The sequence below is a fragment of the Pseudoalteromonas sp. SR44-8 genome (assembly GCF_014163635.1).
In the GTDB taxonomy this organism is placed as follows: Bacteria; Pseudomonadota; Gammaproteobacteria; order Enterobacterales; family Alteromonadaceae; genus Pseudoalteromonas; species Pseudoalteromonas rhizosphaerae.
The window spans coordinates 1-57,671 of the sequence record NZ_JACJDS010000023.1 but is presented as its reverse complement, the minus strand read 5'-3'; the positions used below and the strand labels follow the sequence as shown (position 1 = coordinate 57,671).

Here is a 57,671-nt window from a genome sequence, read left to right as displayed (position 1 = left end):
AAACTGCTTATAAAGCTCCCCAGTAATACCTGGCATGAAGCCTACTGGCACAAATACAGCTAATAAAACTAGGGTGGTCGCAATTATAGGCCCGGTTACTTGCTCCATAGCTTTAGTGACAGCCTCTTTAATCGGCAGCTTTTCTTCTTTGAGGATCCGCTCAACATTCTCAATTACAATAATTGCATCATCTACCACAATACCGATTGCTAGCACTAAACCAAATAAGGTGATTAAGTTAATTGAGTAACCCATAGCCATCATAAAAGCAAACGTGCCCACCAACGATACTGGAATGGCAATAGTTGGAATAAGTGTCGCGCGCCAATTTTGTAAAAACAAAAACACCACTAAAACAACCAGGCCAACAGCTTGAAATAATGTAACAATCACTTCTTCGATTGAGCGATTGATAAACTCTGTCGTATCGTATGGTATTGAGTATTCAACACCATCTGGTAATTGCTTAGCAAGCTCTGCCATGGTGGCTTTAACATCACTTGCCACTTGCGTTGCATTGGCATCTGTTAATTGGTAAATAACTATAAAAGCAGTATCTTGCTGGTTTAACTTAGCTGTAGTGCTGTAATCTGCTGAGCCAAGTTCAATGCGAGCAATATCAGTCAAACGTACAAAGTTACCATCTTGATTAGCACGAATAATTGTTTGGCCAAATTCATCTGGAGTTTTTAAACGTCCTTTAGCCTGAATTGAATATTCAAACTGCTGACTTGGTGAGCTCGGTGCCGCACCTAACTTACCAGCTGCAACTATAGTGTTCTGCTCTTGTAATGCCGCCCTAACTTCGCCTACTGTCAGCCCTAACGCCGCCATTTTATCTGGGCGTAACCACAATCGCATTGAGTAGGTTTTCTCACCCATAACTTCAGCCGATGCCACGCCTTTAATTCGGCCCAGCGGTTCAGTTAAGTAGTTTGTTGCATAGTTACTTAAAAAAATGGCATCAATGTTTGCTTGGCTAGAATACAAGTTAATACCCAATAACATTGAACTGGATTTTTTCTTAACCGATACACCTTGGCGGGTTACTTCGCTGGGTAACCCCGGTTCAGCTAAGGCAACACGGTTTTGCACATTTACTTGAGCAATATCAGTATCCGTGCCCACCTTAAAGTATACCGTAATCGTAGCCGTGCCATTATTACTGGAGCTGGACTCGATATACATCATATCTTTGACACCATTGACTTGCTCTTCAATGGGCCTGACCACTGACTCTTCCACTATTTGCGCACTGGCACCTGGGTAAACTGCGGTGATCTGTATTTGCGGTGGAGTAATCTCGGGATACATATTAACTGGCAGCAAACCCATGGAAATCAAACCCGCTAGCGTAATCACTATCGAAATGACTAGGGCAAATTTAGGCCGCGCGATAAACGTTTTACTTATCATGTGCGTTTCCTTTAGTTTGCAGCGTCTGGTTGGCTAGAAATTGTACCTGTGGTGTGATCGACCTTTTTTTCGACTGGTTTAACTTCGACCCCTTGACGTACTTTTTGTAAACCTTCAACAATCACTTGCTCACCTTCTTCAAGACCCGATTTAACGACCCACATCGCATTGATACGCCGTCCTAATTGCACAATACGCGTTGCAACTTTATTATCTTCACCCACTACTAATACAAATTTACCTTGTTGATTTTCTTGTACTGCAGCTTGAGGAATAAGTGCTTGCAGTTGCTTATCTTTACTTTCAACAATTAAGGTGACAAATAAGCCTGGCATTATAATGTTCTGTGGATTAGCGAATGTAGCTCTTAATTCAACAGTGCCAGTACTGCGATCAATTTTCGTATCGGCAAAATCTAACTGCCCTTTTGATCCCAAGTCCGAGTTATTTGGCAAACGCAGGGATAAATCTATTGGTACATTTTGAGGGTTATTAGCACTATCTTGATGTTTTTGACGATAACTAATGTAATCGCCTTCTTCGACCTGGAAGTTAACATAAATTGGATCCACATCAGTCAATTCCGCCAATTCATTTGAGGAAGGGCTAACAATGTTGCCTACGTCATAATTAACCTTACCGATACGCCCTGCAAACGGCGCTTTTATCTCGGTGTAACTTAGATTTAATTTTGCTTTTTCAAGGCTGGCCTTTGCAGAAATAACAGCAGCAGCGGCTTGCTCATATTTAGTGGTTAATTTATCTAAATCAGATTGTGAAATAAACCCTTGTGCAGCAACTTCTTTACCGCGTTTTAAATCACGAGACGCACCATCTTCGCCAGCAAGTTTACTTTTTAAGTCTGCTTCAATTTCAGCAACAGAGGATTGGTATTCACTTGGGTCAATTCTTAGTAATAACTGTCCTTTTTCAACAAATGAGCCTTCATCAAAATGACGTTCAATTAATTCCCCCTCAACACGAGCGCGAATTTTTACTTCCTGATGAGCTTCCGTGCGAGCAACAAACTCTCGATAATTCCCCACCTCTTGGGTAACAACATTAAATACTGAAACCGCGGGAGGTGGAGCGACTTGTTTGGTAGCGTTATCATCTGAACAACCAGCTAAAAAAGCGATTAATGTTGTACCAACTACCCCTTTGATCGCTAATGACATGTAAGTTCCTAAAATGCTAGGCGTGAACCTTTTTAGCATGGTTTATCTCCTTGGTAGCTGCGCAACTACCTTTATGTATGTATTTAAATTATCCTTAAACGTCAAGTTACGTTCAGAGGCTATTATTGGCTGATTATATAACAAGCCACTCGATTAAAAATATAGACCAATTTGTAATCATTTGTATCTCAAGTTAATAATAACTGACTCTAAAACAGCTTGTTTTTCAAAAAAAGCCACGCTTTACATCAATTCAATTAACTCGTAAGCTAAACTGAAACAGGTCAGAGGAGTTGACATGATTAACTTTGAAACACAACAGGCAATCGCCTTCGTTACATTATCCCGAAAAGATAAACAAAATGCGTTGAATTTTGTCATGTTCAAACAGCTGACAAGTATTATTAAAAAAATTAAAAAAGACCCGACTATCCGCGCTGTCGTTATTCAAGGTGATGGTGAGCATTTTTGTGCTGGACTGGATGTTGCTGCCGTTATGAAAAGTCCCATAAATATTGCCAAGTTGCTATTTAAATGGTTGCCGGGTAACTGTAATTTAGCGCAGCAAGTTGTGCTGGGTTGGCAATCACTAAGTGTGCCGGTATTCGCAGTCGTCCAAGGTAATTGCTTTGGTGGTGGCCTGCAAATAGCTCTTGGGGCTGATTATCGGATTGTGCACCCAGATGCTAAATTAGCCATTATGGAAGCGCGCTGGGGACTATGCCCTGATATGGGTGCAAATGTTGTACTACCTAGCTTACTAAAACGTGACGATGCCATGTGGCTTGCCAGTCATGCAGATCCTATTAGTGCTGATAAAGCGCTGCAATTAGGGTTAATAACCGAAGTAAATGCGGATCCAAAACAACGCTGTTTAGCAATGATCAATACCTTATTAGCTCGCTCACCGGATACTTTAGCGGCAATAAAACGCGTTACTCAACAAAGTTTTAACACTCCAAGAAGACAAATTTTAGCAAAAGAAACCATTAGCCAAATTCGTCTGCTTATTAACAGCAATACAAAAAAGGCCATTGCAAAAGCCAAAGGCGCCGATAACATTGAGTATCAAAATAGTAAACGTTGGTAACAAATTCACTTAATATCAACGCTAAGCAATAAGTCGCATAGTTTTCAACAAGCAAATATGATGAAGTATAATACGACCTGTAGTGAGTAAATAATCAATGGATCCCCGACCCCAAGTGCTTAAAAAAATCTTCCCTTATTTACTCAGCAGCTGTTTGATTTTGGGTTGTTTGGCGATAGCAAAAATAATCATGCACTGGCTGCAAGGCAGCTTTCCAGCCCCCCTCTTAGCGATGCTAATGCTACTTACGTTACTTTTAACAAACGTAGTTAAAGAGCATCACTTAACTCCCTGTGCTAAGCCATTATTAAATGTCATGCCGCTTTTTTTCATCCCTGCTGGGGTTGGTTTTATCGAACACCTTGAAATCATCGCCCTGCAATGGCAATTTCTCAGTGCAGTTTTCATTTTGGTGCCATTGACCAGCTTACTGCTTATCGCAGCAGTGATCAGTGTATTTAAAGGCAGGATTGAACATGATTGATCTATGGTGGTTAAGTATTCCTGTAATTATCACGCTGTTTTTAGGGTTAAGGAAGCTCAATACAACCATTAACAATCCTTTATTAAAAGCGCTGACTAATCCCGTTTTTATCACTATTACGCTTATAGCCATATTACTAGTGAGTTTTTCACTGCCTTATTCGCAATTTGCTAGCCATAGCCAGCTATTAAGCTATTTACTGGAGCCTGCCATTGTTGCGCTTGCATTACCGCTATATCAACAATTTGTGCATATACGAAGAAATCTCTTGCTGATTGTTGGCTGCTGTAGTCTGGGCATAATCAATGCCACTGTGGTTGCAACCTTACTCAGTGCTGCATTTAATGTGCCTGCACAATTAGCAGCATCTGTTGCCGCTTTATCGGTCACTACTCCCATTACTCTATTAGTGACTGATTCACTCGGAGGCATTGCTTCGTTGGCAGCTGCGATGGTGATTTTTATCGGCTTATTAGGTGCTTTGTTCGCGCTACTTATTCTTCGTCAGGTGGGCATTTATAACCATCAGGCACAAGGCGTTGCGATTGGTACTGCATTTCATGCAATAGGCACCGCCGCCGCACTTGTTGAGCATCCGCGTATTGGTGCATTTGCTTCAGTGGCAATGGCACTGAGCGCATTACTTACCGCTTTAATCGTACCATTACTTTATCCTTTTTTGAGTCAAGCTCTGCTATGATGAAATAGTTTAACCACTTTATTTATGGATAATAGATGATCAGTACAGAAATCCAACAAGTTGAAAAATACTACACCATGATCAGTGAGTACCTCGTTAAGTACAGCATGCAATTAGTTGGCGCATTGTTGATCTTGATTTTTGGTTTGTGGGTGGCACAAAAAATATCTAAGATGATTGCCGCTTTAATGGCGCGTAATAATATTGATATTACTCTCACTAATTTTGTCAGTAATGTAGTGAAAGTATTGTTTATCGTTATGTTCATTATTATTGCGCTAGGTAAAATTGGCATAAGTGTCACACCTTTTGTCGCTGCAATTGGTGCAGCTTCTCTTGGTGCTGGTTTAGCATTGCAAGGGATGTTATCAAATTATGGCGCAGGCTTGGCTATTATTGCCACCCGCCCCTTTATCGTTGGTGACACGATTGAAGTTAAAAATGTCAGCGGCCAAGTAAAAACCATTGAGCTAGGTTACACCATTTTGATCAATGAAGAAAAAGTCGAAATTACTATTCCTAACAAACACATCGTTGGCGAAATACTGCATAACTCATTTAATTATTCATTAGTAAAAGGTGAAATTGATATTGCCTATAATGCCAGTGCTGAGCATGCTATAGAGCTTATAGAAAACGTATTAAAAGACCATGAGTTAGTCGCAAGTGAACCGCTATCACAAGTTGGCATTGAACGGTTTGCTGAAAGTGGAGTAACAATTAGTTACCGCTACTGGGTGCCGACGACGAAAATAATTGAAACCAAGCTGGCCGTAAACGGTGGCGTATATAGTGCGATTCAAGGTGCGGATATTGAAATTCCATTCCCACAACGGGTGATTACTATTAATAAGCACGATCTTGATAGTTAAATGCTGTATATAAAAAGGGAGCCGCTGACGGCTCCCTTTTTACGACTAATTATAGTACAGCTTTAAAACTTATAGCGCACATTCGCAGTTACAGTTCTGCGTTGACCATAGAAGCAATCTCCACGCGCTAAACATGATGTAATCACTGTTTTATCCGTTAAGTTTTGCGCTTGTAAACTAAAACTATAGTCATCAAAATCATAACCAATCATAGCGTCAAATAAAGTATAGTTATCCGTTTTAATAGGGTCATTTAAAACTATATTATTCATTTCAACATAGGCACTTCCATCTGATGTTTCACCAACGTATCGTGCTCCAAAACCCATTTTAAAGCCGTTCAATGACTCAGGTCGCCAAGTACTCCAAATAGATGCTTGCTGATCTGGCAAGGCACTTAACTTTGCACCATCTTCACCAAGAGTATTACTTTGACTAACATAGCCGTCAGTGTATGCATAAGATGCGTAAACATCGACTGTATCCCACGCTAGCTGTGCTTCTAATTCAATACCTTTAACAGTTACCTCACCTTGCTGAACTTGTCCATTAGGGTCAATAAGATTTGCATTACCCACCTGGTCAGCTGGTAAGCTGGTGGTGCGATTTTGCTCAACGATATGATACACCGCAGCTGTTAATAAATGCTCTGTACCTGCTGGTTGATATTTTAAACCCGCTTCAACTTGCTCACCCGTTTTTGGTTCGAAGGCTTTACCGTAAGCATCTTGACCTATTAATGGTTCAAATGATTCACTATAACTTGCATACGGTGAAACCCCTGAGTCAAATAAATACATCAAGCCTAAACGACCGGTGGTAGCATACTGTGACTCACTTTTGCCGTTTTCAGGATTTGTTGTTGCTTTATCGCGACGTAATGCTGTTGAGACTATCCACTTATCAGCAATTTTCATGCTGTCTTGAATATATAGGCCAGTTTGATAAGTCTTTGATGAGGGAACGTCAATCAAATCACCCACTGTTGGTAAATTATCTACTTTACCGTATACAGGACTAAATAAATCGAGCGTGCCAGCAAGCCCAGAAACAGAGTCGTTATCAGTATAAGCATTCTGATAATCGAGCCCCATCACTATTGTGTGCTCAATATTACCGGTTATTATATTGCCATGAAACTGGGCATCACTGGCAATAGCCCGCGAATCAGCGGAGCTAAGGTAAGACACTCGCTTGACGCTGCGCCCATCTTCTGAAAATTTAGGTGGCCAACCATAAATCGTATGATACTCAGCATGACTATCGGTGTAACGCGCAGCAAGTTTAAACTGCCAATCAGCATTAATATTTTGCTCTAAAATCGCAGTGATTGACGCTTGCTCAGTATCATAACGATCAAAACCCGGCTCAGAAACAAAACGGTTTGATGGAATTTTGCCGTTTTCGTTTTCTAAAATGGTGCCTGAGTGAGGTAAGAACGAGGTACTCGTGCCTGATTCATTCTTTTGCCAATTAGTTAATAGCGTTATTTTTGTATCATCAGTGGCATACCAAGTTAATGATGGAGAAAACACAATACTGTTATCTGGCACATAATCGGTTTGGGTATCACTCTCTCGCCATAAACCAATTACTCGCCCTTGTAATGAAGCATCATCATTTAATGCACCGGTAATATCTCCCGCAACTTGTTTGCGCGAGTAATTACCAACTTGCCCCCAAAGCTGTCCTGATGTTTCAGCTTCTGGTTTTTTACTGACTAAGTTAACAATCCCGCCAATTGACCCCTGTCCATAAAGTACTGAGCTCGGCCCTTTGAGTATTTCAATTTGCGACAATCCATAAGGGTTAGTGCGAACATTATTATAACTACCATACAACGATTTTAAGCCATCTAAGTATTGTACGGGCGACACACCACGAATAACCGACCAATCGCCACGGGTATCAACACCGTATGGACCATTATATAAACCAGACACATAACCAATTGCATCTTGAATAGTTAGTGCGCCTAAATCTTCAATTCGCTCTTGCGTTAAAACTGAAACAGACAACGGAGTTTCAATAATTGGCACGTCTGATTTTGCACCAGACGCACTCATGTATGAAATCAAACCTCGTTGGCTTTTTACCGTAATAACTTCTAAATCGTGATCTTCACTCACAGCATGCTGTTCGGCAACAGCATTAGAAGGATTTAACAGTGAAAGAAGAGTCAAAGATAAAATACTTAACGGTGTATTTATTCCACTTAACTGCATTAATATTCCTTAGGACAAATTGAAATTGAAGGTAGTTTAATAGTACAATTATTGAAATGCAATATGAATGATAACAAATATCATTAACAATAGGTTTCACTATGGCTAAAGTAAGCAAGCGATTTTGGTTTCAATTACATGGCTGGTTCTCATTGCCTGTATGGGTTTTATTCTGTTTTATTTGTATTACAGGCACTCTCTCTGTAGTGAGTCATGAGCTTACCTGGTTAACCAACCCTGCTGCTCGAGCAAGTAATCCTAACAATTTGCCTGCAAAACCAATCGATGAATTAATAGCAGCAGTAGAACAACAACATCCAACTGCTGATATCACATCAGTATTGGTGTATGAACCGTATTTAGTAAACGCTATTATTTTTACAGATCACAATAAACCCCAAGCAATTGCCTACGTAAATCAGTACACAGGGCAAATACAAGCAGTTAATCAAGGCATCACCTTTATTGGTTTTATGCGCGCGTTACATGGTTGGCTGTTGTTTCCATGGCAAGCTGGTTATAGCGTCGGTTATTATCTTGTATCTGCAATGGCAATAGTCATGTTTGGCGCATTAGCCACCGGGCTGATTATTTATAAAAATTTCTGGCGTGCTTTTACTCAGCCTAAATTGCGCTTTAATCAAGGTAAAAAAACCTTACTAAAAGATTTACATAGCTTAGCTGGCGTCTGGTCTATGTGGTTTTTACTCATTATGAGCTTAACGGGGTTTTGGTATTTAACTCAAGCAATTATGTGGCATAACGAAATTGATATTGAAGAGCATCCGCCGCTGGTAAGCATAGCTGATTTGCCCACCTCTAAAACGGTACCGGCCATCAGTCTAAGTCAGGCTCTACAGCTCACTAAGCAGCAGTTTACTGACTTTGAACCTCATTACATCATGTTCCCAGAACATAGCCGAGGCATGTACAGTATCAGCGGCTCGAACAACACTATTTTCTATGATGACTATGCGTTCTCAACGACGATAAATCCTTGGACAGGCGAATTAGCACAGACTAAAAGTCCCGGATCAATGAACGCTCTACAAACTATTTCTCATATTGCAGACCCTTTGCATTACGGCACAATTGGCGGGATCTGGACCAAGCTAGTTTGGTTTATTTTTGGCGTGATCTTAAGCGGTATGTCTATTACAGGCTTTATGATGTGGCGTAGTAAGTTAGCTAAGACAACAAAGGCGCAGCTGCTAACGACTGACTATATTCAGGAGGCACAATAATGGCGCGACTTAAAAGTACTTGGTGGCAACGCTATAAGTATCTACTACATGCTAGTATTTTAATTTTACCATTTTGGTTTTTATATCAATCAATGATTCTCATATTTCCTGACTCATGGGGCGAGCAAACAATGGGAGAGTTTACCCTTGCACCCATGCCACTTAATATGGGGCCCCCCTATAGCCACCATGGTGAATACGTTAAAGATTTTATGGTAATGTTTAATAAAGGAAAAATAGCAGATGTACGCCAAGGTTACATGAATATTGGCCCCACTCCTTTACCACTTAGTCAGTTATCAAAAGCCGATGAAGGTATTTTACATGGCACGCGTCATGGTCAACATGTGCACGCTATTGCACCAAAATTAATAACCAGCAAAGATAAGGCATGGATCACACTCCAAACGTGGCAAGGTGAATTGCTAGTTCAAAGCTGGGAAATTCCAAGCCAGTTTATTAACTAACAACAATGGGGAGCAAAACATGCTCCCACGCCCACCCAAACCCAACCTTTATTTAACTTAAATCACCATTTATCTTTACAAAAGTAATAATATAATAAAGTATTACAATTAACCTTTTAAAGGTTAATCGTTGAGCTGCTCATCGAATGCTAAATTTGCTTGAGCTATCGGATCATACACACACAGTACTTTGGAGATAAAATGAAATTTTCCACACAATTACTTTGCTGGCTTAGTTTAGCCGCCAGCCCATTTTTTAATAATGCATTCGCTATCGATAATGGTGTCTATACCATAAAATCAAAATATAGCGCCAAATTTGTCGAAGTCGCCAATGCATCAACTGCGGATGGCGCGAATATTAGCCAATGGGCTAATACTAATCACGATACCCAACGTTGGCTCATTACTCAGGTTGAAAATAATAACTACTCTGTAATAAACCTTAACAGCGGTAAAGCAATGGAGGTCTTTGAGTGGTCAACTAGTGATGGCGCAAACGTAGTCCAATATGACTATAGCGCTGGTGCAACGCAGCATTGGCAAATTAATAACGAAGGCAACGGCTATGTGAGCTTTATCAATGCCAATAGCCAAAAAGCACTCGACCTGTATGACTTTGACGGCAATGACGGGGCTAATATCAGCCAATGGGCATACAATGGCAGTGATGCACAGCTTTGGCAGCTCAATAAACTCGCCAACGTAGAACCCGCTCCCTTTGATCCTTCAACTACCAATGGCGCAACGGATCATTGGCCATTAACCGGTAGTTTAGTCACTCACGATCCAACCATCAGTTACGAAAATGGTACGTGGTGGATATTTCAAACTGGGCCTGGCATCGCTGGAAAGTGGTCAAATTATGGCGTAGCATGGAATGATGCGGCAGCAATTTTTCCTAATGGCTTAAATTGGTGGTCTAACTATGTGCCTGAACACGATGGCATTGATGTTTGGGCGCCTGAACTTAAAAGTTACAATGGCCGCAGCTGGCTTTATTATGCAATATCAACCTTTGGCTCGCGTGTTTCGGCAATTGGTTTAGCCTCAGCAAGTAGTGTCTCTGCCGGTAATTGGCGTGATGATGGTTTAGTGATAAACACCACCAACAGCAATAACTACAATGCGATTGACCCAGATTTAGTCGTCGCCAAAGATGGTGCGCCATGGTTAACATTCGGTTCGTGGAATTCAGGTATCAAGTTAATGCGGATCAACCCAATAACGATGAAACCATTTGGTGAGCTCTATTCCCTTGCTAGCCGCTCAGGTGGCATTGAAGCACCAACAATCATCTATCGCCAAGGATACTACTACCTATTTGTATCTGTTGGTAAATGTTGCGCAGGAACCGATAGCACCTATCGTATCGCATATGGGCGTGCAACGGATATTCGTGGTCCTTACTTAGACAAGAATGGCAACAATATGCTCTCTGGTGGTGGCAGTATTTTAGATGCTGGTAACAGCCAGTGGGCCGGACCTGGCGGCCAAGATATTCTTAATACCGATGTAATGGTTCGCCATGCTTATGATAAAGGTGACAACGGTGTGCCAAAACTATTGATCAGCACACTAAATTGGGACTCAAATGGTTGGCCAAGATTTTAAACCAGCCAACTTAACAACATTTATAAAGCGTGTAATAACGCGCTTTATAAAAAACGCTCCATGATAGCGGAGGCGATTTGCGTAGCTATTCCACATCCCCACATATATGCACGTTGGATCGGGTAACCTCTAAAAATCCAACGCTTTCTAACATGATTAAAATTACTTAAATAATCAGCTTTGGCATCTGGCAGAGGTTGATCAGCAAGCTTTGCCCATGCTTTATAAACACCCGACATATCTGCACCACGCATAAATTGCTGTAACCAGCGAGGAAATCGCGCGTATCGTATCGTCGACTGAAAATCGATGATATACGGTTTACCATCATCACTACAAAGCACATTACCCAAATTGCGCAAATCTAAATGTACAACCCCTCGGCGATGCATTAATGCAACCAGTCGTTCAAAATCTTTAAAAAAACTAACGGGTAGCACTTCTTTTTGTTGTAATAACTGTTTAAGTGGTGTGCCTGTAATATAGTCATAGGCAACAGCAATCGGCGATAATCGTAAAAATCGCCCACTCACTCCAGTTATGCCAGCTAAACGAGCCAGCCCTTTATACTCTTGATTCACCGATAAAGGCGCAAAGGTTTTTCTCACCCACCAAGGGCTATGTTGAAAATCTTTAATGACTAAATCGAGTTGCTGATCGGTATAACGATAGACAATAGCATTTGCAAAACGTCCGGTATGAACAACATTTAAATTTTCGGCTGCAAACTGATGTTCTGGAAATTGCTGCTGTAACTGCTGTAATAAAGTAGCTTCGATCATAACACCCTGCGACTTGTTAAATATAAATGCCTAGGCAACTATATTGTCAAATCTCTGCACTCACAGCAATATGACCCTTAGCTAGATTTACGATTTCAAATTATGAATTGCTCTAAATAACAGCTTTGCCAACAATTTTTTTTCATCATCAGAAAAGTCGATTAGTGCTGTGCGGTAAATATTATTCACAATAGGGAGTATTTCAGGGTAAAGCTGTTGGCCTTTTTCAGTAAGGCATAATAGCGTAGAGCGGCGATCTTCTGCGGATTGTTGTTTTGCAACTAAGCCTTTTTCTTCTAAACGAGACAACAAACGGCTCATCGCGCCACGATCATAAACCATATGCTCACATAGCTCTGCCAAAGTATGCACTTTGCCTCGTGCTAATAACACCACAACAATATATTGCGCCGAAGTTAAATCCATTGGCGTAAGGCCAGCATCTAGATGAGTTACTAAATTTGACCGTAAATAAGCAACTAACCGACCCAGATCTTGAACAGGATCAAGATCATCAATACAACATTGTACAAGTGAAGCGGACTCTTTCATAAATTCTCAAAAACTGCGTGAAGGTCACTCATTGACCGTTAATAGCTATAATAATTCAATCAAACATAATTGCGTAGTGACACCTAATTAGTGTAGCGTCGAACAAGCTAACTAATGTTATTGAGGAATACATGCAAAGTAAACAACGAGATGTTATCAAGTATATTGCCATACTTATACTGCTACTACTTTGCTGGTCAGAGCAATTTAACAGCTACATCATGGATTTTCTTGACCAAACCTTAGTGCAGTCATCATTAGTTTATGCTTCTGCACGCAGTGTTAACGGCATTATTTCTTTATTGCAATCGGCTGAAGTCGGTATTGGTATAGCCAGCATAGCGCCTGCGCAATTGCTTGATCCGGTGAACGATTTAGCCGAATACATTGCCGATGCGATGCGCATATCATTAGGCTCACTGTTTATCCAGCGGATTTTATTTACTATTTCATCAGGGGTATTTTTTAGCGCCTTGTTTACCGCCAGCGTCATTAGTTATTTAGTCTGTGATTATTTTGGGTATTTAAAACAGCTTAAAGGAAAGTTACTAGCCAGCCTGATTTTAGTGCGGTTTTTAATTCCATTTGTAGTACTTGCAACTGGGCTTGCCAGCCAAGCCTTTCTAGATGAAGAAATTAATTATCAAAATCAATATGTTGAAAAGACCGTTGACACACTTAGCGTACAGGCTAATGCAACCTCCACACTATCAGCACAACTGAGCGCAAAAATTAACAGTGACAAGCAAACAACTCTCGATGAACTCGAACTTATTGCCGTTCAGCAACAACAATTAAAAGCAATTATTACAGATAACCAACAGCAGCTTGAGCAATTAAATAAGCAAATTGACGCCATTCAAACGACCCGCAGTTTAGCCGAAAAACTCACCTTAACAGAGCTTCCCGAGGCTAAACCATTACTGCAAAAACAGCGCGAGTTAAAGCAACAACAAGCATCTATCAACAATCAGTTCGCCGCGTTATATCAACAGAAAGCTCAACTGCAACAACAGCTGCATGATTATAACGACCAACTAGCAGGTAATTCTGGCAATTTAATTAGCAAAGTCGTTGATACCGTTACCACTGGCATTACAGATATGGCTAATTCTTTAGAGGGCTTATTTATTGAATTTTTAAACTTAGTGTCGTTACTAATCATCAAATTATTTATCATGCCTTTGCTCTTCTTATATTTATTTAGTAAGGCATTTAAAGCTATTTGGCAACGTTCCGTGCTGCAAGCATTAGCGCAAATGAAAACAGAAATACACACCACCATCACAGAAAAATAACCGCTATATCATGCTTAGGGTCACATCAGCTCAGCATGAAAGCGATGCCCTAATGGGTCATTTTAAAACTAACAATTAAAAATTAAAACCAATAAAAACAGATAGATAAAATAAAAAGCATTGAATGAAAGGAAACCTAAATAGCTTTACTCTCACTGCAGAAGTCTTTCTTTTGTCACGGTTTTGTCATAAAAGTTATTTAGCTTGCATCGCATACATGGCTAACTTAGGACTTTACTCGTGCCAACACTTAAACCACTTGCTTATGCACTGAGCATATTAACACTCACAGCAACATTAGGCGCTTGCAGCAGCCAAGATGTTAATTCCACTCAACCAAGCCAAACTACACTAAAGCTTAACAGCACACCATTTTGGCAACAAAATAATGCTCAAGGATCGCAAGCTGCTTGGCTTTTTGATGATGCATGGTTACTAGCCAGTGAAAGCCAAGGCTTAATTGTAGTAGAGCAAAATAAACAACATAGCGAAGTACTTAACGCGGGTAACTTTGAAACTCTGTCAGTGCGTACTATTGGCGACAATCGCTTTTTAGTGACCAGTATTGATAATGAACGTGATCTGGTTGCCGTTTTCACCCTAACTAAAAGTAACGGCAACTGGCAGCTAACGGAGCACACACCGATTGTTGCACCGCAAGCAAAACCTGAAGCGGTCTGCCTATTTAACAATCACAATACGGGGAGTATTTCTGCTTTTGTTGCTGATGTTCGCGGCTTAATGCGCGAAACCTTAATTTATAACTTTGCCACAGAGCAAACCACTAACATTGCGGTCCGAGAATTTGCCGGTGTAAATGAAGCTGCGGGTTGTGCGGTTAATGATGTAAGCCAACAATTATTTATCAGTGAAGAAGAACTTGGCATTTGGCAAATGAACGCCAATGCAGAATCTTCAGCGAGTAAACAACCTCTTACCATGGTTGCTCCCTTTGGTGAACTGGCCAGCGGTATTGGCGCATTAACCACCAGCACTGATGGCAGCCTCTGGTTTACTAGCAGCAGCAATAACACCCTATACCGATATAATCCAGAGCAAGGTATACAACAAAAGTGGCGTGTCTCTGGAGATCTCAGTATTGGTTCTGTGGTAATTGATAATAACGCCACTACTGCTCAAGCCATTATGTATGACGATGAAAGTGGCGCGTACCGCAGCAGCCAGTTAATTTTAGACCCAATCACCAGTACGACAAAAACCAACACCACCACTGCAAAAACAGCACATGTGTATGCAAAAGTGCAAACGACACCAGTTGCAGCATTTGGTGATGCCGCAGACGATCCAGCCATCTGGGTGCATCCAACCGACGCCGCTAAAAGCTTGATCATTGGCACCGATAAACGTCGCGGACTGATGATCTATAACTTAGCTGGAGAACAAATTCAAAGCCTTGACGTAGGTAGAGTTAACAATGTTGACGTTCGTCAAAGTAGTAATATCAACAACCCAACTCACACGCTAATTGCAGCCAGTAACCGCAGTGAAAATAGCATTAGTTTGTTCACTGTCGACATACAAAACAGCGTACACCACTTAGGTAGCGTGGCTACCAATTTGAGTGAGATTTATGGCTTATGCATGTATTCATCGAAATCTGGTGACTATGTATTTGTGAATGATAAATCAGGGTTATATCAGCAATATAAAATAACCAGCCAACAGCAACAAGTCTCGGGCAAACTGGTGCGCGAATTTACTCTACCTAGCCAACCAGAAGGTTGTAGTAGTGATGATAAAAACGGCGAACTGTTTGCTGGCGAGGAAGACGCTGGTATTTGGTTTATCCAAGCAGAGCCTGACTCACAGCAAGCGCCTATTTTATTGCAATCCGTGAATGAAATGCTAGTTGATGATGTAGAAGGTATGGAGATTTATCATGGTAAAGACGAGCGCTTATTAGTGGTATCTAGCCAAGGTGACGATAGTTATGTCGTGTATCGTATAAATAAAGGTGAAAAACACCCAACCCTTGAGTTTGTCAGTAAGTTTAATATTCTTGCAAACTTAAATAACGGTATTGATGGCGTGTCAGAAACCGATGGCTTAACCGTTACAGCCAAAGCGCTGCCTGGCTACCCTCTTGGCGTATTAATAGTGCAAGATGGCTACAATCGTATGCCACAGCAACCACAAAATTTTAAACTGGTGGATTGGCGCCAAGTACATTCACTTATCCATGGCGACGCTAAATAAACTAAACAAATATAGCCGTCACTTGGCGGCTATATTACCGTTGTTAACCACCAAATAACTAACACCAACACAGTTAAGCCAAGCATTGCTTTGGTTTTATGTTTTGTGATAATTCGCTCTGCTTGATTGCCAGCATAATACACCACCAGCGCCAGACCAAAATACCGAATTGAGCGGGCAATAGTCGTTGCAATTAAAAACATTATTAATGAATATTTGGTGGCACCCGCTGCGAGCATAGCTATTTGAAAAGGAATTGGCACTATCCCCAACATTATTACAAACCAAAAACCTTGCTGCTGCATTTGTTGTTCTACGTGTTCAAACTGCTCTGGATTTGAAAAGGTATTGATCACCCAATCGCCAACCGCATCAAACAAGTAATAGCCAAGCGCGTAACCAAACAATGCCCCAATAATACAGCCTAAAGTCGCCATTAAGGCTATCAGCCAAAGCTTTTCACGCCGCGCTTGCATCAACGGCACCAATACTGCTTCAAGAGGGATAGGAACTATCGTTGACTCTAAAAATGAAGCCGCCGTTATGCTGGTTAACATATGCTTTGAATCAATAAATTGTCGTGTTTTTTGCTTTAAGCGCTGCATAACAGCCATAGTATCACCTTGGTAGTGCTTATAAGTTATATTTATAAGCATATTGCAAGCTCAATACCAGCCTTGCATAATTAATAAGTACATTGTTTTATAAGCATTTTTTAATACAATTTAACAGGAACAGGCAAATAAATTTAACTGATAGTGTAAAAACCCCCAATTAAAATTGTAAATTTTACTGTAATCAATCGCTTAGGGATTAAGCAATGTAATATTGGCTACGGCCACTATTTTTCGCTTTGTACAAGGCTTGATCAGCACGTTTAACTACCTCATTAAACGCTTCTTCTGGGGCCTTAAATGACACACCAATACTTACACTTACCGTTCGATTAGCAGCAAGTTCAATGGTATGTGCAAGTGATAGTAATTGCTCACTTAAATCGCAGGCTTTTGGTCGGTCATCGCCGGGCAGGTATATTGCAAACTCTTCACCACCTAAACGTGCAAAAACACTATTATTAGGTAAAGCTTTGGCATATAAAGATGATAATTCGATCAGTACTTGATCCCCCCTATCGTGACCAAACAGATCATTAATCACTTTAAAAAAATCGATATCAATAAGCAAAATTGTATACGGGGCTGATTGATTTTTTTGCATATATTGATAAAAGAATTGGCGGTTCGCTATTTGGGTTAAGTAATCAGTGATCAGCTCTTTTGATAACTGCTGCTGCACACTTGTTAAATCGCCTATAGTTAACTTTAAACCATAACAAGTAAACAACATGCCTGCAGTACGTAAAACATCCTCAACATAAATACCAATAAACAAAGGCTGGATCAGCACTTCATCAAGTAGATCAAAGGTTAAACCCGCTGACCACAATAATAAACCGATGCTTAAATTAACATAAGCAAAAACTGATAAGTTGGCCCTTTGGACAATGATAAAAATAGCCACCACAATTAATAGGTTAATTGCGTCGGTAAGTACACCATTAAAAAAAATACTGTTATCTAATTCAGGATAGAAATAAATATACGAGGTAACTATTAAAAACAGAGTAACTACAAATACAGCTGAAAACACGGCTTGTAAGGTGTTTTTTGCCGTTTGTTGTTGAAGTTTATTATCACTGTATTTCATACACGTTTCGCTGATTAAGTGAGCGCTATATTAAATAACGCTATCACAAGCTAATGAATATATAGCTTTTAAATACAACTGCCGTTTTATATCACTGGAGCTGATTTTTTAAGTTCCTAACACCAGCACCAACCTAAGTTTACACACCTAAACAAGGTATTTTAACCACAGCATTTTTTGTATTTTTTATTACTGCCACACGAACATGGATCATTACGTTGTGGTGTTTTTTCAAAAACTTGAGTAACAGGTTTATTAAGCACAATATCTAAAGGGGTAATATCTTCAGCAAGCGTACTATCAACACGAATATCTGCAAATAAATCGTTAGCTATCAAAATAGCGTTTATTTCAAGTTCACGTGCAGCGCTTTGCACCTGTAAAACGAGCGGATTTTCTTCGCTACCAGGTTTTACTTTCGGTTTAGGCTGATAAGTACCTTGATTATTTTTACCCATAATATCGGGCTTACCACGATAGAAAAATTTTGACACCTGCGTTCCTAACTGTCATTTAAAGCAACTCACCGCGAGTAGCTAAAGGCTGCGCAGTCTAACAGAATTTAATGCTGTTAGCGCGCATCTTTAAAATCGATAATGAAGCTAATAAACTTTAGTCGTCTTCAGGTGCTTGTGCTGCTTTTATTCGCTCTTGGTTTTCTTGCATTTGCTCAAATGCAGCTTTGATTTCATCAAGCACTGAATCAACATCAGCCTCAGCATGGTTATCTGCAACCTCACCGTAAAGAACTGTTTCTGCTGTTAATTCACCCGCTTGATACAAAGCCCACATTTCTTCACCAAAACGCGTATCGAGTATTTCTGGTGCGTACTGCCCGTAATACAAGCGCATATTGCGTACATCACGTAAAAACATTTCTTGCGCATTGTTATTCGCCGCCGCATTTACTGCCTGCGGTAAATCAATCACCACCGGACCGTAGCTATCTACTAACACATTAAATTCAGACAAATCACCATGCACAATACCCGCACATAGCATTAAGCGAATGTAATGAACCATAGTAGCGTGATCTTCAATTGCCTGCTCAGCAGTTAAACTCACATCATTTAAACGCGGCGCAACATCACCATCATTATCGGTGACTAAATCCATGATCAGTACACCATCGTAACAACCATGAGGTTGTGGTACTTTTACGCCAACCCGAGAAAGCGTGAAAAGCGCATCTACTTCCGCATTTTGCCACACGTTTTCTTGTTCTTTACGACCAAACTTAGAGCCTTTTTCCATCGCACGACCGCGGCGGCTATTCCTTACTTTACGTCCTTCTTGGTATTTTACTGCTTGTTTAAAACTTCGGTGTTGTACATCTTTGTACACTTTCGCACAGCGAATATGCTCGCCACAGCGAACCACATAAACCGAGGCTTCTTTTCCACTCATTAATTGGCTGATGACTTCATCAACGATACCGTCTTCTATTAACGGTAAAATCTGTTTTGGCGTTTTCATGACACTCTTATACCGTACTTAGGCATACCTTGTAATCTTCTCGCAAACTATTTTATCTGACAGACCCTTACGTTAAAGCAAAAGTAGACGAAAACCAATGCTAATAAGCGCACAATTGAACTTATCAAGCATGTTAAAGAACAAAAAACTTGACTAAATCGGCTAAATCCACAAACTGCGAAGTTAACAGCCCAAATTATACTTACTTTATATGAATTCAGAAATACGCTATCGCTTCCAATCTGGTCAAATCGCTAATCGTTTTTTAAACGAATTAAAGCATTGGCCTGTCGCCCGGGTAAAAACAAAACTTCTTAATGGTGGTTTTGACGTTAAAGTAAATTATCAATTCGATGGCGCGGGGTTTGATTACACTTGCGCAGAACTTGATGAATTAGCCGCAAAACATGCCGGTGAAGAAGTTAGCTAAGTATATTAAGCATACAGCAATATACATTTTGAGTTCTCTCAGCTATGTTATTAAATCTTAAATCAATAACATATAGGCACTGCAATGAATAACCCACATTCAGATCACATTCCTCAAGAAGCCTTTGATTGGTACGATGAATACGCTCATGGCAAAATGGATAGACGCACGTTTATGAAAAAACTTGGTGGCTTAGTCGCCCTTGGTTATTCAATGACAGTGCTCACTTCAGCGTTATTACCAAATTATGCCTTAGCCGAACAAGTTTCGTTTAATGATGAATCAATTAAAGCAACTTACCAAAGTTTTGATTCCCCCAATGGTCATAACAAAGGACAAGGTTATTTAGTAGTGCCAACACAATTAAAGGGCAAGCGCCCGGTAGTCTTAGTGGTGCATGAAAACCGAGGCTTAAACCCCTATGTAAAAGATGTGGCCCGTCGTTTAGCCAAAGCGGGTTTTGTCGCTTTTGCACCCGATGCGCTATTTCCGCTAGGTGGTTATCCGGGTAATGATGACGAAGGGCGAGCCATGCAAAGCTCAATGGATAAAGAGAAAATTCAAAATGATTTTGTTGCCGCAGCCCACTATTTAAAATCACACCCACTCAGTAATGGTAAACTTGGTGCCGTTGGATTTTGTTTTGGCGGTTATATTGTCAATTACCTCGCTGCGGTTGATTCATCATTATTAAGCGCCGGAGTACCATTTTACGGCACGCCCGCCAACGAAGCTCTGCGCAAAAATATTAAAGCCCCGTTAATGATCCAATTAGCCGAGCTTGATGAGCGCGTAAATGCAACATGGCCTGACTATGAGCGCGATTTAAAAAGTCTCAATGTAGATTATAAAATGTATATGTATAAAGATGCCAATCACGGTTTTCATAATGACTCAACGGGCCGTTACGATAAACCGAATGCAGAACTTGCATGGCAACGAACCTTAGCATTTTTTGAGCAACACCTTGTTTAATTATATCTTGTTTAATTATATCTAGTTTAATTGCACCTTGATTAATTGCATAATGGTTAGTGCCAAGCATAATAAGCTAGCACTAACTTCACTCAGTATTAAGTACTTCAGTTAAGAAAAGTCACCGACTCTATGACTAAATTTTTTCTCCTAAAATACATCGCTTTTTTTAGTGGATGTGTTGCTTGTTTTACCCTTCATACACAATTTGCAGTGCCTGCGGTTATTGCATCTTGCCTAACCGGACTTATTGGCAGCTTTATTCCTTTTCCAAAACAGTATGCAAATCATCCTTACGCAGCTGTTTATGCTGGTAGTTTTGCTGGAATGTGCTCTCAGGGGTTGATTAATACCTATTGGGAATTAGCAATTATTTCATTGATTGGGGCTATTTTATACGTACTGACGACTAAAGTGTTTACTGGCTTTGGTGGTAAATTAGGAAGTATCGCCTTTATTAGTGTTGCTTTGTTTGTATTAGCTAAAGGGCTTGCGGCATGAGTTTATCATCGGTAACACTTGCTTTACTTGGCGCGTTTTTGACCTTTTATTTAGCTAAGCATAACCGTCTAGATGCGATTAGAGCGTCAGCAATTTTAGCTATTATCGCTTACCTTATTTTACTTGCCACCGAGTTCAACGCAGAGCTATATAGCAGCATTTTTTTTGGTGGCACATTTATAGGCATGAGCGCACCAAAGCGCTTTGGTATTTACACGCTGTTTTCTGCCAGTGTTATTTTTTCGATTTTGTTTGATAATTTAGTGCCTTACCTTAGTAGCTTTGGCGGAGCTTTGGGCATAAGTGGATTTTTGTCGATATGTGTCTGCCAAATAGCGATTGTACTAGGCGCTCCTCGCAGTAAAAAACCGCTTTAGTTTCGATGTTTAATTAGTCAAACTTTCAGTTTAAGTTAAGCTTTCCTTAAGTATTGCCTTCTATGCTGAGTTTAAATTACTACCACACTACGCTGAATATGCTTATGTTCAACGCAGTCATTAAACTCAGGCACTTATGAAACGCATCATCTTAACTAGTTGTTTATTTTACTGCTGCTGTAGCAATGCAGAGACTGCTAACTCACTCGAGTCCATATCGAGTTGTAATGCTATTGAGCCCCAGCCTGCGACCATTGAACCAAATGCACCGCTTGGTGAAATAATTATCAAAAACAATCCAATTTTTGATCCGCATTCACCTGAAACCACAGCCTTACATCGCTTTATTAATTGGTTACATATTGATACTCGTAAAGCAGTTATTCATGAGCAGTTACCATTTCAGTTGGGCGAACAAGTCGATGACACGCAATTAAGAGAAGCTGAGCGTATCCTGCGTAAGAAAAAATATATTCGCGACGCAAAGATCAGCACAACGCCAAACTGTAATGACAACAATGACCAAGCCGTAATTGTTGAAACATGGGACACCTGGAGTTTATTACCAACCATTGACTTTGGTCGCAGCAGCGGCAATAACAAGTTCAGCATTGGTTTTAAAGAAGAAAACTTTTTAGGCTATGGCATACGCGCATCAGTAAAATATAAAACAGATCACGAACGCAGCGGTTATCATACCATGCTGCAAATGCCTGTGCCGTGGCAACCGCATGCGACATTGAGCTTACAAGCCGATGACTATGACGATGGACAAGTTTTTATGTTTGACTATCAACAACCTTTTTATCAACGAAGTAGTGATGCTCTAAGACGTTATTATGCTAAAACACAACAACAAAAAACCTCTATATATCAAAATGGCGAAACTCGCTCTGAGTTTTTTTCTGATGATACACAAGGGCAGCTTGCAGTAGGTGGCGTATGGTCACAAGACAGCAGCGCAACAACACATTGGCTTTCGGGGATTGATTATCAAGACATCCGCTATGATCAAGTTGCCAACACACCGCTTCCCGCTAACTTAAATAACTTTACCATTGCAACACCTTGGCTTGGCGTTCACTGGATACAAGATGATTTTACCGTCCTTCAAGACATCGACCTTATCAATCACAGCGAAGATATTAACCTTGGCTGGGAATTAAACGCCAAATTTGGTGCTGATATGATTAATCCCGGTGAAGGCTTTATTGTTGAAACGGGGATCGACAAAGCCTGGGCGAGCGATTCATCCACCCTGTTTAGATTTAGCGGCGGCTTAAATGCCGAAATTGGTACTGAACTTGAAGATCGTGTCGCTTTATTTTCTAAAGGGCAAGTTAACCTGCGTCTCTCCCCTTTATTTGCCTTGTATGGTCATATAAATGCACAGTGGCAAAATACCGAATTCGCTGAACAACCACTTGCTGTAGGTGGTGAAGAAGGTATGCGCGGCTTTCCACAAAGTTACCAACATGGCACACAAAGTATACAAGCTAGCGCAGAGATACGTATATATCCAAACATAAATTTATATCAAATTGCCGATGTAGGTTTTGTGGGCTTTGTCGATGTTGGGCGTGCCTCTGGCAAAGTGCAAACACCTAATATCACTGATAGTACGCTTAGTAGTGTTGGTTTAGGTATTCGTCTGTTCTCATCGCGCTCTAGTAATGACAACGTCGTACATATCGATTTAAGTAAACCCCTTGGTAATTACCAAGCGGTCGACTCATGGCAACTTGGATTATCGGTGGGTACAACTTTTTAATTTGTATCGACTAGATTTGTTACATAAAATTAGTCTATAACATATTTAAATGTGTATTTTTTATAGCGATCGCAAGTAAGATAAGGCATCGGCAAAACAAAAATGTCGATGCTAAAGATCATTTAAAATGTCAGTAAATCCGATACAGAACAGGAAGTTTATGCCAAATCGTTTATTTATATTAAGTTGTATAGCACTACTAAATGGCTGCACAACGTTAAGTCAAGATGAGTGTAAAGTCGCTAATTGGCAAAGTTTAGGTTATGAACACGGCGTAAACGGTGGTGATTATGCCGATGGCATAACAAAGATCGCGACGTGTAACGATTACAATATTACCCCAAACATAGCACAATTTAAAAGTAGCTACGAAAGTGGTTTAGCGGTGTATTGTCAACCTGAAAACGGCTTTACTCTTGCTATGCGCGGAGTCTCGTATAACGGTGTATGTAACAGTCGTGCATTTCGAAAAGCGTGGGAAGAAGGTAACGACCGTTATCAAATTCAACAACGTCGTATAGAAATTGATAACCGTATAACCGAGCTAAAACAACAACTCTCTGAACTTAATCAGCAATTAAACAGCAATAACATCACGCAAACGCAGCGTAAAGAGCTAAATACACAGCAACGCCAATTAGAACGTGAGTTAAAGGACTTAAGACGCGAAAAATCCTTATTACCACTATTGAATAAAGCCTCAACAGTTGAAATTACCTTTCCTTAATTACCTTCTGCCCAGCCTGTAATAATAGGGCTGGGTTAATGCAAAAAGCGAAAGCAAAATTCAGATTAAAAAAAACCACTGTAATTTATGTGAATAAGTCTTAACTTGAACTGTCAAAGCAAGTCTGAGCCAGTAAACACTGCTCGAGTTTAACTAATTCTGACAATATATTAAGAGCTTTATAGTAGCGATGAAAGCCCTCACGCAGAGGGCTTTGAATCCTTATAAAAAATAATGCGGCAGAGCACTAATATTAGCTGAAAATTAAAGAAACATACCGCCAGACGCTTCAATTCGCTGTCCCGTAATCCAGCCGCTGTCTTCACTAAGCAACATTGCAAACTACGCGTAAAAACCAAACGGGGTCACCCTTTAATTTCCATAATTATAAGCCAGCTAGCACAGGAAAACTGGCATGAAATGATAGGAGAATCGATACGAAAGCAGTTAAATAAATTGACTGATGATGATCAGTTAAGCTAATTTAAAAACAGCTCTATAAAATGATAAATAAAGTGATCAAAGCTGATGAGAATCAATGAGCAAAGTCATGATAATACGCAGGCTGTTACTATACTTAGCCTAATACTTACTTTTTACACGGATAAATAGGCTAAGCATATAATGTTCGGAGGCTTTGATACTTTTCGAAAGCGCATTACTTTATTATCTGGAGGACTGCTGCTTTCTCTAAGTTTTGTGCTAATTACCTCTTTTTACCAACTTACTTCTACTCGTCTTTCAAATGCTAGCGGTGAATCGCTAGTAAATCTAAGTCAATCTATTTCAAATATGCTGTCGGCTAATCTCATGGAGCGTGAGCGAGAAGTTCTTTTGCTTAGTACGCGCTACTCTTTGTATGAAAGTCAAGATTTGAGCGCTTTGCAGTATGCTATTGATCAAATTAAAAGCTCCTATAAAGACTACGCTTGGATTGGTTTCGCTAATGTTGAAGGTGCGGTATTAGCATCAAGTAATGGCGTATTGAAAGGGGCTGATGTCAGTCAGCGACCTTGGTTTATTCATGGTCGATCGGGACCTTTTGTAGGTGATGTGCATAAGGCGTTATTACTTGAAAGCTTGCTACCTAAGCCGAAAGACGGTGCGCCAATTCGCTTTGTCGATTTTGCTGCTCCTGTCATAGGTCAAAATGGTGAGTTGAAAGGTGTGGTTGCCACTCATGCTGATTGGGCTTGGGTTAGAGAGGTTTTATTATCTTCCTTGACTGACGTTTCGAAAAGAAAAGGGATCGATATCTTTATTATCGATAATGAGCACAGTGTTTTATATCCAGATAATCATTTTCCTAACAATATTGAAGTACCAAAAGTACTGCCTAAAGATGGGCAATTTAAATCTTTGCTTTGGCAAGATGACGAAAAATACCTGACCAGTTTAGTCTCTGTACGCTCTCCAGAATCAACGAATCTTGGTTGGCAAATCGTCGTACGTCAGCCATTGTCTATTGCTATGTCAGCAGTAAAAGAAGTTCATAAATTACTACTTTTTTTTGGTGTGTTTGCGACCTTACTTTGTATGTTACTGGCCTATAAATTTGCTAGTACATTAAGTCGCCCATTGGAACGGTTAGCGCTCACAGCAAAAAGTATTCAGCAAGGAAATCGAAAGGCCACCTTCCAAGATGACAGTCAATTGAGTGAGGTGCTTAGCTTAAGTCGTTCACTACAGGAAATGATGTCTTCCTTATTGGAGAGAGAGCAGTCTTTAATGCAAATGAACGTTACGTTAGAAACCAAGGTGCGTACTCGTACGGCTGAGTTAGAAGCAAGTAATCGATCCCTAGAAGCTATCGCTCGACAAGATCCGTTAACCCATAGCTATAACCGATTGGCATTAGACGAAGCCCTGCTTGATGAATATCGTTTAGCGCAAGAGTCGAACCATCCGTTAGCCGTTATTATGGTAGATGCGGATCATTTTAAAAGAGTGAATGACAATTATGGCCACACTGTTGGAGATATCGTGCTTCAAAAAATGGCCAAATTACTTGCTGTACAAGTTGGTGTCAAAGGCATGGTTGCTCGTTTTGGTGGCGAAGAGTTTACCGTGTTGTTACCAAATACAAGTGCTCTGGAAGCGCAAAGCGTTGCCGATACGTTACGTGAAGAACTTGAAAAAGAAGAGATGATCGATGGTCTTTATGTTACGGCGAGTTTTGGTGTTGCCATGTATGAAATAGGCGATTGTCATTATGAACAAGTGCTTAAACGTGCCGATGCGGCTCTATACAAAGCTAAAGAGCAAGGCCGAAATAGAGTTGTAGTAAGCGACTAATAGAGTTGTTTGTATACAAGTTCCAAACAGCCAATGGGTCACCCATTAGAAAGGCCTACTAATTTCTGTCCTACCTCAATTTGAAGCCAAGCCAATGCCGGTGTCTTTACTCTATTCATCACGTAGACAACCTACTAAACGCCTAACTGACTTTATGGATTGGCTACAATCAATAACCCTAGCAAGGTAATAAAAGTCACAGCGCTTTGGGTCACGTTATTGAACACATCTATTGTGAAAACCGCCTTGTACTTATTCCAAAAAAGTTCACTTGAAAATATTTTAATAACTAAATTTTTTACGTAGACTCACTCTCAATATAATTCACTGCTTCCCAGTTAAGGGCACGATGAAATATAAACAGCATTTTTGAAATCTTGAGGGTTATCGCTCACAGCCGTAATATCGGCAAAGTGGTAGAAGCGGACATTGATGATTCTTGATGTGTGAAGTCAAGATTTGACCCCTCTGGCTTTTAGACGAAGTAAACGAATTTGTTTATTGATTTAGAATTGACCGTCCATTTATAAAAACGGTCAAAAAGAACACTAGTGCCTATTGACAGAGTTAAGGCTCATATGTGTTATAACTCACCTTTTACCTGCTCAACAAGCTTTGCAGCTGCTCTTGTGAATCTGAACAGTTTGCCTCCACTTTTATTATAATCGGGAGTTAACAAACCCAAATCACATAATTTATCTAAGTCATCATTTACGAATCGGCCATCGGTAATTTTAATATCACCTTGGGCGTCCATTACTTGATAGTAAGTTCCTTCCTTAACCTTAGTTTCTAAAAAGACACTGCCACCTGATTCATCAAATTGTTTGAGTATAGAAAGTGCTTGATCAGATAAACCTGCATGTGGAGATACTGCTGATGCTATATCTTTTAAGCCATCAATTTGAGAAGCTAAATCTATTAAGGAGCAGTCAAGTTGAGTTAGTTTTTGTAAAATTGAATCGTGATTTCTAGACAATAGATTTTTTATGCTTATTCCTAACAAATGATTAGAATGTAATTCATTTACTACATTTTTATGCCTTTTAGTATCTAACCATTCGATAAATTCTTTATAGTTATCATCAGAGGTTGAACGCTGTTCTGCTTTAAAATTACAAATTAAACCTATGATTGTTGAAAATGCACTGATTGGTTCCATAATTACCTCGTGAGTTATAACGCCCTGTTATGTTTTATTTGACTCAAAATATTCAGTTAGCTTTTTTAAATAAACTCTTCTGACATTATATGGTTTTCCATGTTGGTTATTAGGAGAAACTTCTCTTAAGCTATAAATGTATTCAGGTATATTTATCAAATTCCTCATATGGATATCCATATCTAAATCAACAAAATACTCTTGAGTAGAGTAGTCTTTTTCTACTTTCCAAAAGGATCGTCCAATAATTGAAGCTTCATATTTTCCATTATCTTTTTTCTTCAAGAAGACAACATAGTTATGGTAAATATCAAATAATGGCTGGCTGATTCTTCCAATGCTCCAATCAACATCAATTTCTTTGTGATTGTCGGTTCCATTTATAACTTTCAAGACTTTTACTTTTGTTACGCCATATGTTTCATCAATTCGTTTCATTTCTTGAATTGATACAAATGCCACTAATTCAGTTTGTTCTATGAATTCATTCCAAGATATATCAGCTATTTTTGCATTTACAGGAAAAGAGAAAATAATAATGAATGATAATATTGCTGGAACTCGCACTAGAACTCTCCATAAAACATAACGCCCGGTTATGAGGCGAGTTTAGGCTTGCTAAAATTGGTGAGGAACGAACCCGAGCAAGCCGTAACGAGTCCTTTCATAAACCGCTTGTTATGTAACGTTACCATGAAAAATGACTTACAGCTTCTTTGTACGATGCAAGTGCTTTGTATATGGCAATTTTTCCTCTTAACTTTTTGTAGAACACTTGATAGCAAAATACAGGTAAAAACCACACTACTAGAAGAAATACTTGAATAAAGAGCAGTAAAAATACAAATTTGTTGTAAATACCATCGAGCAAAAAGAAGATTAAAACGAGTAAATTAAGACCACCAAAAAGCCAGATGCCCCAACGTGCATCTTTTATGAGTTCTCTTAATTCTGTGGTTTTACTCTGAGCTTTCATTATCTCTAGTTACATAACGCCCGCATAAAATGCGGATAATGCTTGGCTAAAATTAGCGAAGAATGAGCGTCAGCCAAGCGTTTGACGTCATTTTTGATGCGTTTGTTATGCTGCGTTTAAGTATTCATGATTAGCAAACAAAAAAACTAAATCTAGAGCTCCTTTAGAACAGTTTTTAACTCGTCTATTAGAAGCTTTACTAGCATAGTACTCATGAGCAAATTCATTACGTAACGAAATTAAATCTTCAAGCTTTGTAAAGTATTTAACGAATTCTTTTTTTGACTTATCTTTGCCCCAATAGTGATTTTCATAATAGTTAACTAGGCAATTAGCTATATACGTTTTATCATTTTGTTCACGCTCTAATCTACCTACAATTTTATAAACTTCTTTGTCGTCATCTGTGATATTTTTTTCCCACATAGAACTAAATAGTTCATCAGCTTCGTTTGCTATTTTATTTAAGATCAAAATAAGTAATTGGGGCGATAGTAATAAAACTCTTAAATAATCACCTTTATCATGCGCATTAACTAAATCTGCAATTTCTTCTTTATAAACTTGTACATTTGAAATGTCATTGTTCACACTAAGACTCCTAGCAGCATAACATTTTAGTATTTATGCGACACGCAGTTTGTGTTGCATAATCGCTTGTTGGACTGAGGCGCTACCTGCTCGGTGTGTCAGAGTTGGTGTTACTTATGCTATGGGAATTTGCTTTTTATGGCCTAAGCGATATCAAGCCAACTTTACTGGCGTGTCTATCGTATCTAAGCTATCCCTGCGTTACTCAGCGTTTATTATGCACCTATTAAACCTAATGTTTCACCGTTAAGCAATGATCTTTTTCTCACGCACAATCGCGAGTAGCCTGAGCAGTTAAGCAGGTTAACTCATTGATTTAATGCAGCAAGCAAAGCTGCTAACTCGTTCGAACTATTTCATTCGTCGAAATATCTGAGGTTATCACACCAATAAACCGTAAGATACCAACCTTACATGACTGACAAGGCCAATACGGTATCAATGGTTCTTGCTCTGTTTTGGGCTTCACCGCTTTGCATGCGGTGGATACATGAGCCCTTATCAGGGCTAACTTTCGCTTACGACACGCATTAGCTAAAAAACCATAGTGGCGAATGCGCATAAACCCTTTAGGCAATACATGTTGTAAGTAGCGCCGTAAAAATTCATCACAACTCAGTGTCATTACTTTATCGCGGTTGTTATCTGCATAATCGCGATATTTAAAGCTCACTGACTGCTCATTCACTGACACTAATCGTGATTCTGATATCACGCCTTTTCGGGTATAACGAGCAAGGTAACTAACTAGCTTTTCACTGTACGTTAAACAGGCTTTGCTATACACGCACCATTTGGTTGGCGTGTTTATCTTCGCGAATGAACTATCGCATTCATTGAGCGCCGCCAGCATTTTTCCTCTAAAGACTGTTGATAACGCTTTTACGGGGTATAAATAGCCTTTTGCTATTTCATGCCAGTGCGTTTTTTCAAGTGCACCTGCGGGTATCAAACAATGCAAGTGGATATGCTGACTTAAGTTCTGCCCCCATGTATGCAGTACGCTTGTCATGCCTAACTGGCCATGCATCTTTCGTTTCGCAAATTTACACAGCGTTTGCCATACGGCTTTAAACAAACATTGGTACAACACACTTGGGTTATAGTGAGCAATGATATTCAACTCATGAGGGAGCGTAAAAACAAGGTGGAAATACCGACACGGTAATAAATCCTCTTGCTGTCTTCGCACCCACTTAGCCGTGGCCATGCCTTGGCAACGCGGACAGTGACGGTCTCGACAACTACACCCAATTTTTTGCGACTCCCCACAGTTATCACATTGCCATGCTTGATAACCGAGCTGACCTGTTCTACATGATTGAAGGTGCTGACAGACACGCAGTTGTTGATAGCTTATCGTATGATGTTGCCGATAATTCTCAAGATTTGAGTTTAAAATATCAGCAAGGTGCAAAGCGCTCATTGTTTACTCCAACTCGCAAGCAAATCAATGCCGCCATGCCCTAACTCAGGTAACCAGTGTAAGTAACTTTGTGTCGTTTTAATATCACTATGACCAAGCTGATGTTGCAATTGATGAAGTAGCATTCCTGATTCAAGTTGATGTGTTGCATAAGCATGGCGTAGTGCATGTGGATTACAGTGTTTTAAACCACACGCTTGTGCGTGTTTTCTCAATGGCTTCCTGAAGGTCGATGCTGACATAGGTTTATTCATTAACAATCGCGAGTAAAACATCCAACCCGTTGGGTGATACATTTTCCAGTAACTGCGTAATTGGTTTAGTACGCTATCTGAAACTACAACATACCGTGACTTATCCCCTTTACCTTGTTCAATTAAAATGGTTTTACGCTGGCCATCGATGTCTTGCACTTTGATACGTAACAATTCGCCAATACGTAAACCGCACCCATAGCAAACCACTATTAACGTTTTTAGTCGCATATCATCCGTACAGCTTTCTATCAGCCCCCGCATATCATCACGTGATAAATAGGTAGGTGCGCGCGACTTCGCTTTTGGCAGTGCAATATCTAAGTTCAATGGCCGATGTAAAATATTCTTAAACAAGAACCAAATACTGTTTATCTGTACTTTTTGGCTTGCTCTAGAAAGTTTACGAATAGCAGGATCGTTAAAAAAGGTATTCAGTTCTTGATCGGTAATTAAATCGAGTGGCTTATCAAAATAATGACTCAGTTTAAGTAAATGCTCGCAATAACTTTTACATGTAAGTTGCGAATAACCTCGATAGGCTATTTCTGTTTTGACTTGTTCTATGAGTGGGTTCATGACTTACCTCCAAGTTATGGGATAACCCCAAGGTAAGTGTGGCTCAAATGTTCAGAATAGGATCTCCGCGTAGCGGCTTAGTTCAACAATTTAATAGTGCGCTCATCGCGCATATTTCTGCCGACTTAACGCTCATTTGTCTACTTTATATAGTTTTAACAAATAACCTAAGGTATTACTATCACTAAGTTTTCTAAAACTTTTAAGTAAAGTTAAATAGAACAATATTCGCACGCCGCTAATTTTCATGAATATATGCGCAAACAGTAGTTTGACCAATCAATTAACTATTATATTTGGCCAATCTCAATAACTGGTTCTCGCTCATAGCTGTCTTTCAGATGAAATATAAACCTATTTTTCAAAACTATGAGATCAGATATCAGCCACTGTAATTTATGCGTCTTCTTCTTTACTGATCAGATCAACCATGCGTTGACTAATCTCGTCATCGCTGAGGTCTTCTTTATGAGTGCCTATTGTCCATACATGGCCAAATGGGTCTTGTAATGTACCGGCCCTATCACCGTAAAATTGGTCATGAACTGGGCGTATTTCTTTACCACCTAAGGCAACCGCATTAGCAAATACGGCATCTACATCTGCAACGTAAAGCATTAAGCTCACAGGCGTTCCGCCAAGCTCATCAGGGCTTTTAAAATGCGCTTCAGGGCACATATCTGAAAGCATAATATGCGAATCACCAATTTTAATTTCTGCGTGAGCAATGCCGCCATCTGGCAGCGGCATTTGCATAATGAGCTGGGCATTAAATACCTTCTCATAATACTCGATTGCTTTTGCTGCACCGTTAATTATCAAGTAAGGAGTAATTGCATGATACCCCTTTGGTATTGCTGAAACCGTCATTTTACGCTCCAAATGTGTGACCTTATTAAATAAAGGTTAGTCGATATCAGCTGAAAGTCAGCTTTACAAAAATGAAAACTAAATACTCTGGTTTAAGTAATAAAGTGGTTCTAGCCCTTTAAAAATAAATATCTCCCCCAAGGTCTATAAACACAGTGAGCAATTTAGCTATTTTTTGAAGGAGTTAATGATGAGCAAAACATTAATCATAGGCGCAAGTGGCCAGATTGGTAAAATAACGACACAGTTACTACTTAATGATCAGCATCAGGTTGTCGCTCTCGTACGTGATAAAAATAAGTTAAGCGATTTAAATAGTCCCTACCTCAGCGTGACCGAGCAAGATCTCGAGGGTGACTTTAGCCAAGCATTTGCAGGCTGCGAACAGGTAATTTTTGTTGCCGGTTCTGGCGGAAATACCGGCGATGATAAAACATTATTAATTGATTTATGGGCTGCGGTTAAAGCCGTAAATTATGCAAAGCAATATGATATAAAAAACTTTATTATGGTCAGTTCAATTGGCGCAGATGATCCTGATGCAACAGAAAGCGATTTAAAACCTTACTTAGTTGCTAAACATATGGCTGACGAACATCTAATCAATAGCGGCCTAAATTATACTATTGTACGCCCAGGTTCACTTACCAACGACAGTGCTTCATTGCAAATCACCACGCAACGGCCAAGTGAACGTAAAGATGCAAAAGTCAGCCGTGAAAACGTGGCAAATGCCTTGTTGCAAGTGGTAAAAACGGCTCCTGGTGACAACCGAATATTTGAGTTATTTGATGCCAATTAAAGCCAGTATCTGGCTGTAATTACAGAAATACCAGGAGCTATAGCAGAATAATTTTCTGTATGCTCCTGCTGTTACTTAGCCTAACAATATTTATTAGTTTGGTGATTCAATGTATTACGCTAAACGTTATTGCGTTGAACTTTATATTGAATTACTAACTAATATTTTGAACACTCTGACCTTAAACCCTGTTTAATAATCAATATCACTCCTGACTTTAAACAGCACATCGCCAATTTTCAAATCATTATATTTGGGTTGTGCAACCTCAATGTTATCTGCATCAATCAGTGTTTTTAGTAATTTAATTTGCTCGGGATTATCGATAGTCATGTATTTTGATTGCCATTGAGTGCCATCATGCAACCACAGATTAGCTTCAGTAGAGTGATTCGATTCATCTATAAATACATAATCGAGTTGTTCATCTTGGTTTAAATCTATGGCGATAAAATAAAATGAATGACTTTTAAGCGGTGTCCAGCGGTTGAAATGTAAGCTCTCGAATACAGCCTGAATTAACTCATCCGAAAACACCTGCTGCCTAGGCCAAAACGTCGAGTGCGTAACAAACTCTGTTATTGATGTTTGCTCGGCTAAAGCCTCAAACTCTGGATTATCTGGGTTGACATACATTCGCTCAATGATCATTGCTTGCTCTGGATGAGTACTCTGAATTTGCGCTTGTAACTTTTGCATTGCAAGATAGCCTTGGCGTCCTAAATTACTTGAGAAGTAATAATAATCAAATTCTTCAATACTCACGTCACCTTCATTTAAGCGCGCGATTTGACTCTCGGTAGATAAACGCTGAAAATTCAAAATTGGCGAGTTCACTAGTAGCATGAATATTAAAATCACTACCCCCATCACAATATTAACTTTGCTTTGCACTTGTTGCCATGCATCGCGCTTTTTAACGATCCCGACTAAATACCCGAATGAAAAACACGCAAGTAAAAGACACACTAAAATAGCCCAGCAGCGACCCACCGTGATCCCGTATTGTTCAACTCTAAGCCAAATGCCATAAGCGGCAATCACACTGTAAATTGGTAATAAAGCAATACCAAAAAATACTAACCTGTGTATTACAATTTTATAAGGTCGCTGATCAGCAGCGTATTGATAAACCGTATTCACAAAAAATAAAGTGAGTACCTGTAACCATAAAACTAACGAGCTACCACTGCCTGTTTGCCATAATTTATCTAGCCCCGTAAACGGTAGCGTCGCTAAAAAGCCTAAAGAAATAACCGTAAGTACTGGCAGTAAAAACTTAATCAAGGTTTGCAATAAAAATGAGATGTTATCTTCTATATGCATAACCCCTCTAAAGATCACCGTGGCAAAACCGAACGCTAAGGTTAAAGTTGGGATCCAAAACCAGTCTTTTTTGAGTAGCTCAGAGAAAAATGTAATCTCTAACGCATTAAATAGCGCCGCTCCTAACTGCAAAATTCCCCAGAAAATTAAAACGAATAACCAACACTCTGCAAACAAAATAAAGTTACGCCATGAGAGCTTGACTAATTGGCTATAACTAATTGCTTCATTACCAATCAGTTGTTGGATATACATAAGTGCTTTAAAGCTGGCAATTAAGGCTGTGAATATAAAAATGGCCGTTAAAGCATCGTTATTAACCAGCGCAATAGGGTATTGCTGAGCACCAATATAAGCACCAAGGAGTGATAACAACAGACTAAATGGTAACAAGTAACTAAGCAGTTTTTTAATATTAGCTTGCTCTACAGCAAGTAAAGTCAGTAGCACAAAACTAATGGTAAAAGTAACTAAAGAAAACAACCAAACTGGCTCTGTCGCAGGCCATAGCTGATTTTCAACACTGCGATATAACAAAGTAAGAATAATGCCTTGCACTAAGGAAAGTACAAAAATAAAAGGTTTAGGTAGTTGATTATCCATATCTATCACTCAGGTTTTTCATCAGTGTGCGATAAATGTACCTTTTATTCAATGATGATTACATTTTCAAGTAAAAATCCTTACACAGAGCTATATACTCATCGCTATATTGAGCCCCTTGACCATGAATCGTTAAGCTGGTCAGCTCGCATTCTTGCATCTGATAAGCAAAGCACATTAAGCTCCTGCTCGGCGCTTTAGTGGCAGTAGTTTGTACTAAACAATGGCGCACTAAATACAAACCTTGTAATTGCGCTTGTGCAATAAACAACTGCGCTTCTGGGCAAGGTAGGATCACATTTAAAAAAGCATTTTGGTGACTAAGGTGTTTGAACGCAGTGATTAACTCACTAAAACTTAAGCTATCTGTATGACGTGCGGTATTACGAGCTAAGTCCTGCCCTTTTAAACTGGCATTAAAATACGGAGGGTTACTGATCACAACATCAAACTCAGTTGTGGTGGTTACTTGCTGAATAGCTTTTTGCATCAGTGTAATATCTGGCCATGGGCTATTTGTAAAATTTTGCTGCGCATCAGCACATGCATTGGCATCAATTTCAACAGCGTTAACCTGCATAGTTGGTTTGCGTTGCTTGCACATTAATGCCAACAACCCAGTACCTGTGCCAATATCAAGTAACCGCTGTGAAGTAGTTAAGTCAGCCCATGCACCGAGTAAAATTCCATCCGTCGAGACCTTCATCGCACTGCGCGTTTGCGCTACTTTAAATTGTTTAAACACAAAGCCTGACATTTTTTCACCTTTTCATTCACCAACTGGCGGATAGCGCGTATAATTACCAGCAATTGTCCTCTATTTTTGACACTCTATGCAATTTTCTGATTTTGATATTGATAACAAGATACTACAAGCCGTTGCTAAAATGGGTTACGAAACCCCAACTAGCATTCAACAACAAGCGATTCCTGAAGCGCTGCAAGGCCGTGATATTTTAGCCTCTGCACCAACCGGTACTGGTAAAACAGCGGCATTTTTGATCCCGGCGATTCAATACTTACTTGATTTCCCGCGTCGCGAGCCTGGTTTTGCCCGTGTTTTGATCATGACTCCAACGCGCGAGTTAGCTTATCAAATTCATGAACAGTGTGAACTACTTGCTAAAGGCACTAACCTTAAAATTGGTGTTGTTACTGGCGGTATTAACTACGGTACGCATAAAGAAATTTTTGAAAAAAATAACGATATATTAATCGCCACACCAGGGCGATTAATGGAATATTTAGAAACCGAAAACTTTCATGCCGAAAACGTCGAGATGCTTATTTTAGACGAAGCAGACCGCATGTTAGACATGGGCTTTCGTAAAGAAATGATGCGTATTTGTGAAGAAGCAAAAAATCGTCGTCAGTGCTTTTTATTCTCAGCCACTCTTGAAGGCGATAGCGTTGAACGATTTGCAGAGCAAATTTTAAAAGATCCAGCCCTATTAGAAGCTGAATCTTCACGTAAAGAAAAAGCTAAAATCCACCAATGGGTACACATTGCTGATGATTACAACCATAAATTAGCAATGTTGGTTGAAATACTAAACAGTGAAGACTTAAGCAAAGCTATTGTGTTTGTTAAAACCCGTGATCGCCTAGAAACATTAGTCGGCGAGCTGACCAATGCTGGGGTTCGTGCAGCCTGGTTACGTGGCGAGATGCCACAAGACAAACGCATGAAGGCAATGGAAAATTTCCACAGTGGCCGTACAAGAATATTAGTTGCGACTGATGTTGCCGCCCGCGGTATTGATGTGGCTGATATTAGTCATGTGATCAACTTTGATATGCCACGCACAGCAGACGTGTATGTTCACCGTATTGGCCGCACTGCTCGCGCAGGTAAGAAAGGCATTGCAATTTCGTTAGTAGAAGCCCATGACATTGCAGTATTAGCAAAAATTGAACGCTACATTGAGCTGCGCCTTAAACGCCGTGTTGTTAAAGGATTTGAGCCGCGTCATAAAGAAGCTAAAGCGCCAATCAAAAAACATAAAGATCCGGTAAAAATCAAAGCCCGTAAAAAGGCCAAAGCAAAAGCTAAGAAAAAGAAATAATTCATCTGCTTTGACGCTACATAAAAAGCCGAGACTTATGGGGTTACTTCATATTCATAGTCTCGGCTTTTTAGTTTAATTACCAACAGCTACTGACAAACTCCTAGGTCTTTCCAAACGGCCCATGCGCTGGAATTATCAGCAGGGTTTGCACCGCGTGTCCACCATTTCGCACTGTAGCGCTTACCATTATAGGCCACCTCTTCGCCAGCCGTGTATACAGCACTTGCACTCCAGTTCGATAAGTCTGTACAGCCAGTTTGTGTGCCATCTGTAACAGTTACTGTTTTAGTTAAGGTATGATTAAGTCCTTGGGCGTCACTTACCGTAAGTGCTACATCATAGGAACCTGCGGCTTGATAAGTATGATTGGGTGTTACGGTATTAGCGACACTGCCATCACCAAAAGTCCAATTATAGGCTGTAACAGCCACATCATCAGTCGATGCATTAGTGAAACTGACAGCCAACCCATTGACACTAAAATCAAAGTTCGCTTTAGGTGCTTGATTAACATCACCGTCATTTTGACAATTACCTTGACGCGACCAAACATTAGAATAAATCGCTGGACTTGCCCCCGTTGACCACCAAGTTGCTTTATATTTAACTTGGTTAAACTCAACCAAATCACCAACACGGTATGACTTTGCTGCATCCCAACTAGCTAAACCATCACAACCGCCTGGAGGATTCGATGAGATAGTCACAGTTTGACTACGCTGATTTGTTTGTCCTATGGTGTCAGTTACTTCTAAAAGGACTGTATAATTACCTTCTGCAGTATAAGTATGAATAGGGTTTTTAGTATTCGATGAATTGCCATCGCCAAAACTCCAACTATAACTGCTGATCCCTTTATCATCCGTAGAGGTATTATTGAAAGTAACCTGTTTATCATTTACGGTTGCACTAAAACTTGCAACTGGCGCATTATCCATGCCACTACCACCACCGCAGTCAGATTGTGCTAAATAATCATAGGCATCTTTTGCTTTAACAATACCAAAACCGTATGAGGTATCCCGCCCTTGTGCGCCACGATCTTGCGCAGTGGTATTTAAAGCATCACGAATTTGTTGATTACTACAGTTTGGAAAGTGACTCCAGACTAATGCAGCTACACCAGATACATGCGGTGTTGCCATGGAAGAACCACTTATACTCTTATACCCGCCATTATTCCATGTTGAGTTAGTACCAACGCCTGGCGCTGCAATTTCAACCTGTGAATTATATTGTGAGAACGATGCCTTATTACCATTTCTATCAACTGCCGCCACAGATATAACCGCATCATAAGATGCAGGGTAACTTAACGAGCTATTCGCATCATTACCTGCAGCTGCAATATGCAACATACCTTGCGAATAGCTATTAGCAAAAGCTTGGCGCTCAGCATTAGATGATTGAGGCCCCCCCAAACTCATACTGGTCACTGTTGCCCCAGCGGCTTGACATTGACTGATAGCTGCAACAAGGTCAGAACCATATGCCCATATTCCTTGGTCGTTAAATACCTTAACAATGTGTAAACCCAATTGGCCCGAAGAATTAACCCCAACAACACCCTGACCATTTCCACCTAACGCTGCAATAGTACCCGCAACATGTGTACCATGGCCGTTACCATCGTTATACCAATTACCTGTATCATTAGCGCCATAACCATCACTGCCAGTGACGCCTGTATTTGGTAAGTCAGGATGATTTAGTGTGTAGCCAGTATCCATAATACATACTTTTTGACTGCCAGTTAGGTTATCTGAAAGTTGTTGAGCTTGAACCATAGTAATACCATATGGGGTGCTTTCGGCCATTAAATAACGCTTTGGATCCACTTCTATACTGGCTACATCGCTACTTTGTAATAAACGAGCTTTTTGATCCGCCGTTAAAACCACCGCCATTGCGTTAATATCAGGCAAGCTTTGTAGTACTTCAACATTAGCTTGAGTAGCAACATCGCTCATCAAGCTTACTTTAATATTATTAATCTGCGCTTTACTTTGAGCAAACGCAGTATGTAGAGCAGTCGTTTGCTCAGATAAATGCACAATAAAACGCTCTGACTCTACTTGCTCAGCGATTGCAGAACCAGCTGTTGATAACAAAATAGCACTCGCTAATGCCGTTATTTTGAATGTTGGGGTTTTCGACGCTTTCATTTAAAAATCCTTGGATGTTAGTTTAAAGAGAATTGAATTAACAAATAACTCACATCAATTTAATAAAAACACCTAAAGACAACGCTGTCAACAAACCGAGTACAGTTGTTTATCCATAGAAAGTAGAGCAATTAATCTATTGTAATTAAAGAAAATATTTTTAATTAGATGGCTATACAGTAACTAAACCACATGCCTTTGATTTACTTGAGTTCAATGATTTTTGTAAAATAAATGTTACAGGTAATTTTATATCATATTGTTCTAAAAAAACAAAAAAAGGAACAAATAAATCTAAAGTAATTAAAAATTACCGTATTTTTTACTCAGTTGAATGTAAAAAACTCCTAAATAGTTTACAACAATTTTAAATTATCAATATATTTCAATGACTTAATCTTGGAATGAATATTGTAACACTAGGGTTACTAGTCACTAAATAAATATAATAGACGTTATGGGAGGAATCATGAATCGCTTCAAATTAACTATGTCATTAGTATGCTGTATAATTTCACTCGCCTGCACAATACAAGTCAGTGCGGCCACCAGCACAATTATGATCAGCAGCGTTTCTCCTCAACCGACATTACAACAGACTATAATTCATAAACTGCGCAGGAATCCAAACCTACACCTCTCGCAACTACAAGTGCACGTTAATGGCAACAAAGTAGCCCTGTACGGTATAACCGAAACCGGCTTTGAACGCGCACTGGCACAAAAGTTTTTAGAAAATACCCAAGGTGTGGCAATTATTGAAAATAAAATGCAGGTTAAAGTAGCTAGATAGAAGATTAAAAATTGATTTGCAAGGCTCTACTATTTAAAGACAAGATAAGCATTACTGTGCTTGCTCAACATATAAAAACATCACCAACACACCGCAATGCACAATAAGGTATTTAATAGAAATAGAACTGCTTTGTTGTGTTATCGCTAGTGCAATTAAACTCACTGCTGAGTTTAATTGGCAATTTTATGCGTTTAACACAAATGTGAGAAACACTAATCTACAGATGAATTTTTATGATTTACTCAACTGCTTTAATTTTAACGATACCAAACTTAATGAGGCCAAAATATCCGATCTCGGCAGCTACCACTACAGGCAGAACTATTTTTAACCAATAGTTTGGTGAACCGTAAAACATCGCCAGTATAGTCACTGCAATAGATGAAATAATTAGGGCTGCAATACCGCCACTAACCTTATCAATTCGCACTGGCTCCTTACAATTTGAGCACTTTACTTTCAAGGGATTCATGGTGTTTAAAACTGCCATAAAAGAAATACTGGCACTACAATTATTACACTTACTCATTACTAACTCTCAGTTGGTTTAATAAAGAAATCTTTGGCATCGCTAAAATACAAAGCCCATGCAGCGAACAATGGATATATAGCTTTATTTATAATATTTGAAAATGAAAAAACAGCGTTACTTTCTAATGAAACGATAAGTGAATCACCCGCATATAAAAATACGTAAAGAAAAACTACAGAGAAAAACAAATGTAATCCTTTTGAATTTCTTTTAAATATTTGCCACATAGCAATTATTTGGATCGTAACAGCAATTGACCAAATAACTAAACTGATAATACCTAAAGTTGGGTCATCAGAAATAAACACCAGTAAAGCTGATGCGATAAAAGGCCAAAGACCATAACAAAAGAAACAAAGGATAACTGTTCCATAAACCATGATTTCTTTCATCCAGATACCTTAATTCCCTTTAAAATATATTGCCGCGCGCAACAGCGAACAAATCTACGCAGAGGAGTGATTGTCTAGCCCAAATGACATAGTTAACTAACTCATTGTATACAATTTAATAATGCCTAAGTAAGTTATATTAAACCACTCAACTTATAGCACTTATACATTATTTAAAAGCTAACGAGTATTTAGAATTACTCTTTCTATTCAAACATCAAAAAAGAACTAACTTTATTTACATTCAATCACTTAATCAAGCATTAATAGTAAATCGTAATTAGATAACTGTTTATCTAATTTGCAGATACGCAAAGTTACTAATGACCATAAAGCTCAAAATTCATTTTGGCAATAATAGCGACTTACAAATCCCAGCTAAACGCATACTTATGGATTAGCTGGGATTTATCTGTAATAAAATTAGAAATTGCGTATTTCTACCGTTGAATTATTAAACTCAAATTTATTAATTTTGCCGCATTGAGCAACATGATTAGTACTAGCATAAGGAGTGTTTGCTTGCGCGATATTGCCCTCCCAGCCCTGACCATTTTTAATAAACGCTTTTACCTCAAACCATCCATTAACCGCTTTGCTGCAATCCATATCAACATCAAGTAGCCAATAATGTTCACCCCAAATATTCAGTGGTGTAACACCAAAGCCATCATTAGCAACGGTTTTTTCTGCACCCCAAGTTGCTGGCCAAATATTAGTTGTCCAATCGGTTGCGGTCCCTTGCGCCTCACTACTTTGGCCCGTTTCAATACCATACCAATCTAGGTAATTATCGTTTGCTTTCCAAGGACTGGTAGTGGCACTTTGCAAATTATTATGGCGAATTGGCATAGCACATTCAAAGTTGCTTGTTTGGCAGTTACGCCCAAGGTTTGTGTTTGCATAAACATGGTCAATCCCGCCGCGAATAAACATATCTTGGCCAGTTTGCGTTTGTGCGTTAATAAATATCACAGTTCGCTGCCAATCACTCTGAGGATCAGGGGTTGAGTTAGTGGTTAACTTGGCATTTTTATGAATAGCCATTGCATCCCACGCGGCTACATTTAAGTTTATAGTGCCATTTGCATTAACAGTAATAACTTCACCAGTACAACTTGTTGCATCATTAGTCAGCGCTCCTTTGAGCACGTTACAGTATTGCCCTGGAGCCATATCTGTTTGCACGGTGGTATTGAGTGTTGAGCCTTCTTTATTAATGGCAACATGGCCTGAACTTCCTCTACCAAAGGCTATTTGATTGTTAGTATTATCCCACCAATTGGTTGTTGCCCAGTTATCAGCCGTATTATTTCTAAAATCTACGCCACCTGCAATGTATGCCCAACGATGCTCACATTGCCAATTACTCGCAAAGCATTCTAAATTACCGTTGTTATGCACAGGTACGCTTGGACCACCAGCATCTGTGTCACCATGATAGTCGTAACTAGACATTACTTTTGGATAACCATACGGGTAAGCCAACATAAATACGTTTGCTAAGTCGTACAAGCGGCCATCTTCAAAGGTAATTACATTACCGGCACCACCATGACCGCGTTGATTATCATGATTATCTACAAATACTACAGCTGATGCACTTGGCATAAACCCCCACCCTTCACCAAAATTACTTAACCATGCGAGCGAGCCATTTCTAAAGGTATTGCCAAGTTCAGTGCTGTATTTAAACTCCGTAACTAAACCTGACGCTAAATACTCAGAGGCACCAACAGCCTCGCCACCTTGATCAATTACTTCTTGAAAGACCACTGGCGAGCCATTCACTTTCGCCATTAAACTTTGAATATCACTGGCTGCAACATGTTTAGAGGCATCAAACCGAAACCCCTTAACACCAATGGCTTGTAATTCATTAATGTAAGCCGCTAATGTGTTTTGGACATACGTTGCAGCGGTATCTAAATCTGCTAGTCCAACTAACTCACAGTTTTGTACTCGGTAACGATCGTTGCCGTAGTCAGAGCCATTAATGGTGCAACTGGTGTGAAAGTCTTGTGGGCTATAAATTGGGTATTGTTTATTACCATAGGTATTACCAGCGGTACCTGTACCACTGCCTGCAGCCATATGATTGATTAAAGTATCTACATAAATATCAACGCCAGCGGCATTACAGCGATTAACCATATCAATAAACTGCTCGCGGTTACCGCCTCGGCTTTGCAATAGGTAACTGACAGGTTGATAACGCGTCCACCATTGGCTGCCTTGTATATGTTCATTAGGTGGCGATACCTGTACCGCTGCATAGCCTTTAGGTCCTAGGTATTGTTCACATTCGAGGGCTACATCTTGCCAGTTCCATTCAAATAGATGGACGAATGTTGTTGGTGTTGCATTTGCAATCGACGTAGCACTTAGGGCAATGCTTAGCCCAATAGTGGTTACTATTTTTTTAATTTTCATTGTGTGTTCCGTTGTATTGTCAAGTAATAGGCATTCTATATTTACAAAGAATTAACAATAGAGAGGTTCTCACAAAATGAAAATTGAATACGTATGCAATCAAAAATTCAAAAACACCATCGATTATGGATGCTTAGCCAAATGCAGTGGCACGAGTATATCGCTAACTTATTCTTTGTGTGTGTTGGAGTGTTTATTAACGGGCAGTACAGAGCAGTAAAAACTAGTATACGGTTTTTATACTAATCTTGAAATTTGGGGTTAGCTTTTTCAGACTGCAGTTTGCTCTACAAAGTGATTATTTATGTTGCGCGTTTTTGCGATTTTGGCATTCATTAAGAACCTGTAGCTTTTGTGCTGGGCTTGCACTGTGCCACGCGAGAATTTCATCAAGGGTTCTAAAGCAACCGATACAGGTATCGTTTTTATCCAAACAACAATGCCGAATACATGGGCTACTTGGTTCTTCATTGCTCACTTTAATGTTATTCATTAATTTTACCTTCGACTTTACTTATTAGACACTAGCCTTAGTTTTAGCTCGTGTCTAATAAGTGCAGTAGATAATCGGCTAGCGATAACTAAACTATGACCACTGCCTTTTACTTGTTTTGATGCTTCGCCATAAATGCGGTCTATCAGTAGAAAACTTAATACTGGTAAATATGCCCAATCAACCACTGTATTACCAGCTGTAAATTTGTGTAAATTAGTACTATCAACAGGTAAATATTACCTGTTGATAGAATCATTTATTGTTCTGAGTGCTGGCGCTTTTCAGTGATCATCGCATCGAGTTTTTCACCGCCTTTAATACCAAAATCAAGGGTGCGAATTGGGAATGGAATACTAATATCAGCGTCACTTAGCGCTTGTTTGACTGCCACAATTGCCTTATGGCGTACGGTCATAAAGTCTGCCTCGCCGGGGTATTTTATCCAAAACCACACCAGTAAGTTGACACTACTGTCGCCAAACCCTTCAGCATAAACAGCGGTTTCGTCTTGTTTAATTACAAAATCAAATTCATTGATTTTTTTAACTATCACCTCAGCTGCCAGCTCTGGGTCATCACCATATGAAATGCCCACCGGCACTTCAATGCGGCGTACACCTAAGGTACTGTAATTACGTAATACATTACGAAAAAGTATTTTGTTAGGCACTAAAATCAATTGCCCATAAAAGTTTTCGATAAGCGTGTTGCGCAAATTTATTGAGCGCACATTGCCAAACACATCATCGGTTTTTATAACATCGCCTGTTTTAAACGGTTTGCGAATACCCATAGCAATACCAGCTATTAGGTTCTCGGTCATATCTTGAAAGGCAAAACCAATTGCTAGACCAACAATCCCAGCACCAGCCAGTAATGACGTTACAGTGCCTTTTAGCCCTATAAAATCGAGGGCAACAAATAACCCAACACACAGTACTATCATCTTGCATATCGATGCCATTAAGTCTGCAATTTGTTGGGAGTCTAACGAGCGGCGTAAAACATTGCGCATCATCGAACCTAAAAAACGCGCGAGAATTGAGAAAACAATGGCGATGATCACCGCCACTATAAAATTAGGTATATGACTTATTACGACATCAAACCAGCCACCGAGTTTTTCTTCAATAAGTTTTTCGGCATCGCTGATAGAAGGTATTTTTAGCATTGCTTAACCTTGATTATTTTATAAATAGTGTCAGGTTATTGCAAAATAAGCGCCAAAACTAAAAAGCCATGCATTGCATGGCTTTTAAACAGATTAATAACTAGTTTTGTTCATCTCTTAGAAATACTGGCTCCAGCTCTTTTTGGGTCGCTTCGCTACTGTAGTAGTAACCATCAACAGTAAACTTTTTTAAATCGCTTAACTGGGTAACTTTATTCTCAATAATGTAGCGAGCCATCAAGCCGCGAGCTTTTTTAGCATAAAAGCTGATAATTTTATATTGGCCGTTTTTACAGTCTTTAAAGTGTGGAGTAATGATTTGCGCGTTTAAGGCTTTTTTATCAACCGCTTTAAAATACTCGTTTGATGCTAAATTTACTAGATATTGGCTATCTTGCTCAGCGAGTACGCAATTTAGTTTATCAGCAATAATACTGCCCCAAAATTCATAGAGGTTTTTACCACGGCTGTTATCAAGCTTAGTGCCCATTTCTAAGCGATACGCTTGCATTAAATCAAGTGGTTTTAATAATCCGTAAAGGCCTGACAAAATACGTAGGTGACTTTGCGCGTAATCAAGTTGCCCGGCAGTTAAGCTGTTTGCATCTAAACCACCATATACATCGCCATTAAAAGCCATCACGGCTTGTTTAGCGTTGTCGGTAGTAAAAGGTTGCGACCACTCACTAAAGCGCGCAGCATTAAGGCCTGCAAGCTTATCGCTAATTTTCATTAAACTGCCAATTTGTGCCGGCGTTAATTCGCGGCACACCGTCATCAACTCTTCGCTGTGCTCAAGTAACTCAGGTTGCGTGAATTTATCAGTGCTTGCTTGGCTCTCGAAATCTAAATTTTTTGCAGGTGAAATAACAGTGATCATAGTTAGCTATTGACTTGGAAATTATTTAATGTCAATTTCAACATTAAATGAAACGAAAAGCACGTTTTGTTTATATCAATTAGTTAGAATTGATTGGTATGATACCTACCTTATTCGCACAGCAAATTATGCTATGCACCTTCGTTCTTCACTGATACGGACATAAGACCTATTAAGCGCTGTCACAGTGCTGCAGTATAAGGTAGTTACAGTAGATTTTCTTTTAACTTGCTTGGAATGAGGAAAGCAAATGACTTCAGCTCTACAAAGGCTCAAACAACATTCATCTATCGTGGCCGACACTGGTGATATTGAAGCGATTAAAAAACACCAACCGGAAGATGCAACAACTAACCCTTCATTGCTATTAAAAGCCAGTGAAATTGAAGCCTATAAGCCGTATTTAGATAAAGCGTGGAGTTATGCTAAAGAAACCGAGCAAGACGCTGCTAAACAATTAGAACTAGCCTGTGACTACTTTGCTGTATTACTAGGTAAAGAGATCAGTGACATTGTGCCGGGTTATATTTCAACAGAAGTTGATGCGCGTTTATCATTTGATACTCAAGCAACAATTGCTAAAGCACACACATTACTAAGCCTTTATGAAAAAGAAGGTGTGAGCAAAGATAAAATCTTAATCAAAGTTGCCTCAACGTGGGAAGGTATTAAAGCCGCAGAGCAACTTGAAAAAGAAGGTACTAAGTGTAACTTAACGCTGCTATTTAGTGATGCTCAAGCCCGTGCTTGTGCAGATGCTAACGTATTTTTGATTTCACCATTTGTTGGCCGTATTTTAGATTGGCACGTTGCTAACGGCTTAGAAAAACCAACTGATCCATTACAAGATCCAGGCGTGCAATCAGTACGCAGTATTTTTGAATTTTATAAGCGTCATGATTATAAAACGGTTGTTATGGGCGCAAGTTTCCGTAACACAGGTGAAATCATCGCACTAACTGGTTGCGATAAACTAACCATCAGTCCTAACCTTTTAGAAGAGCTAGGCAACCTTGAAGGTGCACAGGAGTATTTACTTGAAAGTGATATTGCTAAAGAGCCTAAACCTGCACCACTAACTGAAGCTCAGTTCCGTTGGTTACATAATCAAGATGCCATGGCGACAGAAAAACTAGCTGAAGGTATTCGTTCTTTTGCTGATGCACAAGAGCAACTAGAAGCACGTTTTAAAGCAATGTAATCGCTTTTATCGTTTAAATTAAACGTCGCATTTGCGGCGTTTTTTTATGCCTGAAAATAGTCTCTATTCATTAATTTATCACTTACCTGTAACATAAATGTCACTTTTTTATTCTATTTTAGTGTGGCCTGTGGTATAGGTATTTTCGAGGTTCAAAAAATTCAATAGGAGAAGTTCATGGATAGCCTAGACGATATTTTAGAGATATTAGAAGGTCCTGATACAACAAGAAAGACCTCTCAGAAAAATAAAAAGAGAAAATGGCGCGAAATCGAAGCTTTAAAAGACAAGCAACGTTTACGTAAAGAACTACAGGAACTAGACTTTTTTACAGACAATATTGCGATTGATGAATTAGATTTTTAATTTCGCAATAGCTACTAACCAACTAAAAGGCCCTTACCGATAAAGTAAGGGCCTTTGTTTTTATCAGTTAACGTATATTCTGCGCAGAATAATAACCCCCGCCTACATCCGTAGCAGCGATTTTACATCGCGACAAGCTTAACATTCTGCGCGGGATAAACTCGCACCTACAATTCCTAAACTTGCCAATCGATCGCTGTTTGCCCTTGCTGTGTTAATAACTGATTGGTAGCGGAAAAATGCTGGCAACCAAAGAAGCCACGATGCGCAGACAACGGCGATGGATGCGGGCCATTTAAAATATGGTGACGCGTACTATCAATGCCTTTACCTTTCTTTTGTGCGTGAGCACCCCATAAAATAAATACCACACCTTCACAGTGTTGATTAATATGGGCAATAACCTTATCGGTAAACTGCTCCCAACCTAAGTGTTTATGAGAATGGGCTTGGCCTTGCTCAACAGTCAGTACGGTATTAAGTAAAAACACCCCTTGCTCTGCCCAGCGTTGTAAATAACCGTGCGTAGGCACGCGAAAACCATCGATATCTGTAGCCAGCTCTTTATAGATATTTTTTAATGAGGGGGGAAGTTTACCAACCTCTGGTAATACCGAAAAACACAAACCATGTGCTTGTCCTTCGCCGTGGTAAGGATCTTGTCCTAAAATAACCACTTTTATATTACTTAACGGTGTTGCATCAAATGCACTAAATACATACTGCTCTGGCGGATATACAGCAATACCTTCGCTGCGCTTTTGAGCAACTGTATCCAACGTCTGCTGCATATAAGTTTTTGCACATTCGGTTTTTAAAAAGTCTTGCCAATCACTCATTGTGGTTCCTTAATTGCAACGCGTGAATCATCTATTTTAGTACACATATCAGCAAGACCATCCAACATACGCGTGGTAAAGCGGTGTAGTAAATCAGCATTGACGCTAATAAACTGATGGTGCTTTACCGCGGGTACTTCGGGCCATTGTGTCCAATCAATCACAGTTTGCTGCGCTTGTGACTTTTCATTAGGCAATATAATGATCTCTGGTTTTGCCACGATCACATTTTCAATACTTATCAGAGGGTAATCAGTTCGGCTGCTAGCAAATACATTACGACCTTGGCAAATTTCGATTAACTGATTGATCCAGGTATTTTTACCCACCGTCATCATCGGTTCTGCCCATAGCTGGTAAAATACCGCGACCTTACTTTTACCTTGCTGCTTGGCTTTGATTACAGCAATTTTTTGCTCAAATTCAAGTGCGGCTTGCTCGGCTGATTGCTCACGTCCAGTAAGCTCACCTAAACGGCGCAGTTCATTGGGTACTTTATCTACTTCACTGGCGTCACTGTAAATTATATCAATACCAAAACTTTTAATACGTGCTAAATCCTCAGCTTTGCTACCCGTTTTCCATGCTAAAACTAAATCAGGTTTGAGGGCCAGTAGCTTTTCTATTTGAATACCTTGGTGACCACCGATACGTGGGATATCATTGGCCGCAGCAGGGAAATCAGCATATTCCACGGTTCCCACGATTTGCTCACCAGCGCCGATGGTATACAGGTTTTCAACAATATGCGGGGCCAAGGCGATAATTCTTAATTGCTGCTTGTTAGGATCAGCCACGAGCTTAAAGCAGCACAGAGCCAGCGATAAAACGAGTACAAGCCTAAGCGTAGCCATTAATAATCAAATCCTATTTGCGCTTTAACACCAGCATCAAATGCATGCTTAACATTGCGCACTTCACTAACAGTATCAGCTAAGTCAGTTAACTTGCGGTGCGCACCACGGCCAGTAATAATTAAAGATTGCATTGGCGGACGATTAGCGATCACTTCGAGTGCTTCGTCTAAATCAATGTAGCCGTAGGTGATCATATAAGTAATTTCATCAAGTAATACTAAATTAATTGATTCGTCAGCCAACATACGTTTTGCTTCTTGCCAAGTCGCTTGCGCCGCTGCGGTATCTGATTCTTTATTTTGCGTCTCCCAGGTAAAACCAGTGTTCATAATGGCAAATTCAACCCCTGCGCCTTGCAATACATTACGCTCACCACACGGCCAAGTACCTTTAATAAACTGGCACACAGCAGCTTTCATGCCATGGCCTACACAACGTGTTACCGTGCCAAACCCTGAGGTTGATTTACCTTTACCGTTACCGGTGATCACCTGAAAAACACCTTTCTCAGTTTGTGCTGCGGCTATACGCTCATCAACTTTATCTTTTACTTTTTGTTGGCGTTGTTGGTGCTTGTCGTTATGTGTGTCGCTCATGATTAACTCCTTCCCAGTTTTGGTAAATTTGCGTTATTTTGTCTAAATCTAAATGTTCTTTACACATCGTGGCTAAGCGCGTTAATTGCTGCTCGCGATGTGTGTCTATATCTATTAATTGGGTAATACCACTATTTGGCAATACCCAATCCAGTATTAGTTGCGTAGCTGCACTGCTATCAAATAAGCCATGTAAGTAAGTACCTGCTATACAATCATCATCTGATATAAAGCCATCTTGCCTAACATGCTGTGGATGCTGAGTAAATTGTAAAAAAGGCTTTTTAAATGCTGGGCCAGCGCTGCAACCAGCGTGTATTTCATAGCCTGCGACTTTTGCTTGTTGACCGCCAAGATGGATCACACCAGCAGCTTGAGTTAGTACTTTATGCTGCCCTAAGTGAGTGGCAAAATCAGCAAGCCCTAAAGCTTTACAGTGTGTTTTACTTGATTCCACACCCTCAGGGTCATAAATATCTGTGCCGAGCATTTGCAAACCTCCGCAAATACCTAATAACTTACCGCCATAACGCAAGTGACGCTGAATCTGCTCGCCCCAGCCTTCATTGTTTAAAAAGGCTAAATCATTAATAACATTTTTACTGCCAGGAATGATGATCAGATCAACGTGTGGAATTGCTTGAGTATGGCGAATGTAATTAATGTCAATTTGCGGGTTTAAACGCAGCGCATCAAAATCAGTGTGGTTACTAATATGAGGAAGTAGCAATACTGCGATTTTTATTTTTGCTTGGCTTACTTGATTATCTATCGCTACCGCGTCTTCAGCATCGAGGGCGAGATCATGTAAATACGGCAACACCCCTAACACTGGTTTACCTGTGTACTCTTCAAGCCAATCAAGGCCACCTTGCAATAAGCCTATATCGCCACGAAAACGGTTGATCACAAAGCCTTTTACTCGTGCTTGTTCTGACTCGCTTAATAGCGCAAGAGTACCGACCAAATGCGCAAACACACCGCCTTTATCTATATCTGCAATAATGATCACGGGGCAATCAACCGCTTCGGCGTAACCCATATTAGCAATATCACCCGCACGTAGATTAATTTCAGCCGGGCTGCCCGCCCCTTCAACTACCAGTAGCTCAAACTCTTCGCTTAAACGCTGTTGCGAAGCCAGTACCGCATCCATCGCGACTTTTTTATAATCATGATAAGCACCTGCTTCCATATTACTAATGGCTTTACCGTGAATTATCACTTGAGCGCCAGTATCACTATTGGGCTTGAGTAAAATGGGGTTAAAATCAACCCGTGGCGCCACTTTAGCTGCAATCGCCTGTAGTGCTTGCGCACGACCTATTTCGCCGCCATCTTCTGTTACAGCGCTGTTTAAGGCCATATTTTGTGGTTTGAATGGAGCAACTTTGATCCCGCGTTCAACAAATACCCGGCACAATGCTGCAACTAAAGTACTTTTCCCTGCATCAGAAGTCGTACCTTGTACCATTAATGTTTTCATCATGACTGCCCTTTCAGTGTTAAGGCAAGACCTGCCATTATAAATTCAACTCGCGCAGCTTTTGCGGCAATGGCTTGATGTAACCAGCCTGATTCATCTACAAACCGGCGGCTTAGCTCACCCAGAGGCACAATACCGTGGCCAACTTCGTTACTGACAAAAATCACTTGCCCCGGTAAATTTTCAAGGGTATTTAGTAGTGCTGATTTCTGTTCATCCCAACAATCACTTGTGGCGTGACATAAACAGTTACTTAACCATAAGGTTAAGCAATCAACTAAAATACAGTTATCTTTGCTGCTGTGTGTTTGTAACGCTTCAGCCAATGCAATTGGCTCCTCAACTAACGGCCAATCGACAGGGCGCTGTTGTTGATGATGGACTATACGATCTTGCATTTCAGTATCGTGGGCTTGCGCCGTTGCGAGGTAAATAACGCTTTTATTGCTTTGCTGTGCAAGCTGTTCAGCAAAGCGGCTTTTTCCACTGCGTGCGCCGCCTAAAATAAATGTGTGGTTAGCGTTCATAATATACTCACGAAAGTTAAGTAAATGGCAATTTCACTTAGCTGCTGCGCCGCACCTAAACAATCGCCAGTGTAACCACCTAACTGCTGTTTAAACCAGCGGATCAAAATGACTCTTAGGATCAGTAATACTGCTACAAGAATGAATACGGTTTGCCATAACAATACACCAACAGCAATCAAGCTAACCAGTAAAGTAGCGGCGGTTACAAGTAACGTAACTAAACTAGTGACCGATAGGTGCATAGCAAGCGGCTTTACTTTTGAAGTCGCATCCTCACTTACATACTCCATCCCTATGATTAAACTGGTTGCCACTACTCGGCTTACACATTGCCCGATAACAACTGCACTCAATACAGTAATCAATGACTCACTAAGAAAGAGTAGGCTTTGAAATTTAACCAGCAGCATAATAAATAATGCCGCTGCACCATAAGTACCAAGACGACTGTCTTTCATAATGGCAAGCTTTTGCGACACCTGCCAACCACCGCCAAAACCATCCCATACATCGGCCCAGCCATCTTCATGAAATGCGCCTGTTAATAACAACCCGACCGCCATCATTAGTAATACACTTATTGATGCTGGTAACAGTAATTGAAAAATGCCGTAGCTGAGTGCTAATAATCCACCAAGCAGTAAACCCACTAAAGCAAAATAGCGACTTGCTTGATTTAAATGAGCACCGCTTACATTAAAGCGCAACTGCACCGGTAGCCGGGTTAAAAAGCTAATTGCTAATAACAGTAACTGCCATTGCGTTACTTTATTTGCCTCTAGGTTAGGCATTAACTGACAACCTGCTCAACACCAGCATCAGCAAAACTAGCCATCTGATTATAAAAACCAAGTGCGGCTTGCAATAATGGTAAACTTAACGCAGCGCCAGTGCCTTCACCCAAGCGTAAATCAAGTTGCAGCAGTGGCTTAACATCGAGTGCGTTTAACATCAGTCGATGGCCTTGCTCATTTGAGCAATGTGCAAAAATTAAATAATCTTTCACTGCTGGGTTAATATTAATTGCGGCCATTGCCGCAGCACTACAAATAAAGCCATCAACTACTGCAGCCATGCCTTGCTCAGCCGCAGCCAACATAGCTCCCGTAATATGCACAATTTCAAAGCCACCTAACGCTGCAAGTAGTGAAATAGGATCTGCTAAATGTAACTGATGCAATACCAGCGCTTGCTCTACAACTGTTATTTTACGCGTAACAATATCATCACTAACACCCGTGCCTTTGCCAACACACTGCTGTGCAGGTAAATTCAGCATAGCTGCCATAATCGCTGCTGCACTAGTGGTATTACCTATGCCCATTTCGCCAAAGGCAATTGTATTACAACCACTATGACTGAGCTGCTGCACCAGCTGTTTAGCATTATTAAAGCCTTGCTGTACCTGCGCGGTATTCATTGCCATGTCTGTATTAAGTGGCTTTGTTATACTTCCTAGACGGCAATTATGGACACTTGGCGCTGTGACTGGATGCAAAATACCACAATCAATCACTTCTAATTGCCAACCTAACTGTTGGCAAAAGACATTAATAGCGGCACCACCGCTGACAAAATTAGCTACCATTTGTGAGGTGACATCACTGGGCGCTATCGATACCCCTTGTGCAGCAACACCATGATCTCCTGCAAATACCAGCAAAGTAGGCTTATTGATTGCAGGTGCAAAGGTTTTAAAAGCATCTTCGCTTGCCACTTTTTGGCTAAACAAAGTAACCAGTTGTATTGCACATTGCTCTAACTGTCCAAGTGCACCAAGCGGTTTAGTTTTTTGGTTAATCTTATCAATGATGAGGTGACCAAATTGATTAGTTACTGTGGGTATATTAAACATCTGACTAACTCTCTCGCTTGCGAAAATAAAGTAACGATAAAAAGAAAATACTGCCTATTGCAGAAGTAATAACACCGATTGGCAATTCTTGATTTGCAAGTAAAACACGCGATAGCACATCAACCCACACCATAAATATACCGCCAACTAAAGCCGTCATGATCAAACCAGTAATAGTGCCTTGCGACACAAAAAACCGTACTATATGCGGGATCATCAAACCAACAAAACCAATACCACCACACATCGCCACTAACACTGCAGTGATCAATGAGCTCAATACCAACATTAATAACCGAAACCGCTGTACCGGTATTCCTAAAGTTGCAGCACTTTCATCACCTAGTAACATTGCATTTAGTTGCCGACGAAAACCCATCATCAGCACTGTGCAACTAATAATAACTAAAGCGGGTAACCATAACGTTGACCATTGTGCGCGAGCAAAGCTGCCTAGCGTCCAAAATAAAATAGCCGTGATCGCCTGTGGATCACTAAAATACAAAAGTAAGCTGGTAAAGGCACTGAATAAAAAGGATAAAGCGACCCCAGCCAAGAGCATACTTTCAACTTGTCCGCGACCAGCTCGTCCGGCAATAAAAACCAGTAATAACATAGTCAATAAACTACCAACAAATGCCGCGGCCGACATTGTTATTCCCGCGCTGACTCCTGTTAGTGTCATAAAACATACCACACCAAATGAGGCTCCCGATGAAATACCAAATAAGTAAGGATCGGCTAACGGGTTACGGGTTACGGTTTGTAAAATTAAACCAGCGATAGCTAGACCAGAGCCAGCTAAAAACGCCAACAATGTTCGTGGCATTCGCAGTTGCCATATGATCCGCGCTATAAAGGAGTCATCTCCCTGACCTATAATACTGTGGTATACATCAATGAATTTACTGGGCGCAGCACCAAAGCTAAGTGCTATAAAAATGCTCGACAAGGCAAAGAATAACGCCACGCTGACTGCAAAATAATTATTTTTTTGCATCAACGCCACCACCTTGATAACCGTAAAAATAGGTAATACGCGGAATGACCTTATTTAATTGTTTACTCTGTGGATGCGCCGAGACTTCGGCACAGACACCAAATACTTCGCTAAGCATTTCTTCCGTGATGACGTATTCTGGGCTACCCGCTGCAACTAACTTACCTTGCTTTATCACCAGTAGTTCATCACACATACTTGCTGCAAGATTAAGATCATGGAACGACGCTAATACCGTTACATTTAGCGATTTAGCCAACTCCATTAATTGAATTTGATATTTAATATCTAAGTGGCTGGTAGGCTCGTCCATAATTAATAATTGAGGGCTTTGTACAATTGAACGTGCTATCAATGCGCGTTGCTTCTCGCCACCGGAAAGGGAATCAAACGATTGCTGTAAATGATGGCTCAAGCCAACTTGCTCAATCGCCTGAAAAATAATTTGTTGATCATTTTTAGTTGTCGAACTAAATAAGCTTTTATGCGGCGTAAGGCCAAGACTCACTACATCAAAAAGCGATAGGTTAAATTGCGAAGGTGTTTCTTGCAGCACCACAGCAACCTGCTTGGCATATTCATCCGCACTTAGCTGCCAAATATTTTTCCCTGCAAATATAACCTCACCGCACACTGGTTTAGTGTAACGGTATAAACAACGCAATAAACTTGATTTACCTGCGCCATTAGGCCCTAACAAACCGATAAACTGGCCTGGTTTTATTGCAAAATTAATATCGTGCAAAATGGCGGTATTTGCCACCGACCACGATAAATTAGCTACTTCAAGTAAAGGGGGATCAATTACTGCTGGTATTTGCAATGTGTTATCTCTCTAGCAATAGCTAAACCCAATACACTACAAACCATTATGATCATGGTGATAATAGAAGAGTTAGCCCGCTCAATAGGTAATAAATTAACGTATTTTGTATCTGACTTATCGCGCTTGCGACTTACAGTTGCGGGAACAGTTGAGGAGTTACACCCCATTCCAAAATACATAAGGCTCTATTATGGGCGGGTGAGTAAATATTTCAATTAATATCTTTCTAGACGGCTAAAAATAGTCTTTTAAAACACAATTCTGGGCCATGCTTTATCGCTATCATCTATGTAAATATCAATACAAATAAGCTTCCCATAACCGATTGAAAATATGTTTTGCTGATTCGACTCTTTTGGTAACTGACAAATAATACCTAATAGTTGCTTGATCACTCCGGCATGCGTTAAAACTAATTGTGCTTGAGTACGATTACTTGCAATATCAATTAGTAACGTTTGCCACCACGTTGCTATTCGCTGATAAAAATCCCTCATACTTTCGCCATGAGGGGGGGTTACTTGCCAAGGGCTTTGCCAGAAATCGGCAAGACTAGGAGAATCTGTCTGTTGCCACAAATCATCATATTTACAGCCATCCCAATCACCAAAATTAAACTCTCGGAGCTGATCGGTCAGAAAAAGTGGTATTTTCTTGGCATGGCTAAAAGATCTGGCAAATTCGCTACAACGTTTCAAAGTCGAACTTTGTACAAGCTCAATATTAGTTAGTTCATTGCATGCTTGATGTAATTGCGCACGGCCAAGTTCACTGAGTAAAAAATCTGTATGTCCGGCCAAGACTCCTTGATCAATCAATTCGCCATGGCGTAATAAGTAAACGCGACTAGAAAATGGCGGCATAAAGCCCTCTTACATTAAAGAAAAGTACTTTTAACAATAGCATAATGATCATCCTAAACGGATTAAGCGCACATCAAAATGTAGAACGGCATTAGCTCCTATTTTCCCACCATTCCCCTTGCGCCCCCACGCCAGCTCTGCAGGAATTACAAATTCATAGCGAGAACCAACCGACATCAATAAAATACCTTCTCGTAATCCTTCGATTGCCTCATCTAAGGTAAATACTTCAGGCATTCCAGCTTTATAACTATCAGCTATTACGCTGCCATCAGCAAGCATAATACGCTGATTGATGACCACGGTATCTGTGTCAGTTACTCGCTCACCAGAGATCTCATCTATTACTTTATACATCAAACCAGAAGCACACAGTTGAGTATCAGCATGATTACTAAATTTAACTATGAAGCTTTCACTATTTTTACGATTGAGTCCTGATGAACCTTTTGATTTAGTTGTTTTTTTACGTGCCATGAAGCCCCACCATTTGTATGATAAATATAATAATCTTATCGCATAGGTAGAGGCCTAAACGCAAGTTTTATGGTGAGTTTGCGAGTTTTTCAAAACAATAAAATGATCTTATACCAATCGTGTTAAGTTACTGACCATTTATAGCGACAGATAAATGCAGTGATAACAAGGCATAAATTTTGACATATAGTTGTTCTACATGAAAAATTTATAACGCAGTTAGCGCTTTATTTAGCTCGCTAGAATGGTTAAATATTTAAGTCGATTGGTATTATACGTATAAGAGTAAATGATTGGCGCTGCCTTTGCCCGCCAACATAATCCTTGCTAACTCACTGCTAAATCACTTTCCTGCAAACGTAAAAAAGCCCGACTATTGCTAGTCTGGCTTTCTTTAATTAGATCCTGGCAATGTCCTACTTTCACATAGCAAATGCTACACTATCATCGGCGCTGTTTCGTTTCACTACTGAGTTCGGCATGGAGTCAGGTGGGTCCAAAACGCTATTATTACCAAGAAAATTCTTTTCAATTTTCTTATTTTAATTATTAAGTTTTAAGTCCTTCGACTAAATTTGGAGCCTGGCAATGTCCTACTTTCACATAGCAAATGCTACACTATCATCGGCGCTGTTTCGTTTCACTACTGAGTTCGGCATGGGGTCAGGTGGGTCCAAAACGCTATTGTTACCAAGCAAATTTGGTGTTAATCGCGTTAGCAATTAACTAAAATTTGGAATTCTGATAATAAAGTTTTCAGTAAATCTACTTTAGTCTATTAACTTCTTGCGCTATCAACTATCACATAAAACGCGTTTGGCGTTGTATGGTTAAGCCTCACGGGTAATTAGTAC

General features: G+C 40.0%; 57 protein-coding genes, 2 rRNA genes and 1 riboswitch (1 of these 60 running past the window's edge). Of the genes, 21 read left to right on the top strand and 38 right to left on the bottom strand.

Annotation, left to right across the window (positions count from 1 at the left end):
- Together H5183_RS12970 and H5183_RS12965 are read right to left on the bottom strand one after the other, a co-directional pair.
- Positions 1–1,416, bottom strand: the 5' end (the start) of a protein-coding gene (locus H5183_RS12970) for an efflux RND transporter permease subunit (RefSeq protein WP_145237633.1). 1,695 nt of this gene lie to the left of the window's left edge; only the first 1,416 of its 3,111 coding nucleotides appear in the window; its start codon is at positions 1,414–1,416; the stop codon falls past the left edge of the window.
- Positions 1,417–1,427: 11 nt separating this feature from the next.
- Positions 1,428–2,594 (bottom strand): efflux RND transporter periplasmic adaptor subunit, encoded by a 1,167-nt coding sequence (locus H5183_RS12965; RefSeq protein WP_182731872.1) that lies wholly within the window; start codon positions 2,592–2,594, stop codon positions 1,428–1,430.
- Positions 2,595–2,892: 298 nt separating this feature from the next.
- On the opposite strand from H5183_RS12965, the gene H5183_RS12960 reads away from it, so the two are divergent.
- From H5183_RS12960 to H5183_RS12945, 4 genes are all read left to right on the top strand, one after another.
- Positions 2,893–3,684 (top strand): crotonase/enoyl-CoA hydratase family protein, encoded by a 792-nt coding sequence (locus H5183_RS12960; protein WP_182716997.1) that lies wholly within the window; start codon positions 2,893–2,895, stop codon positions 3,682–3,684.
- Between the two features lie 97 nt (positions 3,685–3,781).
- Positions 3,782–4,168 carry a CidA/LrgA family protein gene (locus H5183_RS12955; protein WP_182731871.1) on the top strand — a complete coding sequence of 129 codons (387 nt, stop codon included), beginning with the start codon at positions 3,782–3,784 and terminating at the stop codon, positions 4,166–4,168.
- Positions 4,161–4,868, top strand: a complete 708-nt coding sequence (locus H5183_RS12950; RefSeq protein WP_182731870.1) for an LrgB family protein — start codon at positions 4,161–4,163, stop codon at positions 4,866–4,868. Before H5183_RS12955 ends, H5183_RS12950 begins: the two co-directional genes overlap by 8 nt.
- A gap of 35 nt (positions 4,869–4,903) precedes the next feature.
- Positions 4,904–5,740, top strand: a complete 837-nt coding sequence (locus tag H5183_RS12945) for a mechanosensitive ion channel family protein (protein WP_182731869.1) — start codon at positions 4,904–4,906, stop codon at positions 5,738–5,740.
- A 62-nt stretch (positions 5,741–5,802) separates the two neighbouring features.
- Here the strand turns inward: H5183_RS12945 and H5183_RS12940 are convergent, their stop codons facing one another.
- The gene (locus H5183_RS12940; protein ID WP_182731868.1) at positions 5,803–7,965 is read right to left on the bottom strand and encodes a TonB-dependent siderophore receptor; all 2,163 of its coding nucleotides are present in this window, start codon (positions 7,963–7,965) and stop codon (positions 5,803–5,805) included.
- A 101-nt stretch (positions 7,966–8,066) separates the two neighbouring features.
- Between H5183_RS12940 and H5183_RS12935 the strand changes: the two genes are divergently transcribed.
- The 3 genes from H5183_RS12935 to H5183_RS12925 all read left to right on the top strand — a co-directional run bounded on the left by H5183_RS12935 (position 8,067) and on the right by H5183_RS12925 (position 11,290).
- Positions 8,067–9,209 carry a PepSY domain-containing protein gene (locus tag H5183_RS12935; RefSeq protein WP_182731867.1) on the top strand — a complete coding sequence of 381 codons (1,143 nt, stop codon included), beginning with the start codon at positions 8,067–8,069 and terminating at the stop codon, positions 9,207–9,209.
- Complete coding sequence (locus H5183_RS12930; RefSeq protein WP_182731866.1) at positions 9,209–9,676, top strand: hypothetical protein; 468 nt, start codon at positions 9,209–9,211, stop codon at positions 9,674–9,676. The genes H5183_RS12935 and H5183_RS12930 overlap by 1 nt, the downstream gene beginning before the upstream one ends.
- Before the next feature lie 201 nt (positions 9,677–9,877).
- Complete coding sequence (locus H5183_RS12925) at positions 9,878–11,290, top strand: family 43 glycosylhydrolase (protein ID WP_182731865.1); 1,413 nt, start codon at positions 9,878–9,880, stop codon at positions 11,288–11,290.
- Between the two features lie 44 nt (positions 11,291–11,334).
- Here H5183_RS12925 and H5183_RS12920 read toward each other — a convergent pair whose 3' ends face one another.
- Both H5183_RS12920 and H5183_RS12915 read right to left on the bottom strand, forming a co-directional pair.
- Positions 11,335–12,072: an RIO1 family regulatory kinase/ATPase gene (locus H5183_RS12920; RefSeq protein ID WP_182731864.1), complete on the bottom strand. Its 738-nt coding sequence runs from the start codon at positions 12,070–12,072 to the stop codon at positions 11,335–11,337.
- Positions 12,073–12,159: 87 nt separating this feature from the next.
- Complete coding sequence (locus tag H5183_RS12915) at positions 12,160–12,624, bottom strand: MarR family winged helix-turn-helix transcriptional regulator (protein ID WP_149980919.1); 465 nt, start codon at positions 12,622–12,624, stop codon at positions 12,160–12,162.
- 131 nt (positions 12,625–12,755) lie between these two features.
- Between H5183_RS12915 and H5183_RS12910 the strand changes: the two genes are divergently transcribed.
- Together H5183_RS12910 and H5183_RS12905 are read left to right on the top strand one after the other, a co-directional pair.
- The gene (locus H5183_RS12910) at positions 12,756–13,922 is read left to right on the top strand and encodes a hypothetical protein (RefSeq protein ID WP_182731863.1); all 1,167 of its coding nucleotides are present in this window, start codon (positions 12,756–12,758) and stop codon (positions 13,920–13,922) included.
- Between the two features lie 240 nt (positions 13,923–14,162).
- Complete coding sequence (locus tag H5183_RS12905; protein ID WP_182731862.1) at positions 14,163–16,139, top strand: phytase; 1,977 nt, start codon at positions 14,163–14,165, stop codon at positions 16,137–16,139.
- 29 nt (positions 16,140–16,168) lie between these two features.
- On the opposite strand, the gene H5183_RS12900 is transcribed toward H5183_RS12905, so the two are convergent.
- From H5183_RS12900 to H5183_RS12885, 4 genes are all read right to left on the bottom strand, one after another.
- Positions 16,169–16,753 (bottom strand): YqaA family protein, encoded by a 585-nt coding sequence (locus H5183_RS12900; protein WP_145237660.1) that lies wholly within the window; start codon positions 16,751–16,753, stop codon positions 16,169–16,171.
- Between the two features lie 199 nt (positions 16,754–16,952).
- On the bottom strand, positions 16,953–17,846 hold the full coding sequence (locus H5183_RS21820; RefSeq protein WP_259397253.1) for a GGDEF domain-containing protein: 894 nt from the start codon (positions 17,844–17,846) through the stop codon (positions 16,953–16,955).
- 161 nt (positions 17,847–18,007) lie between these two features.
- A complete protein-coding gene (locus H5183_RS12890; RefSeq protein ID WP_145237663.1) occupies positions 18,008–18,340 on the bottom strand; it encodes a PBPRA1643 family SWIM/SEC-C metal-binding motif protein in 333 nt (110 codons plus the stop codon).
- Positions 18,341–18,458: 118 nt separating this feature from the next.
- Positions 18,459–19,322, bottom strand: coding sequence for a PA4780 family RIO1-like protein kinase (locus H5183_RS12885; RefSeq protein WP_145237666.1), 864 nt, complete (start codon positions 19,320–19,322; stop codon positions 18,459–18,461).
- Positions 19,323–19,533: 211 nt separating this feature from the next.
- Here H5183_RS12885 and H5183_RS12880 point away from each other — a divergent pair, with 211 nt between their 5' ends.
- The 7 genes from H5183_RS12880 (at position 19,534) to H5183_RS12850 (ending at position 26,398) form a co-directional block, all read left to right on the top strand.
- Entirely contained in the window at positions 19,534–19,752 is a 219-nt protein-coding gene (locus tag H5183_RS12880) for a hypothetical protein (RefSeq protein ID WP_145237669.1), read from the top strand.
- An 84-nt stretch (positions 19,753–19,836) separates the two neighbouring features.
- A complete protein-coding gene (locus tag H5183_RS12875) occupies positions 19,837–20,727 on the top strand; it encodes a dienelactone hydrolase family protein (protein WP_182731861.1) in 891 nt (296 codons plus the stop codon).
- A gap of 132 nt (positions 20,728–20,859) precedes the next feature.
- Entirely contained in the window at positions 20,860–21,228 is a 369-nt protein-coding gene (locus H5183_RS12870; RefSeq protein ID WP_179959150.1) for a hypothetical protein, read from the top strand.
- Positions 21,225–21,605: a hypothetical protein gene (locus H5183_RS12865; protein ID WP_182731860.1), complete on the top strand. Its 381-nt coding sequence runs from the start codon at positions 21,225–21,227 to the stop codon at positions 21,603–21,605. The genes H5183_RS12870 and H5183_RS12865 overlap by 4 nt, the downstream gene beginning before the upstream one ends.
- A 136-nt stretch (positions 21,606–21,741) precedes the next feature.
- On the top strand, positions 21,742–23,376 hold the full coding sequence (locus H5183_RS12860; RefSeq protein ID WP_182731859.1) for a hypothetical protein: 1,635 nt from the start codon (positions 21,742–21,744) through the stop codon (positions 23,374–23,376).
- A gap of 160 nt (positions 23,377–23,536) precedes the next feature.
- Complete coding sequence (locus tag H5183_RS12855) at positions 23,537–24,103, top strand: DUF2799 domain-containing protein (protein ID WP_145237681.1); 567 nt, start codon at positions 23,537–23,539, stop codon at positions 24,101–24,103.
- Positions 24,104–24,727: 624 nt separating this feature from the next.
- A complete protein-coding gene (locus tag H5183_RS12850) occupies positions 24,728–26,398 on the top strand; it encodes a GGDEF domain-containing protein (protein ID WP_182731858.1) in 1,671 nt (556 codons plus the stop codon).
- A gap of 583 nt (positions 26,399–26,981) precedes the next feature.
- Here the strand turns inward: H5183_RS12850 and H5183_RS12845 are convergent.
- The 7 genes from H5183_RS12845 to H5183_RS12815 form a co-directional block, all read right to left on the bottom strand.
- Entirely contained in the window at positions 26,982–27,560 is a 579-nt protein-coding gene (locus tag H5183_RS12845; protein ID WP_182731857.1) for a hypothetical protein, read from the bottom strand.
- A gap of 27 nt (positions 27,561–27,587) precedes the next feature.
- Entirely contained in the window at positions 27,588–28,127 is a 540-nt protein-coding gene (locus tag H5183_RS12840; protein ID WP_182731856.1) for a hypothetical protein, read from the bottom strand.
- Between the two features lie 121 nt (positions 28,128–28,248).
- On the bottom strand, positions 28,249–28,536 hold the full coding sequence (locus tag H5183_RS12835) for a hypothetical protein (protein WP_182731855.1): 288 nt from the start codon (positions 28,534–28,536) through the stop codon (positions 28,249–28,251).
- A gap of 105 nt (positions 28,537–28,641) precedes the next feature.
- The gene (locus H5183_RS12830) at positions 28,642–29,127 is read right to left on the bottom strand and encodes a hypothetical protein (RefSeq protein ID WP_182731854.1); all 486 of its coding nucleotides are present in this window, start codon (positions 29,125–29,127) and stop codon (positions 28,642–28,644) included.
- A gap of 337 nt (positions 29,128–29,464) precedes the next feature.
- Complete coding sequence (locus H5183_RS12825; protein WP_182731853.1) at positions 29,465–30,553, bottom strand: IS91 family transposase; 1,089 nt, start codon at positions 30,551–30,553, stop codon at positions 29,465–29,467.
- Positions 30,550–31,386, bottom strand: a complete 837-nt coding sequence (locus tag H5183_RS12820) for a tyrosine-type recombinase/integrase (protein WP_182731852.1) — start codon at positions 31,384–31,386, stop codon at positions 30,550–30,552. Before H5183_RS12820 ends, H5183_RS12825 begins: the two co-directional genes overlap by 4 nt.
- Positions 31,387–31,782: 396 nt before the next feature.
- A complete protein-coding gene (locus tag H5183_RS12815) occupies positions 31,783–32,256 on the bottom strand; it encodes a VOC family protein (RefSeq protein ID WP_145237712.1) in 474 nt (157 codons plus the stop codon).
- Between the two features lie 190 nt (positions 32,257–32,446).
- On the opposite strand from H5183_RS12815, the gene H5183_RS12810 reads away from it, so the two are divergent.
- Positions 32,447–33,058, top strand: a complete 612-nt coding sequence (locus H5183_RS12810) for an SDR family oxidoreductase (RefSeq protein WP_182731851.1) — start codon at positions 32,447–32,449, stop codon at positions 33,056–33,058.
- A 192-nt stretch (positions 33,059–33,250) separates the two neighbouring features.
- Here H5183_RS12810 and H5183_RS12805 read toward each other — a convergent pair whose 3' ends face one another.
- Positions 33,251–34,987 (bottom strand): DUF4153 domain-containing protein, encoded by a 1,737-nt coding sequence (locus H5183_RS12805; protein WP_182731850.1) that lies wholly within the window; start codon positions 34,985–34,987, stop codon positions 33,251–33,253.
- A 58-nt stretch (positions 34,988–35,045) separates the two neighbouring features.
- Entirely contained in the window at positions 35,046–35,744 is a 699-nt protein-coding gene (locus H5183_RS12800) for a tRNA1(Val) (adenine(37)-N6)-methyltransferase (protein WP_145237721.1), read from the bottom strand.
- Between the two features lie 76 nt (positions 35,745–35,820).
- On the opposite strand from H5183_RS12800, the gene srmB reads away from it, so the two are divergent.
- Positions 35,821–37,053: an ATP-dependent RNA helicase SrmB gene (srmB, locus tag H5183_RS12795; protein ID WP_145237725.1), complete on the top strand. Its 1,233-nt coding sequence runs from the start codon at positions 35,821–35,823 to the stop codon at positions 37,051–37,053.
- 89 nt (positions 37,054–37,142) lie between these two features.
- Here srmB and H5183_RS12790 read toward each other — a convergent pair whose 3' ends face one another.
- The gene (locus tag H5183_RS12790; RefSeq protein ID WP_182731849.1) at positions 37,143–39,221 is read right to left on the bottom strand and encodes a S8 family serine peptidase; all 2,079 of its coding nucleotides are present in this window, start codon (positions 39,219–39,221) and stop codon (positions 37,143–37,145) included.
- A gap of 469 nt (positions 39,222–39,690) precedes the next feature.
- Here H5183_RS12790 and H5183_RS12785 point away from each other — a divergent pair, with 469 nt between their 5' ends.
- Complete coding sequence (locus H5183_RS12785) at positions 39,691–40,014, top strand: BON domain-containing protein (protein WP_182731848.1); 324 nt, start codon at positions 39,691–39,693, stop codon at positions 40,012–40,014.
- A gap of 241 nt (positions 40,015–40,255) precedes the next feature.
- Here the strand turns inward: H5183_RS12785 and H5183_RS12780 are convergent, their stop codons facing one another.
- The 6 genes from H5183_RS12780 to yaaA all read right to left on the bottom strand — a co-directional run bounded on the left by H5183_RS12780 (position 40,256) and on the right by yaaA (position 45,921).
- Entirely contained in the window at positions 40,256–40,447 is a 192-nt protein-coding gene (locus tag H5183_RS12780; protein ID WP_145237732.1) for a hypothetical protein, read from the bottom strand.
- A 101-nt stretch (positions 40,448–40,548) separates the two neighbouring features.
- Entirely contained in the window at positions 40,549–40,941 is a 393-nt protein-coding gene (locus tag H5183_RS12775) for a hypothetical protein (protein ID WP_182731847.1), read from the bottom strand.
- Positions 40,942–41,364: 423 nt separating this feature from the next.
- Positions 41,365–43,374, bottom strand: a complete 2,010-nt coding sequence (locus H5183_RS12770) for an alpha-amylase family protein (RefSeq protein ID WP_182731846.1) — start codon at positions 43,372–43,374, stop codon at positions 41,365–41,367.
- A gap of 298 nt (positions 43,375–43,672) precedes the next feature.
- Positions 43,673–43,867, bottom strand: a complete 195-nt coding sequence (locus tag H5183_RS12765; RefSeq protein ID WP_145242920.1) for a DUF1289 domain-containing protein — start codon at positions 43,865–43,867, stop codon at positions 43,673–43,675.
- A gap of 259 nt (positions 43,868–44,126) precedes the next feature.
- Positions 44,127–45,041, bottom strand: a complete 915-nt coding sequence (locus H5183_RS12760; protein WP_182731845.1) for a mechanosensitive ion channel family protein — start codon at positions 45,039–45,041, stop codon at positions 44,127–44,129.
- 100 nt (positions 45,042–45,141) lie between these two features.
- Positions 45,142–45,921, bottom strand: coding sequence for a peroxide stress protein YaaA (gene yaaA / locus H5183_RS12755; protein WP_182731844.1), 780 nt, complete (start codon positions 45,919–45,921; stop codon positions 45,142–45,144).
- Between the two features lie 250 nt (positions 45,922–46,171).
- Here yaaA and tal point away from each other — a divergent pair, with 250 nt between their 5' ends.
- A complete protein-coding gene (gene tal / locus H5183_RS12750) occupies positions 46,172–47,122 on the top strand; it encodes a transaldolase (protein ID WP_145242912.1) in 951 nt (316 codons plus the stop codon).
- A 177-nt stretch (positions 47,123–47,299) separates the two neighbouring features.
- Positions 47,300–47,488, top strand: a complete 189-nt coding sequence (locus H5183_RS12745) for a DUF3545 family protein (protein ID WP_145242910.1) — start codon at positions 47,300–47,302, stop codon at positions 47,486–47,488.
- 176 nt (positions 47,489–47,664) lie between these two features.
- Here H5183_RS12745 and ung read toward each other — a convergent pair whose 3' ends face one another.
- The 13 genes from ung to rrf (H5183_RS12680) form a co-directional block, all read right to left on the bottom strand.
- Positions 47,665–48,327: a uracil-DNA glycosylase gene (gene ung / locus H5183_RS12740; RefSeq protein WP_145242908.1), complete on the bottom strand. Its 663-nt coding sequence runs from the start codon at positions 48,325–48,327 to the stop codon at positions 47,665–47,667.
- Entirely contained in the window at positions 48,324–49,181 is an 858-nt protein-coding gene (locus tag H5183_RS12735; protein ID WP_182731843.1) for a cobalamin-binding protein, read from the bottom strand. The genes ung and H5183_RS12735 overlap by 4 nt, the downstream gene beginning before the upstream one ends.
- Positions 49,181–49,780, bottom strand: coding sequence for a cob(I)yrinic acid a,c-diamide adenosyltransferase (gene cobO / locus H5183_RS12730; RefSeq protein ID WP_145242905.1), 600 nt, complete (start codon positions 49,778–49,780; stop codon positions 49,181–49,183). The genes H5183_RS12735 and cobO overlap by 1 nt, the downstream gene beginning before the upstream one ends.
- Positions 49,764–51,266: a cobyric acid synthase gene (locus H5183_RS12725; RefSeq protein ID WP_182731883.1), complete on the bottom strand. Its 1,503-nt coding sequence runs from the start codon at positions 51,264–51,266 to the stop codon at positions 49,764–49,766. Before H5183_RS12725 ends, cobO begins: the two co-directional genes overlap by 17 nt.
- Positions 51,266–51,793 (bottom strand): bifunctional adenosylcobinamide kinase/adenosylcobinamide-phosphate guanylyltransferase, encoded by a 528-nt coding sequence (gene cobU, locus H5183_RS12720; protein ID WP_145242903.1) that lies wholly within the window; start codon positions 51,791–51,793, stop codon positions 51,266–51,268. The genes H5183_RS12725 and cobU overlap by 1 nt, the downstream gene beginning before the upstream one ends.
- Positions 51,790–52,587, bottom strand: a complete 798-nt coding sequence (locus H5183_RS12715; protein ID WP_182731842.1) for an adenosylcobinamide-GDP ribazoletransferase — start codon at positions 52,585–52,587, stop codon at positions 51,790–51,792. The genes cobU and H5183_RS12715 overlap by 4 nt, the downstream gene beginning before the upstream one ends.
- Positions 52,587–53,651 (bottom strand): nicotinate-nucleotide--dimethylbenzimidazole phosphoribosyltransferase, encoded by a 1,065-nt coding sequence (cobT, locus tag H5183_RS12710; RefSeq protein ID WP_182731841.1) that lies wholly within the window; start codon positions 53,649–53,651, stop codon positions 52,587–52,589. The genes H5183_RS12715 and cobT overlap by 1 nt, the downstream gene beginning before the upstream one ends.
- Positions 53,652–53,655: 4 nt before the next feature.
- Positions 53,656–54,651 (bottom strand): iron ABC transporter permease, encoded by a 996-nt coding sequence (locus tag H5183_RS12705; RefSeq protein WP_182731840.1) that lies wholly within the window; start codon positions 54,649–54,651, stop codon positions 53,656–53,658.
- A complete protein-coding gene (locus H5183_RS12700) occupies positions 54,638–55,474 on the bottom strand; it encodes an ABC transporter ATP-binding protein (protein WP_220496330.1) in 837 nt (278 codons plus the stop codon). The genes H5183_RS12705 and H5183_RS12700 overlap by 14 nt, the downstream gene beginning before the upstream one ends.
- An 85-nt stretch (positions 55,475–55,559) precedes the next feature.
- A riboswitch (cobalamin riboswitch) is annotated at positions 55,560–55,685 on the bottom strand.
- Positions 55,686–55,725: 40 nt separating this feature from the next.
- A complete protein-coding gene (locus H5183_RS12695; RefSeq protein ID WP_182731839.1) occupies positions 55,726–56,340 on the bottom strand; it encodes a histidine phosphatase family protein in 615 nt (204 codons plus the stop codon).
- A 48-nt stretch (positions 56,341–56,388) separates the two neighbouring features.
- Positions 56,389–56,817 (bottom strand): FKBP-type peptidyl-prolyl cis-trans isomerase, encoded by a 429-nt coding sequence (locus H5183_RS12690; protein ID WP_149983394.1) that lies wholly within the window; start codon positions 56,815–56,817, stop codon positions 56,389–56,391.
- 403 nt (positions 56,818–57,220) lie between these two features.
- Positions 57,221–57,335, bottom strand: a 5S ribosomal RNA gene (rrf, locus tag H5183_RS12685).
- A 62-nt stretch (positions 57,336–57,397) separates the two neighbouring features.
- Positions 57,398–57,512: ribosomal RNA gene (gene rrf / locus H5183_RS12680) — 5S ribosomal RNA — on the bottom strand.
- Between the last annotated feature and the right edge of the window lie 159 nt (positions 57,513–57,671).

Excerpts from the sequence above, each read along its gene's own strand:
- H5183_RS12825 (WP_182731853.1), bottom strand. The coding sequence starts at position 30,553 with ATGAGCGCTTTGCACCTTGCTGATATTTTAAACTCAAATCTTGAGAAT.
- H5183_RS12715 (WP_182731842.1), bottom strand. The coding sequence starts at position 52,587 with ATGCCTAACCTAGAGGCAAATAAAGTAACGCAATGGCAGTTACTGTTA.
- H5183_RS21820 (WP_259397253.1), bottom strand. The coding sequence starts at position 17,846 with ATGAAATACAGTGATAATAAACTTCAACAACAAACGGCAAAAAACACC.
- H5183_RS12955 (WP_182731871.1), top strand. The coding sequence starts at position 3,782 with ATGGATCCCCGACCCCAAGTGCTTAAAAAAATCTTCCCTTATTTACTC.
- H5183_RS12800 (WP_145237721.1), bottom strand. The coding sequence starts at position 35,744 with ATGTCAGGCTTTGTGTTTAAACAATTTAAAGTAGCGCAAACGCGCAGT.
- H5183_RS12900 (WP_145237660.1), bottom strand. The coding sequence starts at position 16,753 with ATGGCTGTTATGCAGCGCTTAAAGCAAAAAACACGACAATTTATTGAT.
- H5183_RS12910 (WP_182731863.1), top strand. The coding sequence starts at position 12,756 with ATGCAAAGTAAACAACGAGATGTTATCAAGTATATTGCCATACTTATA.
- cobU (WP_145242903.1), bottom strand. The coding sequence starts at position 51,793 with ATGAACGCTAACCACACATTTATTTTAGGCGGCGCACGCAGTGGAAAA.
- H5183_RS12960 (WP_182716997.1), top strand. The coding sequence starts at position 2,893 with ATGATTAACTTTGAAACACAACAGGCAATCGCCTTCGTTACATTATCC.
- H5183_RS12775 (WP_182731847.1), bottom strand. The coding sequence starts at position 40,941 with ATGAAAGAAATCATGGTTTATGGAACAGTTATCCTTTGTTTCTTTTGT.
- H5183_RS12930 (WP_182731866.1), top strand. The coding sequence starts at position 9,209 with ATGGCGCGACTTAAAAGTACTTGGTGGCAACGCTATAAGTATCTACTA.
- H5183_RS12870 (WP_179959150.1), top strand. The coding sequence starts at position 20,860 with ATGACTAAATTTTTTCTCCTAAAATACATCGCTTTTTTTAGTGGATGT.
- H5183_RS12735 (WP_182731843.1), bottom strand. The coding sequence starts at position 49,181 with ATGGCTACGCTTAGGCTTGTACTCGTTTTATCGCTGGCTCTGTGCTGC.
- H5183_RS12935 (WP_182731867.1), top strand. The coding sequence starts at position 8,067 with ATGGCTAAAGTAAGCAAGCGATTTTGGTTTCAATTACATGGCTGGTTC.
- H5183_RS12690 (WP_149983394.1), bottom strand. The coding sequence starts at position 56,817 with ATGGCACGTAAAAAAACAACTAAATCAAAAGGTTCATCAGGACTCAAT.
- H5183_RS12850 (WP_182731858.1), top strand. The coding sequence starts at position 24,728 with ATGTTCGGAGGCTTTGATACTTTTCGAAAGCGCATTACTTTATTATCT.
- H5183_RS12820 (WP_182731852.1), bottom strand. The coding sequence starts at position 31,386 with ATGAACCCACTCATAGAACAAGTCAAAACAGAAATAGCCTATCGAGGT.
- H5183_RS12745 (WP_145242910.1), top strand. The coding sequence starts at position 47,300 with ATGGATAGCCTAGACGATATTTTAGAGATATTAGAAGGTCCTGATACA.
- H5183_RS12805 (WP_182731850.1), bottom strand. The coding sequence starts at position 34,987 with ATGGATAATCAACTACCTAAACCTTTTATTTTTGTACTTTCCTTAGTG.
- H5183_RS12925 (WP_182731865.1), top strand. The coding sequence starts at position 9,878 with ATGAAATTTTCCACACAATTACTTTGCTGGCTTAGTTTAGCCGCCAGC.
- tal (WP_145242912.1), top strand. The coding sequence starts at position 46,172 with ATGACTTCAGCTCTACAAAGGCTCAAACAACATTCATCTATCGTGGCC.
- srmB (WP_145237725.1), top strand. The coding sequence starts at position 35,821 with ATGCAATTTTCTGATTTTGATATTGATAACAAGATACTACAAGCCGTT.
- H5183_RS12705 (WP_182731840.1), bottom strand. The coding sequence starts at position 54,651 with ATGCAAAAAAATAATTATTTTGCAGTCAGCGTGGCGTTATTCTTTGCC.
- H5183_RS12915 (WP_149980919.1), bottom strand. The coding sequence starts at position 12,624 with ATGAAAGAGTCCGCTTCACTTGTACAATGTTGTATTGATGATCTTGAT.
- H5183_RS12790 (WP_182731849.1), bottom strand. The coding sequence starts at position 39,221 with ATGAAAGCGTCGAAAACCCCAACATTCAAAATAACGGCATTAGCGAGT.
- H5183_RS12810 (WP_182731851.1), top strand. The coding sequence starts at position 32,447 with ATGAGCAAAACATTAATCATAGGCGCAAGTGGCCAGATTGGTAAAATA.
- ung (WP_145242908.1), bottom strand. The coding sequence starts at position 48,327 with ATGAGTGATTGGCAAGACTTTTTAAAAACCGAATGTGCAAAAACTTAT.
- H5183_RS12875 (WP_182731861.1), top strand. The coding sequence starts at position 19,837 with ATGAATAACCCACATTCAGATCACATTCCTCAAGAAGCCTTTGATTGG.
- cobO (WP_145242905.1), bottom strand. The coding sequence starts at position 49,780 with ATGAGCGACACACATAACGACAAGCACCAACAACGCCAACAAAAAGTA.
- H5183_RS12940 (WP_182731868.1), bottom strand. The coding sequence starts at position 7,965 with ATGCAGTTAAGTGGAATAAATACACCGTTAAGTATTTTATCTTTGACT.
- H5183_RS12760 (WP_182731845.1), bottom strand. The coding sequence starts at position 45,041 with ATGCTAAAAATACCTTCTATCAGCGATGCCGAAAAACTTATTGAAGAA.
- H5183_RS12845 (WP_182731857.1), bottom strand. The coding sequence starts at position 27,560 with ATGGAACCAATCAGTGCATTTTCAACAATCATAGGTTTAATTTGTAAT.
- H5183_RS12865 (WP_182731860.1), top strand. The coding sequence starts at position 21,225 with ATGAGTTTATCATCGGTAACACTTGCTTTACTTGGCGCGTTTTTGACC.
- H5183_RS12785 (WP_182731848.1), top strand. The coding sequence starts at position 39,691 with ATGAATCGCTTCAAATTAACTATGTCATTAGTATGCTGTATAATTTCA.
- H5183_RS12725 (WP_182731883.1), bottom strand. The coding sequence starts at position 51,266 with ATGAAAACATTAATGGTACAAGGTACGACTTCTGATGCAGGGAAAAGT.
- H5183_RS12815 (WP_145237712.1), bottom strand. The coding sequence starts at position 32,256 with ATGACGGTTTCAGCAATACCAAAGGGGTATCATGCAATTACTCCTTAC.
- H5183_RS12695 (WP_182731839.1), bottom strand. The coding sequence starts at position 56,340 with ATGCCGCCATTTTCTAGTCGCGTTTACTTATTACGCCATGGCGAATTG.
- H5183_RS12855 (WP_145237681.1), top strand. The coding sequence starts at position 23,537 with ATGCCAAATCGTTTATTTATATTAAGTTGTATAGCACTACTAAATGGC.
- H5183_RS12765 (WP_145242920.1), bottom strand. The coding sequence starts at position 43,867 with ATGAATAACATTAAAGTGAGCAATGAAGAACCAAGTAGCCCATGTATT.
- H5183_RS12770 (WP_182731846.1), bottom strand. The coding sequence starts at position 43,374 with ATGAAAATTAAAAAAATAGTAACCACTATTGGGCTAAGCATTGCCCTA.
- H5183_RS12880 (WP_145237669.1), top strand. The coding sequence starts at position 19,534 with ATGAATTCAGAAATACGCTATCGCTTCCAATCTGGTCAAATCGCTAAT.
- H5183_RS12835 (WP_182731855.1), bottom strand. The coding sequence starts at position 28,536 with ATGAAAGCTCAGAGTAAAACCACAGAATTAAGAGAACTCATAAAAGAT.
- H5183_RS12945 (WP_182731869.1), top strand. The coding sequence starts at position 4,904 with ATGATCAGTACAGAAATCCAACAAGTTGAAAAATACTACACCATGATC.
- H5183_RS12950 (WP_182731870.1), top strand. The coding sequence starts at position 4,161 with ATGATTGATCTATGGTGGTTAAGTATTCCTGTAATTATCACGCTGTTT.
- H5183_RS12885 (WP_145237666.1), bottom strand. The coding sequence starts at position 19,322 with ATGAAAACGCCAAAACAGATTTTACCGTTAATAGAAGACGGTATCGTT.
- H5183_RS12920 (WP_182731864.1), bottom strand. The coding sequence starts at position 12,072 with ATGATCGAAGCTACTTTATTACAGCAGTTACAGCAGCAATTTCCAGAA.
- yaaA (WP_182731844.1), bottom strand. The coding sequence starts at position 45,921 with ATGATCACTGTTATTTCACCTGCAAAAAATTTAGATTTCGAGAGCCAA.
- H5183_RS12965 (WP_182731872.1), bottom strand. The coding sequence starts at position 2,594 with ATGTCATTAGCGATCAAAGGGGTAGTTGGTACAACATTAATCGCTTTT.
- H5183_RS12860 (WP_182731859.1), top strand. The coding sequence starts at position 21,742 with ATGAAACGCATCATCTTAACTAGTTGTTTATTTTACTGCTGCTGTAGC.
- cobT (WP_182731841.1), bottom strand. The coding sequence starts at position 53,651 with ATGTTTAATATACCCACAGTAACTAATCAATTTGGTCACCTCATCATT.